General features: G+C 62.6%; 42 protein-coding genes and 1 pseudogene. 37 read left to right on the plus strand and 6 right to left on the minus strand.

What is annotated here, in order from left to right; translation table 11 throughout:
- Positions 1-177 precede the first annotated feature (177 nt).
- The 19 genes from ACK4OE_RS13015 to ACK4OE_RS13105 all read left to right on the plus strand — a co-directional run bounded on the left by ACK4OE_RS13015 (position 178) and on the right by ACK4OE_RS13105 (position 22,762).
- On the plus strand, positions 178-1,188 hold the full coding sequence (locus ACK4OE_RS13015) for a sugar phosphate isomerase/epimerase family protein (RefSeq protein WP_409885233.1): 1,011 nt from the start codon (positions 178-180) through the stop codon (positions 1,186-1,188).
- Positions 1,189-1,245: 57 nt separating this feature from the next.
- On the plus strand, positions 1,246-2,409 hold the full coding sequence (locus tag ACK4OE_RS13020) for a Gfo/Idh/MocA family protein (RefSeq protein WP_409885234.1): 1,164 nt from the start codon (positions 1,246-1,248) through the stop codon (positions 2,407-2,409).
- A gap of 812 nt (positions 2,410-3,221) precedes the next feature.
- Positions 3,222-4,031: a type II secretion system protein gene (locus tag ACK4OE_RS13025; RefSeq protein ID WP_409885235.1), complete on the plus strand. Its 810-nt coding sequence runs from the start codon at positions 3,222-3,224 to the stop codon at positions 4,029-4,031.
- A 23-nt stretch (positions 4,032-4,054) separates the two neighbouring features.
- On the plus strand, positions 4,055-4,891 hold the full coding sequence (locus ACK4OE_RS13030) for a type II secretion system protein (RefSeq protein WP_409885236.1): 837 nt from the start codon (positions 4,055-4,057) through the stop codon (positions 4,889-4,891).
- Positions 4,892-4,954: 63 nt separating this feature from the next.
- Positions 4,955-5,887 (plus strand): type II secretion system protein, encoded by a 933-nt coding sequence (locus ACK4OE_RS13035; protein WP_409885237.1) that lies wholly within the window; start codon positions 4,955-4,957, stop codon positions 5,885-5,887.
- On the plus strand, positions 5,888-6,391 hold the full coding sequence (locus tag ACK4OE_RS13040; RefSeq protein WP_409885238.1) for a hypothetical protein: 504 nt from the start codon (positions 5,888-5,890) through the stop codon (positions 6,389-6,391).
- Positions 6,388-7,689: a hypothetical protein gene (locus ACK4OE_RS13045; RefSeq protein WP_409885239.1), complete on the plus strand. Its 1,302-nt coding sequence runs from the start codon at positions 6,388-6,390 to the stop codon at positions 7,687-7,689. Before ACK4OE_RS13040 ends, ACK4OE_RS13045 begins: the two co-directional genes overlap by 4 nt.
- Positions 7,686-8,273, plus strand: coding sequence for a hypothetical protein (locus tag ACK4OE_RS13050; protein ID WP_409885240.1), 588 nt, complete (start codon positions 7,686-7,688; stop codon positions 8,271-8,273). Before ACK4OE_RS13045 ends, ACK4OE_RS13050 begins: the two co-directional genes overlap by 4 nt.
- 106 nt (positions 8,274-8,379) lie before the next feature.
- Entirely contained in the window at positions 8,380-10,167 is a 1,788-nt protein-coding gene (gene mshL / locus ACK4OE_RS13055; protein ID WP_409885241.1) for a pilus (MSHA type) biogenesis protein MshL, read from the plus strand.
- Positions 10,164-11,132: a tetratricopeptide repeat protein gene (locus ACK4OE_RS13060; RefSeq protein WP_409885242.1), complete on the plus strand. Its 969-nt coding sequence runs from the start codon at positions 10,164-10,166 to the stop codon at positions 11,130-11,132. The genes mshL and ACK4OE_RS13060 overlap by 4 nt, the downstream gene beginning before the upstream one ends.
- 3 nt (positions 11,133-11,135) lie before the next feature.
- The gene (locus tag ACK4OE_RS13065) at positions 11,136-12,620 is read left to right on the plus strand and encodes an ExeA family protein (protein WP_409885243.1); all 1,485 of its coding nucleotides are present in this window, start codon (positions 11,136-11,138) and stop codon (positions 12,618-12,620) included.
- Positions 12,604-14,352 carry a GspE/PulE family protein gene (locus ACK4OE_RS13070; RefSeq protein WP_409885244.1) on the plus strand — a complete coding sequence of 583 codons (1,749 nt, stop codon included), beginning with the start codon at positions 12,604-12,606 and terminating at the stop codon, positions 14,350-14,352. Before ACK4OE_RS13065 ends, ACK4OE_RS13070 begins: the two co-directional genes overlap by 17 nt.
- 21 nt (positions 14,353-14,373) lie before the next feature.
- Positions 14,374-15,648, plus strand: coding sequence for a type II secretion system F family protein (locus tag ACK4OE_RS13075; protein ID WP_409885245.1), 1,275 nt, complete (start codon positions 14,374-14,376; stop codon positions 15,646-15,648).
- Positions 15,649-15,707: 59 nt separating this feature from the next.
- Positions 15,708-16,292 carry a hypothetical protein gene (locus tag ACK4OE_RS13080; RefSeq protein ID WP_409885246.1) on the plus strand — a complete coding sequence of 195 codons (585 nt, stop codon included), beginning with the start codon at positions 15,708-15,710 and terminating at the stop codon, positions 16,290-16,292.
- Positions 16,289-17,068 carry a type II secretion system protein gene (locus ACK4OE_RS13085; RefSeq protein ID WP_409885247.1) on the plus strand — a complete coding sequence of 260 codons (780 nt, stop codon included), beginning with the start codon at positions 16,289-16,291 and terminating at the stop codon, positions 17,066-17,068. The genes ACK4OE_RS13080 and ACK4OE_RS13085 overlap by 4 nt, the downstream gene beginning before the upstream one ends.
- A 17-nt stretch (positions 17,069-17,085) precedes the next feature.
- A complete protein-coding gene (locus ACK4OE_RS13090; protein ID WP_409885248.1) occupies positions 17,086-19,434 on the plus strand; it encodes a hypothetical protein in 2,349 nt (782 codons plus the stop codon).
- Positions 19,434-20,669, plus strand: coding sequence for a prepilin-type N-terminal cleavage/methylation domain-containing protein (locus ACK4OE_RS13095; protein ID WP_409885249.1), 1,236 nt, complete (start codon positions 19,434-19,436; stop codon positions 20,667-20,669). Before ACK4OE_RS13090 ends, ACK4OE_RS13095 begins: the two co-directional genes overlap by 1 nt.
- Entirely contained in the window at positions 20,666-21,982 is a 1,317-nt protein-coding gene (locus tag ACK4OE_RS13100) for a prepilin-type cleavage/methylation domain-containing protein (RefSeq protein WP_409885250.1), read from the plus strand. The genes ACK4OE_RS13095 and ACK4OE_RS13100 overlap by 4 nt, the downstream gene beginning before the upstream one ends.
- A gap of 27 nt (positions 21,983-22,009) precedes the next feature.
- On the plus strand, positions 22,010-22,762 hold the full coding sequence (locus tag ACK4OE_RS13105) for a prepilin-type N-terminal cleavage/methylation domain-containing protein (protein WP_409885251.1): 753 nt from the start codon (positions 22,010-22,012) through the stop codon (positions 22,760-22,762).
- A 138-nt stretch (positions 22,763-22,900) separates the two neighbouring features.
- On the opposite strand, the gene ACK4OE_RS13110 is transcribed toward ACK4OE_RS13105, so the two are convergent.
- Together ACK4OE_RS13110 and ACK4OE_RS13115 are read right to left on the minus strand one after the other, a co-directional pair.
- Positions 22,901-23,254 (minus strand): hypothetical protein, encoded by a 354-nt coding sequence (locus tag ACK4OE_RS13110; protein WP_409885252.1) that lies wholly within the window; start codon positions 23,252-23,254, stop codon positions 22,901-22,903.
- A 277-nt stretch (positions 23,255-23,531) separates the two neighbouring features.
- Positions 23,532-24,995, minus strand: coding sequence for a PLP-dependent aminotransferase family protein (locus ACK4OE_RS13115; protein WP_409885253.1), 1,464 nt, complete (start codon positions 24,993-24,995; stop codon positions 23,532-23,534).
- Positions 24,996-25,159: 164 nt separating this feature from the next.
- On the opposite strand from ACK4OE_RS13115, the gene ACK4OE_RS13120 reads away from it, so the two are divergent.
- From ACK4OE_RS13120 to ACK4OE_RS13175, 12 genes are all read left to right on the plus strand, one after another.
- Positions 25,160-25,963, plus strand: coding sequence for a c-type cytochrome (locus tag ACK4OE_RS13120; RefSeq protein WP_409885254.1), 804 nt, complete (start codon positions 25,160-25,162; stop codon positions 25,961-25,963).
- A 14-nt stretch (positions 25,964-25,977) separates the two neighbouring features.
- Entirely contained in the window at positions 25,978-27,258 is a 1,281-nt protein-coding gene (locus ACK4OE_RS13125) for a c-type cytochrome (RefSeq protein WP_409885255.1), read from the plus strand.
- 84 nt (positions 27,259-27,342) lie between these two features.
- Entirely contained in the window at positions 27,343-27,747 is a 405-nt protein-coding gene (locus ACK4OE_RS13130; RefSeq protein ID WP_409885256.1) for a thioredoxin family protein, read from the plus strand.
- Between the two features lie 111 nt (positions 27,748-27,858).
- On the plus strand, positions 27,859-31,287 hold the full coding sequence (locus ACK4OE_RS13135) for an SNF2-related protein (RefSeq protein WP_409885257.1): 3,429 nt from the start codon (positions 27,859-27,861) through the stop codon (positions 31,285-31,287).
- Positions 31,288-31,671: 384 nt separating this feature from the next.
- On the plus strand, positions 31,672-32,268 hold the full coding sequence (gene rimP, locus ACK4OE_RS13140; RefSeq protein WP_409885258.1) for a ribosome maturation factor RimP: 597 nt from the start codon (positions 31,672-31,674) through the stop codon (positions 32,266-32,268).
- An 80-nt stretch (positions 32,269-32,348) separates the two neighbouring features.
- On the plus strand, positions 32,349-33,833 hold the full coding sequence (gene nusA, locus ACK4OE_RS13145) for a transcription termination factor NusA (RefSeq protein ID WP_409885259.1): 1,485 nt from the start codon (positions 32,349-32,351) through the stop codon (positions 33,831-33,833).
- 24 nt (positions 33,834-33,857) lie between these two features.
- A complete protein-coding gene (gene infB / locus ACK4OE_RS13150) occupies positions 33,858-36,716 on the plus strand; it encodes a translation initiation factor IF-2 (RefSeq protein ID WP_409885260.1) in 2,859 nt (952 codons plus the stop codon).
- Positions 36,717-36,733: 17 nt separating this feature from the next.
- The gene (rbfA, locus tag ACK4OE_RS13155) at positions 36,734-37,105 is read left to right on the plus strand and encodes a 30S ribosome-binding factor RbfA (RefSeq protein ID WP_010458038.1); all 372 of its coding nucleotides are present in this window, start codon (positions 36,734-36,736) and stop codon (positions 37,103-37,105) included.
- A gap of 3 nt (positions 37,106-37,108) precedes the next feature.
- A complete protein-coding gene (gene truB / locus ACK4OE_RS13160; protein WP_409885261.1) occupies positions 37,109-38,101 on the plus strand; it encodes a tRNA pseudouridine(55) synthase TruB in 993 nt (330 codons plus the stop codon).
- Positions 38,098-39,921, plus strand: a complete 1,824-nt coding sequence (typA, locus tag ACK4OE_RS13165) for a translational GTPase TypA (protein WP_409885262.1) — start codon at positions 38,098-38,100, stop codon at positions 39,919-39,921. Before truB ends, typA begins: the two co-directional genes overlap by 4 nt.
- A gap of 181 nt (positions 39,922-40,102) precedes the next feature.
- Positions 40,103-40,978, plus strand: coding sequence for a DMT family transporter (locus ACK4OE_RS13170; RefSeq protein WP_409885263.1), 876 nt, complete (start codon positions 40,103-40,105; stop codon positions 40,976-40,978).
- The gene (locus tag ACK4OE_RS13175) at positions 40,975-42,069 is read left to right on the plus strand and encodes an enoyl-CoA hydratase/isomerase family protein (RefSeq protein WP_409885264.1); all 1,095 of its coding nucleotides are present in this window, start codon (positions 40,975-40,977) and stop codon (positions 42,067-42,069) included. Before ACK4OE_RS13170 ends, ACK4OE_RS13175 begins: the two co-directional genes overlap by 4 nt.
- Before the next feature lie 53 nt (positions 42,070-42,122).
- Here the strand turns inward: ACK4OE_RS13175 and ACK4OE_RS13180 are convergent.
- The 3 genes and pseudogenes from ACK4OE_RS13180 to smpB all read right to left on the minus strand — a co-directional run.
- Positions 42,123-42,293: pseudogene (locus ACK4OE_RS13180) on the minus strand (sigma factor); the annotation flags it as partial.
- A gap of 18 nt (positions 42,294-42,311) precedes the next feature.
- Positions 42,312-42,632, minus strand: a complete 321-nt coding sequence (locus ACK4OE_RS13185; RefSeq protein ID WP_409885265.1) for a hypothetical protein — start codon at positions 42,630-42,632, stop codon at positions 42,312-42,314.
- A 320-nt stretch (positions 42,633-42,952) separates the two neighbouring features.
- Positions 42,953-43,426, minus strand: a complete 474-nt coding sequence (gene smpB / locus ACK4OE_RS13190) for an SsrA-binding protein SmpB (protein WP_409885266.1) — start codon at positions 43,424-43,426, stop codon at positions 42,953-42,955.
- Between the two features lie 282 nt (positions 43,427-43,708).
- Here smpB and ACK4OE_RS13195 point away from each other — a divergent pair, with 282 nt between their 5' ends.
- Together ACK4OE_RS13195 and ACK4OE_RS13200 are read left to right on the plus strand one after the other, a co-directional pair.
- Positions 43,709-44,149, plus strand: coding sequence for a type II toxin-antitoxin system RatA family toxin (locus ACK4OE_RS13195; protein ID WP_409885267.1), 441 nt, complete (start codon positions 43,709-43,711; stop codon positions 44,147-44,149).
- Complete coding sequence (locus ACK4OE_RS13200) at positions 44,142-44,507, plus strand: RnfH family protein (protein ID WP_409885273.1); 366 nt, start codon at positions 44,142-44,144, stop codon at positions 44,505-44,507. Before ACK4OE_RS13195 ends, ACK4OE_RS13200 begins: the two co-directional genes overlap by 8 nt.
- 25 nt (positions 44,508-44,532) lie before the next feature.
- Here the strand turns inward: ACK4OE_RS13200 and ACK4OE_RS13205 are convergent, their stop codons facing one another.
- On the minus strand, positions 44,533-45,078 hold the full coding sequence (locus ACK4OE_RS13205) for a DUF4124 domain-containing protein (protein WP_409885268.1): 546 nt from the start codon (positions 45,076-45,078) through the stop codon (positions 44,533-44,535).
- A 108-nt stretch (positions 45,079-45,186) separates the two neighbouring features.
- On the opposite strand from ACK4OE_RS13205, the gene guaB reads away from it, so the two are divergent.
- From guaB to ACK4OE_RS13225, 4 genes are all read left to right on the plus strand, one after another.
- Entirely contained in the window at positions 45,187-46,662 is a 1,476-nt protein-coding gene (gene guaB / locus ACK4OE_RS13210; protein ID WP_409885269.1) for an IMP dehydrogenase, read from the plus strand.
- 94 nt (positions 46,663-46,756) lie between these two features.
- The gene (locus ACK4OE_RS13215; RefSeq protein WP_409885270.1) at positions 46,757-47,029 is read left to right on the plus strand and encodes a type II toxin-antitoxin system Phd/YefM family antitoxin; all 273 of its coding nucleotides are present in this window, start codon (positions 46,757-46,759) and stop codon (positions 47,027-47,029) included.
- Positions 47,026-47,460: a type II toxin-antitoxin system VapC family toxin gene (locus ACK4OE_RS13220; RefSeq protein ID WP_409885271.1), complete on the plus strand. Its 435-nt coding sequence runs from the start codon at positions 47,026-47,028 to the stop codon at positions 47,458-47,460. Before ACK4OE_RS13215 ends, ACK4OE_RS13220 begins: the two co-directional genes overlap by 4 nt.
- Positions 47,461-47,501: 41 nt before the next feature.
- Positions 47,502-47,769, plus strand: a 268-nt coding sequence (locus ACK4OE_RS13225; RefSeq protein ID WP_409885272.1) for a glutamine amidotransferase-related protein, incomplete at its 3' end; no start/stop codon positions are given.

The following is a 47,769-nucleotide window of genomic DNA, read 5'->3' on the forward strand; positions in this document are numbered from 1 at the left end:
TTTCACTCCCCCCTCTCCCCGGCCCTCTCCCACCAGGGGAGAGGGAGTGAGGGGCGATCTGAGATGTGTGAAAAATCGAGCCAAATTGGCCTCTATCGCTTATCCAGTAAGCGCTAGCAGCTATTGAAAATATAGCTGCTAGCGGCATCGCACCGTATTCAACCCCTTGGAGCCTCCATGCCAAGACCCGTCACCCTCTTCACCGGCCAGTGGGCCGACCTGCCACTGGCAGAACTCGCGCCGCTGGCGAAAAGCATGGGCTACGACGGCCTGGAGCTGGCGTGCTGGGGCGACCATTTCAATGTGCAGGAGGCGCTGGCGTCGCCCCAGTACGTCAAAGACAAACATGCACTGCTGGCCCAGCACGGCCTGCAATGTTTTGCCATCGGCAACCACCTGGTGGGCCAGGCCGTGTGCGACCTGATCGACGAGCGCCACCAGTCCATCCTGCCGCCGCATGTGTGGGGCAACGGCGAGCCCGAGGGCGTGCGCCAGCGGGCCGCGAGCGAGCTGGCCGACACGGCGCGCGCTGCCGCGAAGTTTGGCGTGAAGACGGTGACGGGCTTCACCGGCTCGTCGGTGTGGCATTCGATCTATGCCTTTCCGCCCACCACGCAGGCGTACTGGGACAAGGGCTTTGCCGATTTTGCGAAGCGCTTCGGCCCCATCCTGGATGTGTTCGAAGCGCACGACATCAACTTTGCACTCGAAGTGCACCCCACTGAAATCGCGTTCGACATTGCTTCGGCTGAGCGCGCGATTGCGGCGGTGGGCGGCAATACGCGCTTCGGCTTCAACTACGACCCGAGCCACCTGGCCTACCAGGGCGTGGACTACGTCAAGTTCATCCGCCAGTTTGGCAATCGCATCTACAACGCCCACATGAAGGACGTTTGGTGGGGCAAGGGCGACGGCACGGTGGGCGTGTTTGGCGGGCACACCAGCTTTGGAGATGCGCGGCGCAATTGGGACTTTCGCAGCGTGGGGCGCGGGATGATCGATTTCGAATCCATCATCGTTGTGCTCAACGACATTGGGTACCAGGGCCCGCTGTCGGTGGAGTGGGAAGACAGCCGCATGGACCGCGTGCACGGCGCCACGGAGAGCGCGGCGTTTTGCAAGCGGCTGGATTTCAAGCCCGCCGCTGGCGCGTTCGACGCCGTCTTTGCGCGGGACAAGCAGGCCTAGCCGCACTCCTGCATAAAACCGACAACAACAACACACAAGCCAGCAAAGGCGTTTCGTATGTCCAGTCCCAAAAAGCTCCGCTACGCCATGGTGGGCGGCGGCCATGGTGCCTTCATCGGCGCAGTGCACCGCAAGGCGATGGCGCTGGATGGCCAGTTTGAACTGGTGGCGGGCGCACTCTCGTCATCGCCCGAACGTGCCCGCGCATCCGGCGCCGAGCTGGGCCTGGCGGCTGACCGCAACCACGGCAGCTGGCAAGACCTGCTGGCCGACGAACTGCGCCGCAGCCCTGACGAGCGCATCGACCTGGTGAGCATCGTCACCCCCAACCATGTGCACCACCCGGTGGCGCTGGCGTTTGTGCAGGCAGGTTTCAACGTGGTGTGCGACAAGCCGCTGGTGCACACCCGCGCGCAGGCCGACGAACTGGTGGCGGCCGTGAAGAAGGCGGGCACCGTGTTCGGCGTGACCTACAACTACACCGGTTACCCGATGGTGCGCGAGGCGCGCCACCTGGTGCAAAGCGGCGCGCTGGGCGCGATCCGCAAGATCACCGTCGAATACAACCAGGGCTGGCTGGCGACGGCAGTGGAAGAGGGTGGCGCCAACAAACAAGCCGACTGGCGCCTGGACCCCGCGCGCAGTGGCAGTGCGGGCACCATGGGCGACATCGGATCGCACGCCGAAAACCTGGCCGCCACGGTCACTGGCCAGCGCCCCGCATTTGTGTGCGCCGACCTCACGGCGTTTGGTGCAGGGCGGCGGCTGGATGACGATGCCCAGCTGCTGTTGCGCTACGACAGCGGCGCACGCGGCTTCATCGTGGCATCGCAAGTGGCTGCCGGGCTGGAGAACGACTTGCGCCTGCAAATCTCGGGCACGCTGGGCACCATCACCTGGCGGCAGGAAGAGCCCAACCATTTGGTGCACTCACCAGTGGACGGCCCGCGCCGCATCCTCACGCGCGGCGCCCCCTGGCTCAGCGAATCGGCGCGCCGCGCAGGGCGCATTCCCGCAGGCCACCCCGAGGCCTTTATCGAAGCCTTTGCCAACGTGTACCTGGGCGTGGCCGCTGACATCCGCGCACGCCAGTCGGGCACGGCTGCAGACCCACTGGCCGCCGACTACCCCCGCGTGGAAGACGGCGCGCAGGGCGTGCGTTTCATCGAGAAGGTGGTGGAGTCCGCTGCGAGCGAGCGCAAGTGGACGGCGATGGGTTGAGACCCATTCACGCGCGCTGGGTTGGTCTAGTGCGGTGTTGCACGCTGTCCGGCATTTGAAACCGCGTCTTTTCGGCCAGGGCGGCGTTGCAAATCTTTGCGATACCTACGGATATCGCAGTGGTTTGCGCCTGGCCCTGACCAAAAATCCATCGGTTTTAAATGTGCCGTCAAGCATGCAACACCACACCCGCTGAGCACTTGGGCGGCGCCTGAGAGTTGGGTCTTCTTTCGCTCCGCGCCCCGAAAGCGTCATGACGCATGACCGTCTGCACTGGTCTTGCGCATTCGGCATCTGCGACGGGTAGCAGCCGATTGCATGCACAGCGGCATCGGGCGCTTTAGCCGGTAGCGCAGTGATGTCGACCGCGACCTACCCAGTCCACTGACAAACACGCTTAAAAAAACAAGGGTATTCCCTTGTTTTTTTCGATAGTTAAAAATTATCGAATTGCATGTTTAATTGTTTGTATTTGTTTCTTTCGTGTCACTAATACATAAGCACTATGGATTGTTAACGACTGTTGCGCGATGCTTGCGCACCTTCAAATGATCATGTGAAGACTATGGATGGATGAGATAAGTCCATTGATTTCATTAAGGAAAATTGGGTTTTTTGCGATTTCGTTTCTTCTGAATTGCCGCGTTTTACGCGGCTTGAAGACCACTGAAATTGCAGTTTTTTGGGTTGCTTAGGCATGTGCAGTTTTCACTTGTTAACAATGGTTACGTTTGGTAGCCTCCGCGCTCACTTCTATTTCAACGCTTGAGGAAATCATGCGATCACTCTTCCCCGTCCTGCCGTCTCGGCGCATGCAACGGCCCGCTAGCCCCCGAGCCGCGCAGGGTGGTTTCACCCTGGTCGAGCTGGCAGTTGTTCTGGCCGTCATCGGTCTCATCATCGGCGCTGTGGCCATCGGCAAGGATGTACAGCGCAACGCTGAATACACCAAGATCAAAAACAAGTTTGTGGACCAGTGGGAGCAGGCTTACAACCAGTACTACCAGCGCACTGGCGTGGTGGTGGGTGACAGCCAGATAGCACCGCGGATCATGGTCAACGGTGCGGCATACACAGCGGCTGTCGGTGCGCCCACCTCGGGGGGCAACATGGCGACTCTGGTGGCTGTTGGTGCCGAGCCCGTGCCTGTGTGTGCGCGCCTTCCTGAGACAGGTGTGATGCGCAGCAACACGCCAGTGGTCACCATGCGCGACATGATGACGCGCGCGGGCATTCGCATGCCCCCAGGCCGCGCTGAAGGCCAAGAGGACCTATTTGTCTATACGGACACAAACGGTTCTCCGCAAGAAATCCAAGTTTGCTTCCAGTGGAATCGCCCCACAACGCCCGAAGGTGCTGGCAACGTGATGGTGATCGCGGGGCTGACGCCAGATCTGGCCCGCATGCTGGACCAGATGATTGATGGCAAGCCAGATGCCCAGGAGGGGCGGTTCCGCCTTCGTGGCATCGCCAATGGGACACCCAACGGCCCCGGTGTCGAATGGTCTGCCAACAACACGTTTGGTCGAGGGGCCGCAACGCCCGCAGCTCAAACGCAAGGCACCACGCGCGATGAGGAGCAGGTCATCACGCTGACCGCAATTTACAAGATGAACCAGTAAGGCCGTGTCAGGTAAACACCATCATGAAACACCTTTCCAAGACCCTCAGCCGTAGCTTGCGTTCCAGTCAGCAGCAAGGCTTCACCCTCGTCGAACTGGCAGTGGTGCTCGCAGTCATCGGTCTCATCATTGGAGCTGTCGCCATTGGCAAAGATGTGCAGCGCAACGCCGAGTACACCAAGGTCAAGAACAAGTTCATTGATCAGTGGGAGCAGGCTTACAACCAGTACTACCAACGGACCGGTGTGGTGCTCGGCGACAGCCAGGTCGCCCCTCAGAACATGGTCAACGGAGAGCTGTGGACCAATAACGGCGCTCGTCGTTCGGGGCGCAACATGACCAACCGTGCCGTGACGCCTAACGCTATCTGCCGCGCTGCAGCAGGCCAGGGAATGACTCGCGGATTTACAAGCGGTACCGATCCTGATCTGCGCGAGTTGATGACTCGTGCCGGCATCCGCATGCCTCCCGGCCGTGCTGAAGGACTGGAAGATCGTTACGTATATTTGGACAGCAACGGGAACCCGCAGGAAATCCAGGTTTGCTTCCAATGGAATGTGCCCCTCGCGAGTGGATCGGCAGTCAACGCAATAGGTGAGGGCGCTGGCAATGTGATGGTCATTACCGGGTTGACGCCTGACCTGGCCCGATCGCTCGACCAGATGATTGACGGCAAACCCGATGAACGCGAAGGCCGGTTCCGCCGTCAAGGGGTTCTCAACAACGCAGGCGGTGCCGTCAACGCCCCAGGTCAGGAATGGAACCGCAGCAACCGCGATCTGATCGGCACCAACAACAACCAGGGCTTTGACGAAGACCAGGTGGCCATCGTCACTGCCATCTACAAGATGAACCAGTAACTGGTCGTCAACCCCTCTTAAACCCGTATCTCATCCGTTTCGACTCATCGCCGGAGATTTTTAATGTCTAAATCCAATTCATTTCGCAGGCTTGGCCGCAAGGTCCAGCAAGGTTTCACCCTGGTAGAGCTGGCCATCGTGCTCGCTGTCATCGGTCTCATCATCGGTGCGGTTGCGATTGCCAAGGATGTGCAGCGCAATGCTGAATATCAAAAGGCCGTCAACAAGTTTGTTTACCAGTGGAAAATGTCATACGACCAGTACTACCAACGTACCGGTGGCGTGCTGGGCGACTGCCAGCAGGCGCCAACGTACATGGTTGATGGCTCTGAAACTACCATTAATAACGGCAACGCGTGCAGCCGCGCTGGCTCCATGGCAGTACCAGGGATTCCAGCCAGCTTTGCGGGCCGCGGCTCCAAGATTTGTGCGGGGCAAGGTTACGCGGCGGGTGCGGTGGGTGATGGCGACGCCGCACTTGCGACTCTGAATCTGCGCGATTTGATGACGCGTGCTGGCGTTCGTATGCCTCCGGGGCGTGGAGAAGGACACGAAGACCGCTTCTTGTACATCGACTCCAACGGCAACCCAGCCGAGCTGCAGGTGTGTTTCCAGTTCAATGCGAGCGGCACTGCCAGCGGTGCTGGCAATGTGATGGTTGTTCGCGGTTTGACCCCGGATCTCGCGCGCTTTATGGACCAAGTGATCGATGGCAAGCCTGATTCGCGCGAAGGACGATTCCGCATTCAAGGCCGCCCTGCGCATGCCAACGGCGGTGCGAATCAGGCGAACGCACCAGGCACCCAATGGGAAGCCAACAACACCCTGGGCACCAGCCTGGGAGGGGGCGCCGGAGCGACTGCCATGACTAATAACGATGCGCGGCCAGGGGTAGTAAACAATCCGAACAACAGCGCTGGAGGCACAACTGACGGCCGTACTTTGGACGAAGACCAGGTCATCCTGCTGACCGCCCACTGGATCATGGAGCAGTAATTGAACGCGACCCGCACGCTCAAGCTTGTCTCTCTGGCGCTGGCTACCGCCTTGTTGGGTGGTGGCGCCTGGCTGGCGCAAAGTGGGCTCAAGCGCCTGGCGTTTGAGCGCCAGCAGTACGCTCAGCTGCAACTGGGCCTGGACAACGCCCGTCGCCTGATTCCTGAAGTGCAGCAGCGCGAGCAACTGGTGCGGTCGATCAACGACGTGGCGCGGCAGGTGGAGCGCATGGGGTTTGACCCTTCGCAATGGGGCGAGCGCAAGTTGCGCCGCTCGCAGGGGCCTGCCACCCGCGTTGAGGCTGCGCAGTTTCTGGGTGAGTTGGGGCGTGGCGGCGCAGGTGCCATTTTTGTGGCCGACCTGTTCGACATTTCCACGGTGTCGCCTGAGGCAAGCCTTTTTCTGCCCCCGCAGCCGGGTGACCAAGGCCTGACGCTGGGCGTCAGCGGCACGCTGCACTTTCAGACGGTGTCTGTTTCGCAACCCCTTCGGGCAAAGCCATGAGCACCGAGCATATTTATCGCGTTACCAATGCGGGCTGGCTGCATTGCCATGGCCACCGGGTAGAGGATGTTCCAGCCTGGCCGCGTTTGACCCACACCGCCCTGGTGGTGCTGGACCTGGACGATGTTTTTACCGATGTATGGCGCTTTGAGGGCAAGTCGGACTACGCGCAGGCGCTGGTTGAAAAGCGCGTTCGCACGCAAGGGCTGGTCGAAGGCGCTGCACACATCGTGGTCCACCGCCTGGTCAAGATGCCGGGCGGGTTTCAGGTGTATTTCACCGCCATCTCTCTGGAGTTGTGGCAGCGCTGCACGCAGTGGGCACAAGAGCAGGCGGACCATTGCCTGGTGATGACCGCTGGGGGGCTGCTGAGCCATGGTGTCTCCAGCGGCCACGCGCGCGTGATGCTCTCGCAGCGTCGGCTGATGTCCTTTGCACAGACAGAAGAGGGCATGGTGTTTGGCTCTACCCAGGCACTGGGTTCGGGCGTTTCGGCCATTGCCAGTGCGGCTCAGGTGCTGACGGCCAACCAGGGTGCATTGCTGACGCGGCTGGGTGCCGATGGCGTGGAGTGGGGCACGATGTGGACCACGAACACCGCTGACATCGACACCTGCGTGGCGGCTGTGCGCAACGTGCTGGGTGGTGCTCCGGGTGTGATGCCAACCACAGAGCTGGCCATGGGCGGCGAACGTGTGCACACCGTGTTGCCTGATCTTGCAAGAGACGCTGCGGGCCGGCACGCGCTGAACCCGCTGGTGGAACGTGTGGCATGGCGCGCCGAGCGCTGGGTGGCTCCGATCACTGTGGTGACGGCGCTGGTCGGCGTGGTGCTGGTTGCGCTGGGTTTTCTGGTGGGCCAGTTGGCCGATCAGCAGCGTGCAGACGGGCAGAGCCAGCGCGGCGAACTGGAGGCACTGCAGCAACGCATTCAAGCGGTTTCAACCGTCGAAGCACCGCAAAAGCTTTTGCCTGTGGCCGAGTTCTCTCGTGCGCTGGACGAAGGCGCGCGGCATGACCCGGTGGCTTTTCTTGCGCTCCTGAAGTCGACCGCTGGAAAGGATATCCGTATACAACGCGTGCGCCTGGAGACGGCTACTGGGGTGGATAAAGGCCGTGCGTTCCGGGTCGACGGCGTGATGGCGGCTGGCGCATCGGCATCGGTGACCCGTTGGGTGTCCCAGATGATCGCGGCCGGTTGGACGCTCAAGGCCGTGGACCCTACCTTTACGGGCCCTGGCGCTTTCTCGTATGAGCTGGTGTCGTCGGTCACAGCCACAGGAAACGTGAAACCATGAAATTCGCAGCTTTGCTTTTGAATGGCCTTGCCATCCTTTTATTGGGATGGGGGCTGTATGGCGTGGTTCAGTTGAGCCAGGCGCGTACGCCTTCGGTGAGGCCCATCGTTACTGAACTGGCGCCGTTGCCCCCAGCCTTGCGCAACGACCAGGCCCGTGTGGTGAATGCTTTCGACGCCATGTCGCGCATACAGGCACAGGCGTCCAGCGCCGGTACCGACCCACTGGGGTTGATTGCGTTGCCTTTGCCGGGCAGCGAAGTGGTGGGCAGCGTGCAATTGCCGCGTCGCTCGTTGTCGTTGCACCTGGATGACCTGTCGGCAGAAACGCAGTCTGTGGTGATTGACGGTCATCTGGCGCGCCAGGGCGCGCGGTTGGACGACGGCGGCCGCATTGTGCGCGTGCGCCCCAACGAGGCGGTGGTCACCGAGCGGCTGGGTCGCCAGACGCTGACCTTGCCTCAGGGCGATCTGCGAGTGGGTACGTTGCGGTGGGCCGATGGCTCGCTCGCGAGCGTCAATTCGCAGGAGTTCAAAGCCGGCCTGCCAGGCGGCCAGCCAGGCCCCATCCGGACCCTGCCATGAACCAAAAAACAACCTGTGCGAGTGTTTTGGGGAGCCTCGTGCACCTTTGTGAACCTCTCGTCCTGAACATTTCAAGAATCACGCTAGCAGCGCCAAGGACAGCGACATGAACCATTCTTCGTTTCTCAAGCCCGTGGCGCTGGTATGTGCCGCACTGGTGCTCAGTGGGTGCGCCAGCCAGACCCCACGCAGTGCGTCGAGCCTGCCCCCGCCGGACACCGCCGCGGCCGACCAGATGCGCGAACATGCCGCGCAAGAATCGCAGCGGCTTCTGATTCATCAACAACTGCTGCTGGCCGAAATGAATAAGGCGGCGGCTGCACCGGTCATCGCGCCGGTGGCGCCCGTGTTTGATCCGCTGGAAGGCAAGCTGATCAACGTGGCGATGTCCAAGGCCAGCATCAGCCAGATCCTGAGCGCGTTCGCCGATGCCGGCAAGCTCAACCTGATCGTGGACCCTAATGTGCTCAAAGGCGGCCAGCTGGCGGACATGCACCTGCGCCAGGTCACGTTGCGCGAAGGTTTCAATGAAGTGCTGCGTACGTACGACGTGTCGGGTGAGTTCCGTGGCAACACGCTGCGCGTGAACCTGACAGAAGAGAAGTTTTTTGCGCTCAACTTCCTGAACACCAAGACCAGCATTCAGATGGGTTCTGGCGGCAATGTGTTTGGCAGCGGCAGCTCTGGCGGAAGCGGAGGTGGCAGCAGCGGTGGCAGCGGCGGGTCGGGCGCCCAGCAAGGCAGCCTGACGATGTCTGGCTCGGGCGGCAGCAGTACCGACCCCTATATGGAACTGGAAAGCGCCATCAAGGCGGTGCTGGGTGACAACGCACAGGACCGCGCCGCACAACAGCAGCAACAGCAGCAGCAAAACGTGGGCATGTCGGCCAATGCAACGTCGTCGTGGGTGGGCACTCCTGGAGCAGTCCGTCCCCCAGCCTTGCCCCAGGCGCCATTGGCCACGATGGGCGAGGACAGCGGTTTCACGCTCAACAAGATGACCGGCACGCTGTACGTCAAAGCCCGTCCTTCAAAGATGCGCGCAATAGAGAAGATGCTGGCCCAAGTGCACAAGGTGCTGGGCAAGCAGGTGTATGTCGAGGCCCAGCTGATCGACGTGCAACTGTCAGACAACTTCGAGTTTGGCGTGGACTGGACGTCGCTGCGCAGCCGCCTGGCGACAGGTTTTGGCTCGTCGCCCATGCAACTGGGCGGCAGTTCTGGAATCCTGCCCAATGCAGGCACTGGCTACCCCGCGCGTGCCATCTCGATCCCTGCCGCACTCATTGGCAGTGTTGCAGGCCCCGCGCTCGGCATGTCGTACCAGGGCAGCAACTATGGGATCGTGATCAACGCGCTGCGCTCCTTCGGCAACCTGAAGGTGCTGTCCAACCCGAACGTTCAGGTGCGCAATGGCACCCCCGCACTGTTGTCGGTGGGCACCAGCTCGCGCTATGTGTCGCAGTCGGCATCCACGCAGACCGTGCCCGGCGGCGGGGCTTCGACCACGTCGTCGAGCGTGCAGACCGACACGGTGTTCTCGGGCGTGATGGTCGGCGTGTTGCCGATGGTCCGCGACGATGGCCGTATCGAATTGCTGCTCAACCCCATGCAAAGTGATGTGGACCCTGCCAGCCTGCAACTGGTGGCTGTGGGCGGCGAAAACCTGGTGTCACTGCCCAAGGTGAGCTACAAGGGTTTGACCACCACACTCAACGTGGGTGACGGTGACGTGGTGGTCGTCGGCGGCCTGATCGACCAGCGCTCTTCCAACAATGACCGGGGCGCGCCGGGCATCTCTGATGTGCCATTGTTGGGCAAGCTGGTGGGCAACGAGAACAAGGTGCACGGCAGCCGCGAGCTGGTCATCGTCTTGCGGGTGCGTGTGCTATGAGCCTCATCCACGACGCGCTGAAGTCCATGGATGCGCCACAACAAGACCCCAAGCTGGTGCTGGCGCGCGCGCCTGTCACGGCGGCGCGTCGTCGCCCTGCATGGCTGGATGCCCTGCTGGCGTTTGTGATTGTGGTGGGTGTTGGTGTGGTGGGCTGGCTTACCTGGCAAAGCCAGGTCAAGCCCCGTGCGGACCTGATCCCCATGGCAACTGCCCCAGTCAACGCAGTGGTGCCGCCGGATGCATCGTCCGTGACACCCATGCCAGCTACAGATGTCTCGGCTCCTGCAGCCGTGCCTGCAGCGCTAGAGCCCGCAGCTACCGTGGCAGCCACCCAGGCACTTGCCGCGCCCATGGCGTCGCCAACACCGATTGCTGCGCCCATCAATGTGGCCCTGCAGGCGCCTGCCGTGGTTGCCCCCTCAGCCCCCGTTGCTACAGCAATGCCCAGAGTCTCCACCCCGGCTGTGGCGATGGAGCCCGCCGCAATGCCCGCACCTGCAGCGCAGGCGACGCCACGGCCCGTTCCGCAGCGTCAAGCGCGGTCCAGCAGACCTGCTGCGGCCGCTGAAGCGCCGGCTGCGGCACCCGTGGTGGACGATACCCCGGTGGAATGGCTTTTTGCCCGGTACGTGACGGCGATGAAGGAAGGCCGTGGCGCTGATGCCGAACATGCGCTGGGAACCCTGAAGGAGCGTTTGCCCGCCGGGTCCATCGGTTTGCTGCGCGCCCAGGCCTGGTATGACCTGCGTGCAGGGCGTGACGCAGCTGCGGCCGATGGCTATCGGGCCATCATCGAACGCATGCCTGGCGACGAAGAAGCCGCTATCAACCTGGCTAGCATCCAGGCCCGTCAGCAAAAGCCCGAAGAAGCCCGGGCAACGCTGGATGCGGCCGTGCGTCTGCAGCCCGACTCCGCCGCCTTGCGCGCGGCCCTGGCCCAGTTCACTCCCGCGGCGCGGTAACGAATGACAGTCAGCTCCATCTATGCAACGCTGGGTTTGTCGCGCAACCCATTTCCTCCCACGCCGGATGCGGGATCGTATTTCTTTACGCCCCGCCTGGAGGAGGACTTTGCAGAAATCGTCCATTGCATCGAGGCCCGCAAAGGCTTTGTGCTGCTGACGGGCGAAGTGGGGCTGGGCAAGAGCACGCTGGTGCGGCGCTTGCTGGACACATTGCACGGCAAGAACTGCCACTCGGCACTAATCCTGAACACCTTTCTGCAGGACAGCGCCTTGCTGTCGGCCATACAGGCCGACTTTGGGCTGCCACCCACGGAATCGGTAGACCAGGGACTTGCGAACCTGACCGAGTTTTTGATTGCCAAGCACCAGGCGGGCGATATCAACCTGCTGGTGATAGACGACGCGCAGAACCTGAGCGTTGATTCGCTGGAGCTTGTGCGCTTGCTGTGCAACCTTGAAACCGGGCAGGAGAAGCTGCTGCAGATCCTGCTGGTGGGCCAGCCAGAGCTGGAAGAGACGCTGGCAACGCCTGAGCTGCGGCAACTCAAGAGCCGCATCGTCAAACATGCACGCCTCAATGGCTTGCACAAGGACGAACTGGCGCGCTATTTTGATTTCCGCGTGAACGCGGCAGGGGCCGAAGGGCGCGTGTCCATCGAGCCTGCTGCAGTCGATGCGTTGCACCGCGCCACGCAGGGCAACCTGCGACGTATTCACCTGGTGCTGGACCGCTGTCTGTACGGGCTGGCCAGCACACGGGGATCGGTCGTCACGTCGGCACTGGTGCAGCGCGCAGTGGCAGATTTGCCCGCCCTGGGCGATGAAGCCAAAGCCGTCGCAGGGCCGAACACGCCACGCAACCGCAAGGCCTGGATTCTTGCGGGTCTGCTGGCCGGCACCACCGCCACGGTAGCCATTGCCAGCTTTGGGCTGGTGTCGCAGCAGACCGGCGCTCCCAGCGCAAAAGCTGAAGCAGTGGCTATGACTGCCGTGGCCTCTGCACCAGCTCTCCCTGGCGCGTCAGCGGTTGCTGCAGTCGAGGTCGCGATGTTGCCTGCCTCTGCGCAGGCGGCCACGCCGCCCGCAGAGGTTTCTCCCCGTCGTGCCTGCGAGATCCAGCTGGAGGCGCTGGCCACCCCCAACGAAGTCGTGCATGCACAGCGCCTGCCTGACAGCGTGACCGGCAGTTTGAATCCCTCGGCCCGGTTCTGCCGTTTCGTGGTGGGGCAGGAGTCGTGGGTGGCCTGGCTGGGCCGCGATGACGCCCGGCACATCGTGGCGGCGCAGGAGGCAACGCGCAAGGTGCAAGGCCGGCTCAAGCGCATGGGCCTGATGGATCTGCGCGAGCTGGATGACGGACTATTTGGTTCCAAGACTGGGGAGGCGCTTGCCCGCTTTCAGCAGCAACACGGTTTGGCCCCCACGGGCAAGCCTGACGAACTGACCTTCTTACTTTTGGAGCACCAGGATGCATCCCCCCGCTGAATCACTGCTGGAGACCTCAGGCCAGTCAACACCAACTTCTGGTGTATCTGCTGCTGATCGCCTGGCGGTCCTCAGAGAAAAAAGCCCCTCGCTGGGCGCAGCGCTCGTCAACGCCGGGCTGGTGTCGGCCGTGGCCATCGACTACGTCTTGCAAAAGCAAAAGATCGAGAAGGTGCCCATGGGCAACCTTCTGGTGGAACTGGGTTTCGCCAGTGCTAATGAGGTAGCGCGCCAGCTCGCAGGCCAGCGTGGCCTGCAGTTTGTGAACGCCAGTGAGATGCCCGAGCCAGATACGGCGGTGGCAGGCCTGTTCAACCGCGCGCTGTGCCTCAACTACGGGTTCTTGCCCGTTCGTGAAAACGAAGACGGCCTGATTGAGGTGGTGCTGGGTGACGCGCAGCCCGACGCAGTGACCGAACTGGTGCAGCGCAAGCTGGGCAAGGGCTGCCACTTCTCCCAGGGCGAGTTCGACAGCGTGGCGCAGGCCATTCAGCAGCACTATTACTTTGCCGAGCATCCGCCTGCACGGCTGATCGAAAGCGAGGTGCGCAAGCTCGAAGCCGATGTGGACCGTGCCTACAGCCCCGCGCGCCTGCTGGAGCACATGCTGCACCTGGCCGTGCGCGAGCGCGCCACCGACATCCATCTGGCGCCCACAGCGCGAAGCCGCTCGGTGCTGCTGCGGGTGGACGGCGTGCTGCGCCCCGTGTTTGCCCTGTCGCCCGCGCTGGACCGCCTGGTGGTCTACGTCAAGCTGCAGGCCGACATGGACGCCAGCGAGCAGCGGTTGCCGCAAGACGGCAGCTTTACCGCGGTGGTGATGGAGCACAACTTCACGATTCGCGTGTCCACGCTGATCTCTGAATTTGGTGAGCGCATGGTGCTGCGCTTGCTGCCAGAGCGCAGCAACCTCGACAAGCTGGCCGACCTGGGCTTCATGGAAGAAGACGTGGCCGTGATGGCCAAGGCGTTCTCTCGGCCCCACGGGCTGATCCTCATCACTGGGCCCACCGGTTCGGGCAAGAGCACCACCTTGCATGCAGCGCTGCGCATGCAGCCGCTCATCGAGCGCAACGTGCTCACTGTGGAAGACCCGGTGGAGTACCGCGTGCCCGTGGCCTGCCAGACCGAGGTGAACCGCAGGGCCGGGTATGAGTTTGCCAATGCTATGCGGCACTTCTTGCGGCACGACCCGGACATCATTCTGGTGGGTGAAATCCGCGATTCGGAAACAGCGCGCGCTGCGCTGGATGCGTCGTCCACCGGCCACCTGGTGCTGTCCACACTGCACGTGGGCACCATCTTCGGCGTCATGCCCCGGCTGAAGCTGCTGGGTGTGGACACCGAGACGATTGCAGAAAACTTGGTGGCCGTCATCAACCAGCGCCTGGTGCGCCGGATTTGCCCGCACTGTGCCACGCCACGCCAGGCAACGGACGATGAACGGCGTTGGCTGGGTAAGGGACACGCCGACGACGGCGTGCAGGTGTTCCACGGTGTGGGCTGCCACCATTGCCGCGATACCGGCTATCTGGGGCGTTTGCCTGTGTATGAAATGCTGGTGGTCAACCGTGACCTGGCCGACGCCATTGCGTCGGACGCGTCGCGTGCCGAGATGCGGCAACGTGCGCTGGCCGCTGGCATGCGCCCCATCCTGACCCTGGCGCGCCACCGCGTACTGGCGGGCGAGACCACCATGGAAGAAATTCTGCGCACGGTGGGTGAGGACTGAGCCTCTTTGGCGAAAGCGACAATGGCCACTCTCAATACTTACTATTACCGCGTGCTGTTGCCGCACGGAAGGGTCCGATCCGGCATGCTGCGCTTGGCCGTCAAGCGTGAGCTGTCGGTGCGCATGCGTATCGAGTCGGACACCGACGGCACGGTGCTCAGCCTGTGGCGCTTTCCAGCCTGGCTCGCTTTCTTTTCCGAGATGCTCATGCATCTGTTTCGCCGCCAGGTGCGAGGCGAAGATCTGGCCGGCTTTTTGCGCGACATGGGTCTGATGATGCGCGCGGGCGTGCCCGCCCTGGAAGCGCTGCAGACCCTGGTGGACGAAAGCGACACCAGCGAGAACCGCGCCATGGCCTATGTGGCGCGCAACATGCTGGACGACCTGAATGCCGGCGTGGGAATGACCGAGGCTTTCAATCGGCATCCAGACGTGTTCCCCGAGACTGTGCGCAACCTCGTTACCATCGGCGACCAGACGGGTACGTTGGACCGCATGCTAGGCGAAGCCGCCGAGCACGTGGAGCGCATGATCAACATCAAGCGAGACATCAAAACTGCGCTGATTTACCCAGCTTTCGTATTCAGCACCATCATCGGCGTAGCGATCTTCTGGATCTACTACGTGGTGCCCAGCATGGCGCGGCTGTTCAAGCAGATGCAGGCCAAGCTGCCGCCCATCACCGAAGGTCTCGTGTCGTTTGCCGACACGCTTTCCACCCATCTGCCGTGGGTGCTGCTCGTCGTCGCCGTTGTTGCCATCACCGGTACGGTGCTGTTTCGACGTTCGGAGCGCTTTCAGCTTGCCACCTACAACGTGCTGCACCGCCTGCCGATTGCGCGCACGCTGCTCGTGTCTTCGGGTATGGCGCACATCACAGAGCATTTGTCGATCCTGGTTCGCGCTGGGGTCGACCTTGTTTCCAGCCTGCGCATTCTGGGGCGTGCTACCAAGAACCGCTACTACCGTACGCGCCTGATCCAGGTGGCTGAGTCGGTGTCGCGCGGTGAATCGGTGGCGTCCTCCATGCGCCGCACGGGCGGCTTTCCTGCCATGGCCGTGCGCATGATCTCTGTGGGCGAAGAGTCCGGCAGTCTGGACCAGCAACTCGCCCACCTGGCCACCGACTACCGCAAGCGCTTGGAAGTGGTCGTCAAGTCACTGGCGGAAATCTTGAAGCCGCTGATCATTCTGGTCGCCGGTGGGTTGTTCCTCTTCCTGATCGTGGCTCTGTTGCTGCCCGTGTACGACCTGGTGCGGCAGTCGGTCACCCAGACGATGGGAGGCGGGCAGTGATGCAGATGGTTTTTCACTCTTTGTTGAGGTCTGCCCGTTTCTATCGGGTGGGGTGTTGAATGCGCAAGCCTGTGTTGATTGGTGGTGGCCTGGGTCTCCTGGTGCTCGCTCTTGTTGTGGTCAGCTTCTGGTTGGCGACTGACAGCGCGCCGCACGACGTTGCCAAATACGCACCGAGCAAGACCATCCGCAGTGATTCGGCTGCTCGGTCGGCTGCTTCCGAAGGAGCTACGAAACCCGGCATCGATGGGGCAGCGTCGCAGCCGCTCTCTGCGCAGGCGTCTCAGGAGCGTCGGCGCCGACTGGCCCAGCTTCGGGCAGAGTTCAATGCCTTGCGTGCGCAAGGTGCCGATGCACCGCCAGAGCGTGTGCGTGCGGTGTTGGAAGAGTTGGAAGCCTTGTCTCCGCCAGGCATGGATCCCCGCTATTTCCGGACGTTGGGCAACATGCTGGAGGCCAGTGCGCGTATTCAGGCGCTCAACAAGGAACTGCAGCCGCTTATGAAAAGCACGCAGCCCAAAGATACTGCCCGCCAGAAGGCGATCATGGACGAGATGCGCGCTTTGGGCGAGCACGGGACGGCGGAAGCGATGAAGCTCCAGTCCTATGCGCCAACGGTTTCTTCAGGGGTAAAAACCCCATGATCGGGATCAGGTCCATTCAGCGATCGCGCTTGTCTCTGGGGGCACAGCGCGGACTCTCCTTGCTGGAAGTTGCCATTGTGCTGGTCATTGCCGGGCTCATGTCGTGGGCCGCGTTCACGGCCTATGAGGCCGTGTCTGCGCAGCAAGAGATCGAACGCGGTCGCGCAGAGGCGCAGCAGCTGCAATCCGTAGTGCGCGCTTTTGCCTTGCGGCATGGCCGTTTGCCCTGCCCAGATGTGGCGGGTACCGGCTACGAGTCGCTGACGGGGATGCAGTGTTCACCTGGCACGCAGCTCGGCTGGTTTCCGTACGTCAGCGCGGGCCTTGGCGTGCCCACCGACCGGTTGCGTGCGCGTTACGCGGTGTTCCGGCAAGCGGATGCAGATACCCGAAATGATGCGGACCTTGCCTCCACGCTGGAGCGGTCTGGCGATGCGCCAGCTGCAGATACCCATGAGGACGTTACCGACCTGATCGTTGCTCTGAACAACGCTTCCCGGCTGGCTGTGGGTGCCTCCAGACCATTCATCACAGGTGACGGCGGGGCAGGCGGCGCCATCGATTGCGCCAGCAATCTTCTCCTGGGGGTGGCTTACTGGGTGGTGGTGCCGCTTCAAGACAAGGACAACGATGGCAGTCGCCTGGATCCTCCCCACGCCATGAACAGCTTGTGTGCCGCAAGTCCTTCTGCTCCGCTTCGAAGGCTGTCCGATGACGTCGTCGTTGCTGAGTCGCCCATCCAGTTGGCCGGGTGGCTGCGCTCGAGCCTGCCGTAGTCGTACCAACAAGAAACATGTCGTCCATTTACTTCAAGGCCGCGTCCTCTTCGCCCCGGTGTGCCCCCGATAGTGCACGCGGCTTCGGCATGCTGCAGGTGCTGCTGCTGATTGCTGCCATGGCAGGTCTGGCGACCATAGGCTACTTACAGTGGCGCGAGCGGTCGGCTATCGACTCTTCTCGTCAGGAGCGACAAGCGCTTGCGCAGGCCGACCAAGCCATCGTTGCCTATGCCACGGTGGCAAACCGCCTGCCTTGCCCCGATATGGACAGGGATGGTGAGGAGGACTGCGGCGTCGTGACAAACCAAAAGGGCTGGCTGCCCTCTGTGACTTTGCGGCTGGCGGGGGCTGACCCCGGAGTGGATGTGGGTCAGTTGCGCTATCTGGTGCAAAGAGGTGCGGGCGAAAACAACCTCTCAACGCTGACCGACTCTTGGAGGCCGCTGGAGTACGACGGCACAACATTCGCCGCGATGCGATCAACGGGATACCCTTCAAACATCCTGACGCTGACCGATTTTTGTGAGCGCCTGGACATTGCTCGCAAAGCGACAGGGGGCACGTTGGCCCAAGTGAATGCGTCTCCCCTGCGTACCGTTGCGTATGCGCTTGCCCACCCCGGAAGTAGCGATGCGGATGGTGATGGCGACCTGTTTGACGGTGCCAATTCCAACGTGGCGGCAAATACCAACCTGATGGAAAACCCTGGCCGCAGGCCGCTGCTGGCTACTTACAACGACCTCGTTCTGGAGCGGTCGTTCCCCAGCTTGCTCGCCGCTTTCCATTGTCAGCCGTTGATCGATTCCATCAACACCGTGGCATTGGCCCATGACGTTGTTGTAGGTGTCGCTGATATGAGGGCCGACAACATCGAGTCAGCAAAGCGCGCAGTGGGTTTCTCTACGCTGGCAGCGATCATGACCAGCCTGGAGATCGTGTTGGCTGTGGCAGAAGGCGGTTCTGAGGCGACCAACTCTGCTTTTCAATGGGCGACCTGCGCTGCTTCATTGGGCTTGGCCGTGAACGCTTGCGCGGCGGCACCTCAGCACACGGTCGCTATTGGCCTGGCCGGCGGGGTCGTGTACGCGAATATTGCTGTCGTAGCACTCAACGCTACAGCAGCGGGGATTGCCGGGACAGCACTGACGCTGGCGGATGATGCGGCCACGCCAGCGCAGATCTGTCCAGCGCGCGACAATTCGCTCATCGAGCAGATGCTGGAAAGTGCAAAGGCGGAGCGGACCAAAGCTACAGCTGCACGGGTTGCTGCGCAGGCTGAAGTTACGAACAAAGAAATCGAGTTGGCCGCAGCCAAGATAGCCCGTGACAATGCAGTTGCAACGTTGCGAAGCGTATTGCGTGGTGGTGGATCGACGTCGCAGATAGACGGTGCTGTCGACCCGCTGCTGACGGCGGCTGATAACTGGGGCAAGTATTCGTTCGAACTGGAAATGGCCGAAGCGCGATTGCAGAGCGCAAAGGAAGCGCGAGATTTGTGGGCGGCCGAGGTTGCCAACTACCAGGCCATGCTGGATAACGCCCCAGCCACCCTGGCACGGCTGAATGCGGAAATATTGGCCCTTGACGCGCAAATTGCAGCCGCCGGCACGCCTGTGACACAAGCGCAAACTGATGCGCTCAATGAGCTCAATGGCCGTCGCTCCGGCAAGTTGGCAGAAATCGATGTGCTTGAAAGCATCCCTGCGTCGTTGACCCTTCCGGGCGAAATTGCGGCGCTGGATGCACAGATCGCTGCCGATCCACCCAACAACGCGGAGCTTGTGGCCGAGCGTAGGAAGAAGGTTCGTGAGCTACAGAGCAACCTGTTCCTGAATGCGCGCGCCAAGGCGCAGGCGGAGTACACAACCGCACAGACCGCTTTCAGCACTGCGACCACCGTACGCAATACCGCTGCATCCAACTTTAGCCAGGCCCAGACCGCATACCAGTCTGGCTATGCCGGCTTGGTCAATTCAGCCGGGCGTTACGCCATCTATGACGGCAGTGGCGCCGTGACAGGTTACAGGTGCACAACGGCATGCCAATCTGGCGACGTGGACGTGACAGGCGCACTGTACGGTGCACTGTGGGATCTTTTTGGATTTCCCGGCAACGTCAGTCCCAACACCGATGCAAAGTATTTAAAGCCCGTCAAATTGCAGAGAGAGCTGGACGCGCTGATCGATAAGTTCAAAGCTGCCGAAACCCGGGAAAAGAATGCAAAGGAGCAGGTAGACCAGATGCAGAAAATGGTGGATAACCCGGCCGCATGCAATGTGACCGGGTCTGCGGTGATCCCAATGACGCCGGCCCAGGCGCAGGTCATTCTTGAAAATGTGGATCGAAAGGGAGGCATCCGATGATGGCTATTCGCCTCCCGCAACGGAAACAACAGTCGGGCTTTTCACTGGTCGAGCTCGGTGTGGTCATGGTCATTGTCGGCGTCATTGGCATCATTGCCTGGCGCTGGGTGGCGTCCACACGCGAACCACTGCAACGGCCAGCCATCGTGAGCCAGCTGGCAGAGGCGCAAGTGGCCCTGGAAGGTTTTGTGTTGGCCCAGAGCCGCTTGCCCTGTGCGGCGTCGAATATCAATGGTATTGAGGATTGCAGTAGCGCCACGGGCCTGTTTCTACCGTGGCGAACTTTGGGGCTCAGCAGCCGTTTCGGACAACTGCACTACGGCGTGAACCGAGGCGGCGCGGGGCTCAACCTTGCGCCGGCGCCCGGAGCGCTGGAACGCCTGGTTTCCCCAGATTTGAACCTTGCCTACAGCGGCATACCATCCGCCGATAGTGACTTGCCCAACGATGCTGATGTGACCACGGCACTAGCTGGCGTGACCGCTGCGATGGCTGCGGCCAAGGCGCAGCGCGATGCCGAGCCGAATGGTCTTGACTGGTGCCGCGTGTTGCGCCGCTTTGCCGCCAACCCATCGGCGGCGGGCGTATTGCAGGCGGGCAATGCAACGGCCAGCGTGCCGGTGGCGTACGTGATTGCGCATCCAGGGCTGAATCAGGTATTCGAGGGCAGCAATGTTGTCGGGGGTGTTGGAGGCAGACAGTTTGATTTTCCTGGGCGGGCGCAATCGGCAGATTTTGATGACATTTCCATCGCCGTTGGTCCCGCTGATCTTTCGGGGCGTATTGGGTGCGCGACTCGGCTGAGTGCAATGCAAGCTGGGGGGCAGGCTGCATACGCTGCATACGACAACGCACTGCTGGTACAGGAGTACTGGTCTTTGCGCGTGTTTGACATTGAACAGGCAAGGTCGGCCGTATCCGGTGCGGAATCTGGCGTCACCCTGGCTGCGGTCAACTTGGCGCTGGCCGCCGGTAGCGCCGCACTGGCGATCGCATCTGCCTCCAACACTGAAGGTCTCACGGTTTTCGGCATCGTATTGGCCGGCATCAACGCAGAGGTCGCGCGCATCGAGGTGATTTTGGCTGCCATTGATCTGGTCGACGCCAAGAACGCGCTGCAAGACTCCATTGACAAGGAGGCCGCAGTTCGGGCGTACGTCATCCAGTTGTACGAAACACTGGCACTGGCCATGAACGACGCAGTGCTTTTGGACAAGAAGGGGTTGAATCCATGAAGCGCCGCATGATGGGTTTCACGTTGGTTGAAATGTCGGTGCTGTTGCTTGCCCTGGGTTTGATATTGCCCGGCGCAATCATTTTTTGGCAGTTGTCCGAACGGCAACGCGTGACCACCGTTCAAATGGATGCCCAGAAGCAGTCGCGCGATGCACTTGTGGGTTTTCTGCACTCCAACTATCGACTGCCTTGCCCTGCGGCAGACGCTTTGGGTTTTGAGGACTGCGCCGGCGAGCGGCAGACCGGGTTCTTACCCTGGCGTACGCTGAATCTGCCGAGGGAAGAGGCGGGGGCGCTGCGCTACGGCGTCTATCGCGCATCATCTGCCGCTGGGTTGGCTTCCGCACCTCAAGACCAGGATCTTGCCGTGCGGCGCGACCGTGTGAACCCTCTTCGCACACGCATGCCGATTGATCCGCCGAAAAACTCAGATACAGCGCCCAACCCACATGCGCCTCCCATCCCGGCTACAACCGACGGGGTGCTCGGGGCCACGTATTCCGGAGACGATACCGCGCCGCTCAATGGCGCCTGCAACGCTGCCAATGATCCTGCCTGCCCGCAGGGGGGGGATAACGCGGTCAGTTTGATCGACATATGCCTGGCCTTGAACACGGGGCTTGATGGCCTGGTGGCGCCCACTGGTCGGCTGGCCACCCAGGCAGGTGCCAGTCGACGCACTGCAGCATTCGTCATAGCGGCCCCGGGCATGCTGGATGCCGACGGCAATGGGCAGGGGTTTGATGGCGCCAACGCCACTGCGAGCGATGGCGACCCCACCTATGACTCGCCCGGCCGGGCGGTGACCGACACCTACGATGACATCGTTCTGGCGGCCAGCCACTCCGAGTTGTTTGCGGCGCTCAGTTGCGGCGCGGCGCTGTCTGCCGTGTCCCATGCCCACTTCAATGTAGCCACGGGCTCTGTGGTGATGGAGCGTGCCTTGTACGACTACCGAGACCAGCTCTATATTGCGGTGGTCCTCGCGGGCGCTGACGTTGCCGCTGCTGCTGCCGGGGTGGCATCTGCCTTCGCAGGATCGCTCGATGCGATCAAGGAGATGGTGTCCGCAACGGCAGACACTACGGCGACCGCTGGTGTGCGCGCATTCCAGATCAAGCTGGCTGCCGTGGGCATTGGCCTGGCAATTGCCAGCGATATTGTTGCGGCCTACTCCGTGATAGACGCAGCCTTGTCGCTGGCCGAGGCGAAGCAAGTCCACGAAGACTTTGCCGACCGCACCACCGCCATGACAAATCTCTCTCGCACCATCAACGCCAACGCGCTGCGGGCAGATGCCATCGGCCATTGATATTCATTGCTCACCAAGCCAAGCACCATGACCCCCACTTTTTTCCGAACCGGCGGTTTTCGTGTCCGTCGCCAGCGTGGTTTTTCGCTGATAGAGCTGAGCGTTGTCCTCGTCGTCATCGGGCTTGTGATCGGCGCTGTGGCCGTCGGTCGCGACCTGCAGCGCTCTGCGGCCAACCAGCGCCTGTCCACTGACTTCATTCAGGGCTGGCAGCTAGCGTACGAGGCATATTTCAACGGGGTGGGGCGGCCGCCCGGTGACAACGCCTCGAACCCGACTGGTCAAGTCAATGGTGCCGTGACACCAGCACGTTCACGGTTGTGTGGCACGGACATGATCAATGCTTTTCTTGCCGCTGGCATTCGTGTGCCGACGGGCCGTACCGAAGGTCAGCAGGACCGCTATGTGTATCTGGACAGCAATGGCAATCCGCAAGAGGCGCGGGTGTGTTTTCAGAGTGTGGACTGGTCCGAGCCCGCGGCAGCAGTTGGCCGGTATGTGGTTAGGCCACGCAACGTGATGGTGATTGAGCAGCTCACGTTTTCGCTGGCCGGCGCTCTGGACCAGCAGATCGATGGCCGTACCGATGCGCGCTTCGGCAGCTTGCGCGAAGGGCTGGCCCGGCCAGCGGGTGGCATTCCGGCCGCAGACGTGACGGATGACAACCCCGGCATGCAGTGGTCTATTGACGACAGCGTTGCCTTTGGTCAGACGGTCTCCACACGACTTGACGAATCGCAGGTCGCTGTCACCACGGCATTTTTCAAAATGATGCGCTGACTTGCGACGCGGCTTGATACGTGGCGTTTATGGCTGTTTTCGGCATTTTGCGCTCATGGATAAAGCGCTCGCAGCTATTAATTTGTGAGTAATTGAGTGCTCAAATACCGAGGGGCTGCCGCATCAACGGCAGCGTCGTTACTGGGCCCCCGCCAACTGAAACCGCTGGTCAAAGTTCATCTTCCCCAGCACCCGCAGCGCCGCCGCCAGCGTGTTGCCGTCCACCTTGCTGATGTCCAGGCTGTAGCGCCGCTCGGTGGAGACCACGTCCACACTTCTGGCGCCCCATTGCACGGCTACAAGCAATGACGGCCGCTGGCCTGCTTCGGCGCCTACCGACACACCGCGCTGCCCGGGCTGCAGCATGAACTCCAGCCGGGGCGCGCGCATGAGCGTGAGGCGGTTGGCGCCCAGGTGGCCCAGTGCGAACGAGACGACCCAGTCGTCTTCGTCTTCTACGGTCAGAAACGGGACAGGCTGCGGTGTGGCCATGGGTGGACGGTGGTGGGGATGTGCCAGTGGGCTGGCGGATGACCAGCGGTCGCAGAGCGCGGCCCGGGGTACAGGCGGCGATCAGTATGCCGTTGCAAGTCCCATGCCGGAGCGGGGAGAACCCGACGTTGGGCGCTTCCAACGCGGCGCTGGGTGTGTCAGTTTCGCGCAAGCTGATGTTGTGTGAACGCGGGTGCTTCGGATGGCGCGCAGGATGCAAGAATATGAATGAAAATTGCCTCTAGCGCTTTATCAGTAAGCGCTAATAGCTCCTGTTTTAATAGCGATAGTGTGGCGAGGTTGATCCCGCCAAAGCGCAGGCCAGCTCCCCCACGGTTTGGAGTGCGGCTTCAAACCGCGCTTGCGCGGGGTGCCCGTAGTTGATGCGCACGCAGTGGGCAAAACGCTGGTCTGCCGAAAAGATCTGCCCCGGCGCGAGGCTGATGCCCCGTGCCAGTGCCTGCCGGTGCAGCGCCAGTGCATCCACCTGTGGCGGAAGCTCCAACCACAAAAAGTAACCCCCCTCGGGCCGTGAAACGCGGGTGCCGGGCGGGAAGTGTCTGGCTACGCTCGCCAGCGCAATCGCCTGCTGCTTTTCCAGGCTTCGGCGCAGTGCGCGCAGGTGTCGGTCGTAGCCACCCTGGGCCAGATATTCAGATAACGCCTGTTGCGACGGCATAGCGGCCGAGAGCGTGGTCATGAGCTTCAGGCGCTGCACCGCAGTGGTGTAGCGGCCCGCGGCCACCCACCCCACGCGGTAGCCGGGCGCCAGGCTTTTGCTGAACGAGCTGCAGTGCATCACCAGCCTTGCGCTATCAAACGCCTTGGCCGGTGGCGGGCGCTGCGGGGCAAAGTGCAGCTCGCCATACACGTCGTCTTCGATCAGCGGTACCTGATGGCGCGCCAGCAGGGCCACGAGTTCGCGTTTCTTGTCCTCGGGCATCAGGCTGCCCAGCGGGTTTTGAAAGCTGGGCATCAGCCAGCATGCCTTGATGGGTTGGTCCGGTACCTGCCGCTCCAGTGCTTCAGCCAGCGCCGCCAGGTCGATGCCGTCGCGCGGGTGGGTGGCGATTTGCAGCGCCTGCAGGTTCAGCCGCTCCAGCGCCTGCAGCGCGGCGTAGAAGGTGGGCGATTCGACCACCACGACGTCGCCGGGCTGGGTGACGGCCTCCAGGCAGAGGTTTAGCGCCTCCATCGCGCCGTTGGTGATGATGATTTCTTCGACATCCACCGCCATGCCGTGCAGGCCGTAGCGCAGCGCGATCTGCTGGCGCAGGCGCTCGTCGCCTGGGGGCAGGCTTTGCACGATGCTCCACGGGTCGAGCTTGCGCATGCCACTGCCCAAGCAGCGCGCCAGCCGATCGAGCGGAAACAGCTCCAGGCCTGGGAAGGCCGAGCCCAGCGGCACCAGGTCGCGGTCGCGTGCCAGGCCCAGCACCTCGAACACCAGGTCGCTGATGGCGACATCGGTGGAGGTGGCTGCCGGGCGTGAGGGCAGGGGCTCCGCAGGCCGGGTTTCGGCCAGGGCGGGCAGTCGGGCGCTCACGTAGTAGCCCGAGCGCGGGCGCGCGTGGATCAGGCCCTGGGCCTCCAGCAGGTAATACGCCTCGAACACGGTGGATGGGCTGATGCCGCGTGTGCGGCTGGCCTCGCGCACGGAGGGCACGCGGTCGCCCGGGCGCAACGCGCCGCTGTGGATAAGCTGGGCAATCGCATCGGCGTGGCGTTCGTAGCGTTTCATGGGCAGGGTGGTTTGATTTTGGGCAAACTGATCTGTATTTTTAACTTGAAACTGAATCTGTACTGTTTTTGAGGCTGAGCGTAAAGTGACGAACTGTGTTGGTGCATGCCTTGAGCGGATGGCTCTTGTGTGCCCACCGACCGTTTCCCCACGGACAAAATCCCATGATCGATTGCCTGCGCAGCCTGCTGCGCCCTGTTTTTTGCCCGCCTGTTGCCGCTGCCCTCGTGGCGCTGGCCTTGAGTGCTGGCGTTGCGGCCCAGACGGTGCCCGCCAGCACGACCCGCGCAACCCCTGCAACCCCCGCAGCCACGGTGGGCGCGTCCTCCATGTCCTCGCGCGTACTGGCCTGCACCGCCTGCCACGGTAAAGAGGGCCGGGCCACGCCCGACGGCTACTTTCCGCGCATTGCGGGTAAACCGGCGGGCTATCTGGCCAACCAGCTGCTCAACTTTCGCGATGGGCGGCGCAGCTACCCGCAGATGACATACCTCATCGAGCATTTGACGGATGACTATCTGCGCGAGATGGCCGAACACTTTGCTGCGCTGGACCTGCCGTACCCACCGCCTCCTGCGCCGCAAGCACCCGCCGCCGCGCTGGAGCAGGGCCGCAAGCTGGTGCAGGTGGGCGACGCGGCACGTAGTATCCCCGCCTGCGTGGCCTGCCATGGCGCGGCCATGACGGGCGTGTCGCCATCCCTCCCTGGCCTGCTGGGCCTGCCGCGCGACTACCTCAATAGCCAGCTGGGTGCCTGGAAGACCGGTCAGCGCCGGGCCCATCAGCCCGATTGCATGGCGGACATTGCCCGCCAGCTCACGCCCGATGATGTGAGTGCTGTGTCTGCCTGGCTGGCCGCCCAGCCCGTGGCAGCGGGTGGCAAGCCCGCCCGCACACTGCCTGCTGCCATGCCCGCACGCTGCGGTGGCGTGGCCGAGGTGCCTGTGGCCGCTGCGGCGGCCCGCTGAGAAAGGATGCACCGATGAAACGCATCCTCTGGACCCTCTCTTCCGCGCTGGCAGCGCTGGGCATGGCCGCTGCCGTGCTGATCACCCTGAACCTGCGCGGCGAAGAGCCACTGCCCGCCAGCGAGACGCTGCAGAGCACGCCCGCTCTGGTCCAGCGTGGCGAGTATCTTGCCCGCGTCGGCAACTGCATGGCCTGCCACACCACCCAAGGCGGGGCGCCGTTTGCGGGTGGGCGCGGCATCGAGACGCCGTTTGGCGTGGTGCACAGCTCCAACCTCACCCCTGACAAGGCGCACGGCATTGGCAGCTGGACGTCGGCTGAGTTCTGGCGCGCCATGCACCATGGCCGCAGCAAGGACGGGCGTCTGCTGTACCCCGCGTTCCCGTACCCCAACTACACCCAGGTGACGCGCGAGGATTCGGATGCGATCTTTGCGTATCTGCAAAGTGTTCCCGCTGCGGCTGACGCCAACCGGGCGCACGCGCTGCGTTTTCCGTACAACACGCAGGCTGCGCTGGGCGTGTGGCGGGCGCTGTTTTTTGCGCCTGGCGCCGCTCAGCCGCAGCCCGCGCAAACCGCTGAATACAACCGGGGCGCGTACCTGGTCAACGGCCTGGGCCACTGCACCGCCTGCCACACCCCACGCAACGCGCTGGGCGCCACCACAGATGCCAAGGCCTTCACGGGTGGGCTGATCCCGGTGCAGAACTGGTACGCGCCCGCGCTCAATGCGGCGGCTGAGGCGGGCGTCAAGGAATGGGCTACCGAAGACGTGGTGGCGTTGCTGAAGACGGGTGTCGCTCCGCATGGGTCTGTGCTGGGTCCCATGGCCGAGGTGGTGTTCCGCAGTACGCAGTACCTTACCGATGAAGACGCGCGCGCCATGGCGGTGTATCTGCAGGGCCTACCGCAGCAGAGCCCGGCCGCTCCCGTGGTCCCCCCGCAACCGCCCGCTGCCGCCATGGCGCGCGGCAGCAAGGTGTACGAACAACACTGCGCCGAATGCCACGGCGACCAGGGTCAAGGAGATCCCGGCGCCTTCCCGGCGCTGGCGGGCAACCGCGCCGTCACGCTGGCCGACCCGACCAACCTGGTGCGCGTGGTGCTGCAGGGCGGCTACCTGCCTGCCACGGCTGGCAACCCGCGCCCGCACGGCATGCCACCGTTTCAGCAGTTTCTGTCGGATGAAGAAGTGGCGGCCGTGACCACCTTTGTGCGCAACAGCTGGGGCAACCAGGCGCCAGGTGTGGGTACCATCGAGGTTTATCGCGCCCGCGAACGGCGCGGCATGTAGCGGGTGGCCGCGGGCGGTGGCGGTGTACGCCCGCCCGCAGCATCTGCCGCGTGCGTGCTGACTGACCACCCAGGAGCCCCGTCGATGCAAAGCCCGGCAGCGTTGCCAGAATCCACACCTTCGTCAAACCCTGCCGCGCGTGTACCCGGCGGCTGGTGGGCCGTGTGCCTGTGTGCGGCCTGGTGTGGCACCTGCGGCGTGTACCGCCCTCTGTTTGACGAACTGGCCCGCGCGCATCCAGACGTGCGCTTTGAATGGGTGGACATCGAGGACGACTCGGACATCGCGGGCGACCTGGATGTGGAAACCTTCCCGACGTTGCTGATCTCCGATGGCGAGCGCGCGCTGTTTTTGGGCCCTTTGCTGCCCCAGGCGCCTGTGCTGGCGCGGTTATTGACCAGTTTGCAGGCCGCAGCACCCGGTGGTGCAGGGGCAGGGGGCGAGGCGCAGCATGTCTTTGAGCGTGTGCGTGCTTCCCGCGGTGCTTAATCCAGCCAGCAAGTGGCCATCGCCCAGTCGGTCTTCGTTGGATTCACTCCTGTTTTTATAGCTGCTAGCGCTTGATGGTAAAGCGCTAGAGGAATTTTTGTTTAATTATTTGTGGCTACACCCCGTACTTACTGGTTCCAGACCAATTCGCTGCAGGCCCAGTGCGACAAGGGCGCTTGGTCGCGGGGGATGGACCTGTACCGCCGGGCCGAGGTGGTCCGCATCGAGATCACTCCCAAAACCGAAGACCGCTGGGCGATAGAGGGTCAGGTGCAGGGCAGCCTGCCCGAGCCGTATGACGTGTCGGTGGACCTCGTGCTTGCGCCCAACGGTCAGGTCAAGCACTGGTCGGGTGATTGCACTTGCCCCGTGGGTGCGGATTGCAAACACGCCGTAGCCCTGACGCTGGAGGCCGCACAGTTGAACCCTGCGGACGGCCCGACGTCCACGCAGGCTGAAGACCCTTTGAAAGTGATGCGGGAGCGCAAGGAGGCCCTGGCACGCACCGAGGCCGAGGCCCGCGTGATGCACTGGCTGCAGGACTGGGACCGCGCCCTTGGCATCGCGTCCCCGCTTGAACCCGACGCGCGGCCCGAGCGGCCCGAGTGCTATCTGTATCTGGTTTCCACCGTAGGGCGGTCGCGCACCACGGTGCCGCAGATGCAGCTGGAGGCCGTGGTGTCATACGCCAAGGTCACGGGCGGCTGGGCCAAGCCCAAGCAGATCCGCACACAGCCCGGCCCGGGCCAGGCCGTGTACGACCGAGCCAGCGATGCCGACCGCCAGGTGCTGCAGCTGCTGCGCGCCATGCCGCGCAGCGTGGGCTACTACTCGGCCTACAGCGTGTCGCCCATCGGGGTGCTGGAGGGCGCAGTGGGCTTGCTGGCGCTGGAGCAGGCGGCTGCCACGGGGCGCCTGTTTGTGGATGCGGGCGGGTCTACCGTGGGCACCCCCCTGCGCTGGGGCGACGCGCTGCCCATTACATGGAGCTGGAAGGAGTCCTTGCCTGCGCAAGGTGGCGAGAGCGTGTGGGGCTTGCAGGCCACTTTGCCCAGCCACAGCGCCCTCCTTTGCGACAACCATCCGCCCTTGTATCTGGACACCGCCTGCGGAGTCTGCGGCCAGGTGCACGCCGAGGGCCTGAGCCCCGCGCAGGTCGCCATGCTGCTCAAGGCTCCCGCACTCAGCGCTGCAGCTCTGCAAAAACACCATGCCGACGTGGCCAGCCGCATCGGCGGAGTGCTACCGCTACCGCCGGTGCTCGGTCCGCTCACGCGGGTGCAAGGCGTCAAGCCCGTGGCGCGCCTGCACCTTGCGCCGTCGCTGCCGAACGAAGTGGCTGACATGGGCCTCATCACCGCGCAGTTGCGTTTTGATTACCAGGGCCATGTCGGCTGGTGGGCCGGGCAGGAGCTGGCCGTGCTGGTGCCGGGCGCCGACGGCGGCCAGGTGCTGCTGCAGCGCGACGCATTGGCCGAACTCAACGCCATCGAGCGCCTGATGGACCTGGGCCTGCTGGCCACCGACGACGGTCTGTTCGGCATTCCGGGCGAGCGGTCGCAAAACGACTGGATGCACTGGGCGGACAACGGCTATGCGGTGCTGCGCGACGCGGGATTTGCTATGACGCTGGATGCAGCGCTGGACGGCTGGATCCAGCATGCCGATGTGCTGGACGTGGCGCTGCAGCCCGAAGGCGATGACGAGGCCACATCACCGTGGTTTTCGCTGTCGCTGGGCATGGAGATCAACGGCGTGCGCCACAACATCCTGCCCTGGCTGCCCGACCTGATTGCCGCTGCTGCCACCCAGCCGCTGGACCCTGCCACGGGTTTGCCCCAGCTGCCTTCGCATGTCTACCTGCCGTCGCTGAACGGCCCTGGCTTTGTGCGCCTGCCTACTGACACACTGCGGCCGTGGATGGCCGCGCTGCTGGATCTGGTGGGCGACCGCGCGCATGACTTCCAAGGCGACAACCTGAAGCTATCGCGCCTGGACGCCCTGCGCACCAGCGCCGCGCTGGGCAAGGGCGCGGTATGGCAGGGCGCAGACGCCTTGCGCGCCATGGTGGCCCAACTGCGGGGCGCCAGCGCCTTGCCCCACGTGCCGCTGCCTGCCAGCGTGCAGGCCACGCTGCGTCCGTACCAGCAGCAGGGCCTGAACTGGCTGCAGTTCTTGAGCGCCAATGGCCTGGCCGGGGTGCTGGCCGACGACATGGGCCTGGGCAAAACGCTGCAGACCCTGGCGCACATCCAGGTCGAAAAGGATGCGGGGCGGCTGACCCACCCAGCGCTGGTCATTGCGCCCGTGAGCCTGATGGGCAACTGGCAGCGCGAGGCCGCGCGGTTTTGCCCGGGACTGCGTTGCCTGGTGCTCCATGGCGCGGGCCGCCATGAAGTGGCTGATGCGGTCACCGAGCATGACCTCGTCATCGCCCCGTATTCGCTGCTGCAGCGCGACCGCGAGCGCTGGCTGGCGCACGAGTGGCACCTGGTGGTGCTGGACGAGGCGCAGAACATCAAGAACGCCAGCACCCATGCTGCGCAGGTGGTCAGCCAGTTGCAGGCGCGCCACCGGCTGTGCCTGTCGGGCACGCCCATGGAAAACCATTTGGGCGAGATCTGGAGCCTGTTCCACTTTTTGATGCCGGGCTTTCTGGGCAGCCAGCAGCGCTTTAAGGAAGTGTTTCGCACGCCCATCGAAAAGCAGGGCGACGGCGCGCGCATGGCGCAGCTGCGAGCGCGCATCACGCCCTTCATGCTGCGGCGGACCAAGGCGCTGGTGGCGGGGGATTTGCCGCCCAAGGTCGAGTCGGTGATGCCTGTGGAGCTGACCGGCGCGCAGGCCGATCTATACGAGACCATCCGCCTGGGAATGGAAAAGACCGTTCGGGAAGCGCTTCAGTCCAAGGGGCTGGCCAAGTCGCAGATCACGATCCTCGATGCGCTGCTCAAGCTGCGCCAGGTGTGCTGTCACCCGCAGCTGCTGCCGCTGGACGCCGCCAAAAAGGTCAAGACCTCGGCCAAGCTGGACCAATTGATGGCCCTGTTGCCCGGAATGCTGGCCGAAGGGCGGCGCATTTTGCTGTTCTCGCAGTTCACCAGCATGCTCACGCTAATCGAGGCCGAGCTGAAAAAGCGCAACCTGCCCTGGGTCAAGCTTACGGGGCAGAGCCAGAAGCGCGACGCCATCATCGAGCAGTTCACCAGCGGGCAGGTGCCCCTGTTCCTCATCAGCCTGAAGGCGGGCGGGGTGGGGCTGAACCTGCCACAGGCCGACACCGTGATCCACTACGACCCGTGGTGGAATCCGGCGGTAGAAAACCAGGCCACCGACCGCGCCCACCGCATCGGCCAGACGCAAAGCGTGTGGGTGATCAAGCTGGTGGCGCAGGGGACGATTGAAGAGCGCATTTTGGCGCTGCAGGAGCGCAAGGCTGAGTTGGCGGGCAGCCTGTACAGCGGGTCGGCAGCGCGCAAGGAGCCGTTGTTTACCGAGGGCGACCTGGCAGAATTGTTGCAGCCGCTATCACTGTCATAGCTGCTCGCGCTGATTGGGTGAGCGCTGGATGCCATTTTGGTGCTCATCGCCCTGCAAGCCGCATGAGCGCTGGCCCGGGTAAGATTTTGGCTCGGTGCAAGGGCGTGTTGACAACAGTTTTACCCGTGCGTGTCTTTGCAAATCAACACTTTGCACGCTACAATATGGTTCTCACGACCAAGCGGGCGGGTACCAACCGCCCGTTTTTTTTGGTCGAACGCTTTTGGAGCTCGAAGCTGTCGGAGAGGGTCTCCGGGGGTTATCGGGTTTTTTGTTTTGGACATACGCAAACAAGGTGCACAGAAAGTGCTGCCATGGAGCGGGCGATTTGCCTGATCCTGATTTGCGTAAGTCGTGTTGTTTTTCCGGGATTGAACTGAACACGTGGCATTGCAGCAAGTCGTTGAACAAATTGTGACGGGCCTGGGGTATGACCTGGTGGAGATCGAGCGCTCCGCCGGTGGTTTGCTGCGCGTCACCATCGATTTGCCCTGGGTGCAGCCGGCTGTCGATGCGCCCGCACCCGCAGTAGAGCAGTTTGTCACGGTCGAGGATTGCGAGAAGGTCACCCGCCAGTTGCAGTTTGCGCTGGAGGTGGATGGTGCTGAATACAAGCGACTCGAAGTCTCGTCTCCCGGCATCGACCGCCCCTTGCGCCACGAGCAGGACTTCGTGCGCTTCGAGGGCTCGGTCATTGACGTCACCCTGAGAGCGCCCATTGGCGTTGCAGCAGCGGCGGGGCAGGTGAATGCCACCCGCAAGAAATTTCGCGGCACGCTGGAGCGCGCCGAGGCTGGGGGCTGGCAGATCGTCTGGAGCGACGAGCCGCCGGTAAAGCCGGGTCAAAGAGTAAGCAAGAAGCGCGTGCCCGCCCCGTTGCAGGCGTTGGGCTTTACCTTGGATGAAGTGCGAGACGTCCGTTTGGCGTCCATCGTTGATTTCAAGGGCCGCGCAGGCAAGGCCGGGCCAACGCCCACCTGAGCTGCTGGATGAATTGGGTGGGTGGTCGGTCGCTGTGCGCAGCCCCTGCCTTCGGGTGATTGAAACAGGAGAGTCGTCGCATGAATCGCGAATTGTTGATGTTGGTTGAGGCCATTTCGCGCGAGAAGAACGTGGAGCGTGATGTGGTCTTGGGCGCCGTGGAGTCGGCCCTGGCCCAGGCTACCAAGAAGCTGTACCAAGGTGAGGTGGACATCCGCGTGTCCGTTGATCGCGACAGCGGCAACTATGAGACTTTCCGTCGCTGGTTGGTCGTGCCCGACGATGCCGGTCTGCAAAACCCGGAAGCCGAAGAGCTGCTGATGGATGCGAAAGACCGCATCGCAGACATCGAAGTCGGTGAATACATCGAAGAAGGTGTGGAATCCGTTCCCATCGGCCGCATTGGCGCCATGGCTGCGAAGCAGGTCATTCTGCAAAAAATTCGTGACGCCGAGCGCGAAATGCTGCTCAACGACTTCATGTCGCGCGGCGAACGCATCTTCACCGGTACCGTCAAGCGCATGGACAAGGGCGACATCATTGTCGAGTCCGGCCGTGTCGAAGGCCGTCTGCGCCGCGGCGAGATGATTCCGAAGGAAAACCTGCGCAGTGGCGACCGTGTGCGCGCCATGATCATGGAGGTGGACCTCACCTTGCGCGGCGCCCCCATCATCCTGTCGCGCTCGGCCCCCGAGTTCATGATCGAACTCTTCCGCAACGAAGTGCCCGAGATCGAACAAGGCCTGCTGGAAATCAAGAGCTGTGCCCGTGACCCTGGTTCGCGCGCCAAGATAGCGGTGCTGAGCCACGACAAGCGCGTGGACCCCATCGGCACCTGCGTCGGAGTGCGCGGCACCCGCGTGAATGCGGTGACCAATGAATTGGCCGGCGAGCGCGTGGACATTGTGCTGTGGTCTGAAGATCCAGCCCAGTTCGTGATCGGCGCGCTGGCTCCAGCCAATGTGTCTTCCATCGTGGTCGATGAAGAAAAACATGCCATGGATGTTGTCGTGGACGAGGAAAACCTCGCCATTGCCATCGGCCGTGGTGGTCAGAACGTGCGCCTTGCGTCCGACCTGACAGGCTGGAAAATCAACATCATGGACGCCGCTGAAAGCGCGCAGAAGCAGGCCAACGAGTCTGACACTGCCCGCAAGCTGTTCATGGAAAAGCTCGATGTGGACGAGGAAATCGCCGACATCCTGATCTCCGAAGGCTTCAACACCCTGGAAGAAGTGGCTTATGTGCCGCTGCAGGAAATGCTGGAGATCGAAAGCTTTGACGAAGACACCGTCAACGAACTGCGTGCCCGCGCCAAGGACGCACTATTGACGATGGAAATCGCCCGTGAGGAAAGCGTGGAAGAGGTCTCCCAGGACCTGCGCGACCTCGAAGGCCTCACCCCCGAGCTGATTGCCAAGTTGGCTGACGGTGGTGTGCACACACGTGACGACCTGGCCGATCTGGCCATTGATGAACTGACCGACCTGACCGGACAGTCTGAAGAAGATGCCAAAGCCTTGATCATGAAGGCGCGCGAACATTGGTTCGCGGGGCAAGAGTAAAGGTCAGGGAGGCACGAACCAAATATGTCCAGTAATACTGTCGCCGAGTTTGCAACCGAACTCAAAAAATCGCCTGAAACCCTGCTCGACCAGCTCAAAGCTGCGGGTGTGGGCAAGGCTGCCCCTTCGGACGCGCTGACCGAGTCAGACAAGCAAAAATTGCTTGCCTACCTGCAAGCCAGCCATGGCACGGCATCTGCCGACCGCAAGAAGATCACGCTGGTGAAGAAGTCCACCAGCGAAATCAAGCAGGCCGACGCCACCGGCAAGGCCCGCACGATTCAGGTCGAGGTGCGCAAGAAGCGCACCTTCATCCAGCGCGATGAGGGTGGCGAAGGCGTTCCCGAATCCAGCGCAAACTTGGTGGAAGAAGCCGCTGTGTCCAGCGAAGATCTCGAACTGGCCCGCCGCGAGGAAGAGGCACGCCGTCAGGCCGAGCTGATCCGCCGCCAGGAAACCGAACTCGCTGAAAAACGCGCTGAACGCGAAGCCCGCGAAAAGCGTGAGCGCGAGGCCGAAGAGCGTGCTGCCGCCTACGCTGCCCAGGAAGTCGAAAAGAAGGCCCAGGCCTCTGCCGTCAAGCAGGAAGCAACGCGCGAGCAGGCTGCAGAGTCTGCCGCCCGCACCGCTGCTCAGAATGAAGCCCGCGAGAAGGCTGCTGCCGAATCCAAGGCCCGTTCCGACGAAGAGTCGGCCCGTGCCGCTGACCTGGACGCCCGCCGCCGCAAAGCCGAGGCCGAAGCTGCCGCTATTCGCTCGATGATGGCCACGCCCAAGAAGGCGGTCATGGTTGCGAAGAAGCCCGAGGAGCCCAAGCCGGTAGCCAAGCCCGCACAGACTGGCGATGCCAAGAAGGGCACCCTGCACAAGCCTGCAGTGGGCTCTGCTGTACCGCGTACGGGTGCTGCTGCCGCGCCTGCCGCGCCCGGTGCCGGCAAGGAAGTCAAGTCTGCCAAGCTGTCCTCCAGCTGGGCGGGTGATCCGGCCAAGAAGAAAGAAATCAAGACCCGCGGCGACAGCAGCGGCGGTGTCGGTCGCAACAACTGGCGCGGAGGCCCGCGTGGCCGTCGTGGCGACAACCGTGATCAACGTGACGACCACCAGCAGGCTGCTCCGGTGGAGGCGCGCATCATCGAAGTGCACGTTCCCGAAACCATCACGGTGGCTGAGCTCGCGCACAAGATGTCGATCAAGGCCAACGAAGTGATCAAGGCCCTGATGAAGATGGGCCAGATGGTCACCATCAACCAGCCGCTGGACCAGGACACCGCCATGATCATGGTGGAAGAAATGGGCCACAAGGCGGTGGTGGCGGCTCTGGACGATCCAGAAGCTTTCACCGACGACGATACGACCCAGCAGAATGTGGAACTGTTGCCACGTGCTCCTGTGGTGACCGTCATGGGCCACGTCGATCACGGCAAGACGTCGCTGCTGGACTACATCCGCCGCGCCAAGGTGGCCGCAGGCGAAGCTGGCGGCATTACGCAGCACATTGGTGCCTACCACGTGGAAACTCCACGCGGTATGGTGTCGTTCCTCGATACCCCGGGTCACGAGGCCTTTACAGCCATGCGTGCCCGTGGTGCCCAGGCGACAGACATTGTGATTCTGGTGGTTGCTGCCGATGACGGTGTCATGCCCCAGACCAAGGAGGCCATCAAGCACGCCAAGGCGGCAGGCGTTCCTATCGTGGTGGCTATCACCAAGGCCGACAAGCCCGACGCCAACTTTGAACGCGTCAAGCAAGAGCTGGTCGTGGAACAAGTAGTGCCTGAAGAATACGGTGGTGATTCGCCTTTCGTGCCTGTGTCTTCCAAGACCGGCATGGGCATTGATACGCTGCTGGAGCAAGTGCTCTTGCAGGCTGAAGTGCTTGAACTCCGCGCTCCCGTCGATTCGCTGGCCAAGGGCCTTGTGATCGAAGCCCAGCTCGACAAGGGCCGTGGCCCTGTGGCGACAGTGCTGGTTCAGTCCGGTACGCTCAAGGTCGGCGACATCGTGCTGGCAGGTCAGACCTACGGCCGCGTGCGTGCCATGCTGGACGAAAACGGCAAGGTTGCCAAAACGGCCGGTCCGTCGATCCCTGTGGAAATCCAGGGTCTGACGGAAGTACCGCAGGCAGGCGACGAGTTCATGGTGCTCACCGACGAACGTCGTGCCCGCGAAATTTCTACCTACCGTGCAGGCAAGTTCCGCAACACGAAGCTGGCAAAGCAGCAGGCTGCAAAGCTGGAGAACATGTTTGCCGACATGACGGCGGGCGAAGTGAAGATGCTGCCCATCATCGTCAAGGCCGATGTGCAGGGTTCGCAAGAAGCGCTGGCCCAGTCGCTGCTCAAGCTCTCGACCGAAGAGGTCAAGGTGCAGCTGGTGTATGCCGCTGTGGGCGCCATCAGCGAGTCCGACATCAACCTCGCCATTGCTTCCAAGGCCATCGTGATTGGTTTCAATGTGCGCGCCGATGCCGGTGCCCGCAAGCTTGCCGAGAACAATGGTGTTGACCTGCACTACTACAGCATCATTTACGACGCTGTGGACGAATTGCGGGTGGCGATGTCCGGCATGCTGGCACCAGAGCAGCGCGAAGAGATCATCGGTACAGCCGAGATCCGCACGGTGTTCGTGGCGACCAAGATCGGCACGATTGCCGGTTCGTACATCACCTCGGGCATGGTCCATCGCAACGCACGCTTCCGCCTGCTGCGCGACAACGTGGTGGTCTACACGGGCGAAGTCGATTCGATCAAGCGCCTCAAGGACGATGTCAAGGATGTCAAGGAAGGTTTTGAGTGCGGTATCAAGCTCAAGAACTACAACGACATCAAGGAAGGCGATCAACTCGAGTTCTTTGACATCAAGGAAATCGCACGGACGCTGTAAGGCGACGGTACGACGATATGGCTGCGAAGAAATCTTCCACTCCTAACCGCGCCTTCAAGGTCGCTGATCAGATCCAGCGTGATCTGACCGAGCTGATCGCGCGCGAGTTGAAAGACCCGCGCGTGGGCATGGTGACACTGCAGGGCGTGGAGGTGACCCCCGACTACGCCCATGCCAAGGTGTTCTTCAGCCTGCTGACGGGCGACCCGGTGGAAACACAGGCCGCCCTGAACCAGGCCGCAGGCTTCTTGCGCAATGGGCTGTTCAAGCGTCTGCATATCCACACAGTGCCTACGCTGCACTTCGTGTTCGACCGCACCTCCGAGCGTGCGGCCGACATGAACGCCTTGATTGCCAAGGCGGTTTCTTCTCGCGCTAAAGAGGAATAGCCTATGCACGCGCCTCGCACCAGGGTGCAGCGGCGCCCTGTGCACGGGGTGTTGCTGCTCGACAAACCGCTCGGCCTTTCGAGCAATGACGCCTTGCAAAAGGCGAAATGGCTCTTGCGCGCCGAAAAGGCGGGCCACACAGGCACGCTCGATCCATTGGCCACGGGCGTGTTGCCCCTGTGTTTTGGCGCGGCCACCAAGTTCAGCCAGCTGCAACTGGATGCGCCGAAGATCTACGAAGCAGTTGCATTGCTGGGGGTGACCACCACCACCGGCGACGCTGAAGGCGACGTGGTACAGCGCTGCGATGTTGAGCTTGCGCAACTCACGCCCGAGCGGCTTGCGGCTGTACAGCAGCAGTTCACCGGCCCCATAAGCCAAGTGCCGCCGATGCACAGTGCGCTCAAGAAGGACGGCAAGGCGCTGTACGAGTATGCGCGTGCGGGTGTGACCGTGGAGCGCGAAGCGCGCGATGTGGTCATTCATGCATTAAAACTGACTCTAACGCAGACAGATCAAGCGCAAACAGCTATCAAAATAGTAGTAAATTGCAGCAAAGGCACCTACATCCGCACCCTGGGTGAGGATATCGGTGCTGCGTTGGGTTGCGGTGCGCACCTGACCTTCTTGCGCCGCATAGACACGGGTGGAATCGGTGTGGAGCGCTGCGTCACGCTGGCCCAGCTGGAAGCCATGCCGGAGTCGGAGCGCCTGGCCAGCCTTGAGGCGCCCGAGTCGCTGCTGGCACAACATATGCGTGTCACGCTGGACAGTGACAATACAGCCCGATTCCTGTCGGGCGTGCGTCGCCGTGGCAACTGGCCCGATGCCAGTGCCGTGGCGGTGTTTGGCGAGAATCCCCCGGCACTGCTGGGGGTAGGCCACATCGTGGGCGGGGAGCTGGTGCCGGACAGGCTCCTGAGTCCGCTGGAAATTCAACAAATCTCAGAAAGCACGCCGCACCTACAAGCCAGCGGCACATTGGAAAAACTATGACTAAACAAATCCGCAATATTGCGATCATTGCCCACGTTGACCATGGCAAAACCACCATGGTCGACCAGCTGCTGCGCCAGTCCGGCACCTTTGCCGACCACGAAAAGGTCGTTGACACCGTGATGGACAACAACGCCATCGAAAAAGAGCGTGGCATTACGATCCTGGCCAAGAACTGCGCAGTGAGCTGGGAAGGCACCCACATCAACATCGTGGACACCCCCGGTCACGCGGACTTCGGCGGCGAAGTGGAACGTGCCCTGTCGATGGTCGACAGCGTGGTGCTGCTGATCGACGCGCAAGAGGGCCCCATGCCCCAGACGCGTTTCGTGACCAAGAAGGCACTGGCCCTGGGTCTGCGCCCGATCCTGGTCGTGAACAAGGTGGACAAGCCCGGCGCCAACCCCGACAAGGTCGTGAACGCCGCGTTCGACCTGTTCGACAAGCTGGGTGCTACGGACGAACAACTCGACTTCCCTGTGGTGTACGCCTCCGGCATCAACGGCTGGTCGTCGCTGGAAGAAGGCGCTCCTGGCGAGCAGTGGGGCCCCGACATGTCGGCCCTGTTCAACACCATCCTGAAGCACGTTCCCCCGAACTCGGGTGACCCAGCCGCTCCGCTGCAACTGCAGATTTCGGCGTTGGACTTCTCCACGTTCGTGGGCCGTATCGGTGTGGGCCGTATCAGCCAAGGCACCATCAAGCCCGGCCAAGACGTATTGGTGATGGAAGGCCCCGATGGCAAGACCGTCAAGGGCCGCGTGAACCAGGTGCTGACCTTCCAGGGCCTCGATCGCATGCAGACGCCTCTCGCAGGCCCTGGCGACATCGTGCTGATCAACGGTATCGAAGGTATCGGTATCGGCGTGACGGTGACCGACCCGGCCAACCCGTCGCCGCTGCCCATGCTGAAGGTGGACGAGCCCACGCTGACCATGAACTTCTGCGTGAACACGTCGCCCTTGGCCGGTCGTGAAGGCAAGTTCGTGACCAGCCGCCAGATCTGGGACCGCCTGCAAAAGGAACTGCAGCACAACGTGGCGCTGCGCGTGTCCGAGACCGACGAAGAAGGCATCTTCGAGGTGATGGGCCGCGGTGAATTGCACCTAACCATCCTGCTGGAAAACATGCGCCGTGAAGGCTATGAGCTGGCTGTGTCCAAGCCCCGCGTCGTCTTCAAGACCGTGAACGGCGAAAAGCACGAGCCTATCGAGCTGGTAACGGTTGACATCGAAGAAGGCCACCAAGGCGGCGTGATGCAAGCCTTGGGCGAGCGCAAGGGCGAGCTGGTGAACATGGAGCCGGACGGCCGTGGCCGTGTGCGCCTGGAGTACCGCATTCCGGCCCGTGGCCTTATCGGTTTTACCAACGAATTCCTGAACCTGACGCGTGGCTCGGGCCTGATCAGCAACATCTTCGACAGCTACGAAGCGCACAAGGGCGACATCGGTGGCCGCAAGAACGGCGTGCTGATCTCCATGGACGACGGTGAAATCTTCACCTACGCCCTGGGCAAGCTCGATGACCGTGGCCGCATGTTCGTGAAGGCGAACGACCCTGTGTACGAAGGCATGATTGTGGGTATCCACAGCCGTGACAACGACCTGATCGTGAACGCCACGCGGACCAAGCAGCTGACCAACTTCCGCGTGAGCGGCAAGGAAGACGCGATCAAGATCACGCCTCCTATTGATGCAACGCTGGAATACGCGGTGGAATTCATCGAGGACGACGAATTGGTTGAAATCACGCCCAAGTCCATCCGCATCCGCAAGCGGTTCCTGACCGAAAACGAGCGCAAGCGCGCAGGCCGCTCCTGAGCTGCCTTGCCGGTGAGGGCTGCTTTTGTGGCAGCATGAACCGGTAGCATCAGTGTGCAGCGACGAGCTGCGCTCCTGGTGCGCGACCCAAAGGGCCACTGCCATGCTGTGGCCCTTTTTGCCGTCTTGAATCCCGGTGTCTGTTGTTGACTCCCTCCAATTGCCTGAACTGCAGGTTCCCATGTTGAAGCTCACGCATTCCCGCGCGGTTGTTTTGATGGTGGCGGTGACCCTCATGTGGTCCATCGCCGGTGTGGTCACGCGCCACTTGGAGCACGCACGCAGCTTTGAGGTGACCTTCTGGCGCAGCTTCTTCACGCTGCTGGCGCTGCTGGTCATCCTGCCAGCCTTGCAGGGGCGGGCGGTGTTTACGTCCATGCGCCACAGCGGCCGGGCACTGTGGATATCCGGCGTGTGCTGGAGCGTGATGTTTACCGCCTTCATGGTGGCCATCATGCTGATGCCGGTGGCCAATGTGCTCGTCACGATGGCGGTAGGGCCGCTGCTCACCGCGCTGTTTGCGCGGATTTTTATCGGTCACCATATTGCGCCGCGTACCTGGGTGGCCATCGGGGTGGCGGGCCTGGGCATTGCGTGGATGTATGGTTCGCAGATGGCGGGACTGCCCGTGGTGGGCACGCTGGTGGCGTTGTGTGTGCCGGTGGCTGCGGCCATCAACTGGACGGTGGTGCAACACTCGCAGCGGCACGGCCATGCCGTGGACCTGGTGCCCGCCGTGCTGGTGGGCGCCGTGATCTCGGTGGTGGCCACGTTGCCCGTGGCACTGCCGTTTGAAGCGTCCCTTCACGACCTCGCATTGCTGGCCTTGCTGGGCGTGGTGCAATTGGCAATTCCGTGTGTGCTGGCCGTGCGCTGCGGGCGGGTGCTCAAGGCGCCCGAGATGGCGCTGCTGGGCCTTTTGGAGGTGATTTTCGGTATCTTGCTGGCATGGGTGGGCGCGGGTGAGGAACCCAGCGCGGCCGTGCTAACAGGGGGCGTGCTGGTGATTGGCGCCCTGGTTTTTAATGAACTTTTAGGTTGGAAGGAACAAAAATGACGGAGACGGTAGTGTCGGATGTGTTGAGTGAAGTGCGTGGCCAGGTCGGCTTTATCACGTTGAACCGCCCGCGTGCGCTCAACGCGCTGTCGCTCTCCATGGTGCGCGACCTGATGGGTGTGCTGTTGGCTTGGCAGAACGATGCGCGGGTGCTTGCGGTAGCAATCCGCGGCAGCAATAAGGAAGGCCCGTTCGGCGCTTTCTGTGCTGGTGGTGACATCCGCTTTTTGCACCAAGCGGGCAGCACGGGCAACCCCGAAATCGAGGACTTTTTTACCGAGGAATACGCACTCAACCACCTGATCCACAACTTTGGCAAGCCCTACATCGCGTTCACGGACGGCATCGTGATGGGTGGCGGCATGGGCATCAGCCAGGGCGCCGCACTGCGTGTGGTGACCGAGCGCACAAAGATGGCCATGCCGGAGACGGCGATTGGCCTGTTCCCGGATGTGGGTGGAGGCTACTTTCTGAGCCGTTGCCCCGGCCGCGTGGGTGAATGGCTGGCGTTGACGGGTGACACGATTGGCGCAGGTGACGCCATCGAGAACCAGCTGGCCGACGGCTGCTTGCCCGCAGACCAACAAGCGGCGGTATGGGATGCCCTGGGCACCCAGAGCTTTGCCAGCGGCACAGCCATCAAAGACTATGTTGCTTCGAAATTTGTAGCTGCTAGCGCTTTACAGGCAAGCGCTAGAGGCCAAATTGACCAATATTTTTCACTGCGCAGCGTGGGCGAGATCGTGGCGGCGCTTGAAGCTGCCGACAGCGACTGGGCGCGTACCACGACAGCCACGCTGCGCAAGCGCTCGCCCCTCATGCTGCATGTGGTGCTGGAGCAGATCCGCCGCGCGCGCGACATGGGTCTGGCCGACGATTTGCGCATGGAGCGCGACATGGTGCGGCACTGCTTCTTCTTGCGCCCCGGCCAAAGTGAAACGGTGGAGGGTATTCGCGCGCTGGCGGTGGATAAGGACCACGCGCCACAGTGGAACCCTGCCCGCATCGAAGACGTGACCCCCGAGATGGTGGCGCCGTTCTTTGTCAGCCCCTGGCCTGCGCATGCGCATCCGCTGGCGTCGCTGGCCTGAATGACCCACTGAGGTGGTGCACCAGGGCTGCGAAGCCCGGTACACCGCTGCTATGTGAACAACCACGCGCGCAGGTCGCTACCCGTGCGCCACGGCAACCACTTGCTGCAGGCGTGCTCCAGGGTGTCTTGCACCAGATCATCGGCCGCCCAAGCGTCGCCCGTCAGTACCCGCGCATACCGGCGCAGGCTTGGCAGTTGTTCGACAACCTGGATACGGTTCATGCGGCGATGTGGAACGCGTCAAGCCATAGTGAGGGGGGCAGTGCGCCAGACCTGGTTCACACCCTCGCCGGTCTTCTCGCCGGGCTTGGTGTCCTTGACCCCGTAGTACAGCGGCTTGCCCTTGGAAGCCAGCTGGGTCTTGCCGTCATCGCGCGTCACGATGCTGTAGTCGCCGCCAGGGGCCTTGCTGGCCGTCAGTGGAGGCCAGTTGGTGGCACAAGGGCCATGGCACACCGACTTGCCGCTGCCCGACGCATCGTGGTCGAACGTGTAGAGCGTCATGCCGCCAGCGCCGACAAGCACACCGTCCATGGTTCTGACGGGGCCATCGGCGGCCATGGTGGAGCAGCCTGCAATGGCAACCAACGCGGCGAGCGACAAAAGGGTTTTTTTATGGTTTCTCCAGGTGGAAGAGGGTTTGCAGGAAACGGCACATGCCGCCTTGCATCTCCACAAACCCAGAGGCGCGGTGGTTTTTTCCATCGCCCACGAAAAAACCACAAACGCCCCTCCCTTCACGCTTTCGGAACGGTCACCGCGTACCCGCAATCCGCAGCCACAAAACTGGCGCGGCCAGAGGCAGTGCCCCGTGCAACGGCCGCCCCGCCGCACTGGGGCATCCCCCCTTTCAGGGGGAGGGCGCGCAGCGACTCAGGGGGTTACCTGTTCCTGCTCTTCATCGCCCGCTCCACCTCGCGCTTGCCTTCGCGGTCCTTGATGGTGTCGCGTTTGTCGTGCTCGGCCTTGCCCTTGGCCAGCGCAATTTCGCACTTCACGTACCCGTTCTTCCAGTGCAGGTTGAGGGGCACCAGCGTGTAACCCTTTTGCTCGACCTTGATGATCAGGTGCTTGATGTCATCCTTCTTGAGCAGCAGTTTCTTGGTGCGGATCGCGTCGGGGTTCACGTGGGTCGAGGCGGTCTTGAGCGGATTGATCTGGCAACCCAGCAGAAACAGCTCACCTTCGCGGATCAGCACGTAGCCGTCTGTCAGCTGCACCTTGCCTTCGCGCAACGCCTTCACTTCCCAGCCGTACAGCACCATGCCCGCCTCGTGGCGTTCTTCAAAAAAATAGTTGTAGGCCGCTTTCTTGTTGTCGGCAATGCGTGCAGTGGGATCGGGTTTTTTGGCCATGAGGGTTTAGATGCGGCGCAAACCGGGAGATAAAAGGCCTCCCTACAATACCTGTCGTCTGGGAGGCGGTCAGATGTGAAGCACAGGCCAGCGAAAATGATCCTCAACGAGGACAGTTTCTGCCGGATTTGCAGTCCCACAGCTAGCTGTGGAATGAGAGGACGGTAAAAAATGGAGCGTTGCGGCCTGTTTGCCGCTGCCTGTTCCAAGTCCGACAGCCTTCTTGGTACCCGCGATTCTAATTTCCTCCGGCTTGCGCGCAGTGGCGCTGAGCCCGTCTGCATGAAAACCGTTCACAAGTCCGTCCTCATCTGGTACAGCCCTGAAGAAATGTTTGCTCTGGTCACGGGGGTGGAGCACTACCCCGAGTTTCTGCCCTGGTGCGACCACGCGGCCGTGCTGGAGCACACCGAAGACAGCATGACTGCCGAGGTCGGCATCGCATTCAGTGGCATCCGCCAGACTTTTGTGACGCGCAACATCCATGAGGCGGGTCGGCGCGTGCAGATGCATCTGGTCAAAGGCCCGTTTTCGCGACTGGACGGCGACTGGCACTTTCACCCGGTGGGTGACGGCACGCAGCGTGCCTGCAAGGTGGAGCTGCAGCTGAACTACGGTTTTGACAGCGTGGCGTTGTCGGCGCTGGTGGGCCCGGTGTTCGACCGTATCGCGGGCAGCATGGTCGATGCGTTTGTCAAGCGTGCGGAACATGTCTATGGCTGATGCCGAGGGCGCCTGTGGTGCTACCACTGTGCAGGTCACTGTGGTGGTGTGCACGGCACCGCGCGATATTCGGGAATGGGTGTTGGAAATGCCTGCGGGCGCAAGCGTTGGCGATGCGCTGCGTGAGAGCGGGGCTGACCATGTTTGCAAGCAAGGCGGTTTGGATGCCACCCGTATCGGTATTTGGGGCCGCCCGACCACGGTGGACAGCAAGCTGGCGCACCTCGATCGCGTGGAGGTGTATCGCGCCTTGAAGGTAGATCCCAAAGTGGCGCGGCGCGAGCGCTTTGCGCGCCAGGGCGCCCGCACCACCGGGCTGTTTGCCCGGCAGCGCCCCGGGGGCAAGTCCGGCTACTGATCAGTACCCAGCAGTGGCGCTGGGTTTAGCGCTTGCAGTCGGAGGCAATGATGCCGTCGATGCGTTTGGATTCTGCGGCGCGGCCTGCTTCGTCCAGAAAAATGCGCTCGCCCTGCGCGTTCGATTGGGTGACGGGTTTACCGGAGTCAAACGTTGCCTTGGCCTGCCGCGCGCGGGTGCAGTTTTCAGCCTTGGCCTTGGCGATTTTTTCTTCTTCGGCTTTGACCTTGGCAGCTTCTGCCGCTTCGGCCTGGGCCTTTTTCGCTTCCAGTTCTTTGTCCTTGCCGCTACCGGGCGCGCTGGCGGCGGGTTTTGCGGCTACTGCCGGTGTAGCCGCCGCGGTGGCTGGGGCAGCGCTGGCAGTGCCATCCGCTGGCACTGCAGCGGGTGCGGCCCGTGTGGGGCGGGTGCCACCGGGCTGTTTCAGAATACTTTTCTCGGGGATTTCCTGTGGGGGTGGACGGTCGCTGAACACTTTGCGACCGTCTTTGTCGATCCACTGCCATTGCGCCGAAGCGCCCATGGCCCAGGTGCAGGCCACGGCCAGCAGGAGAAGCTTGTGCATTTTCATGCGGACAAGTTTATCCATGTGCCTACATGCCCGCCAGTGCGGCGGCGACGGGTGGGCGCGTTTTCACCACACGCGGCGCGGGTACAATCCGTTTTTTGGAGCTTTCTCATGCGCCTTCTTGGAAAAGCGCTCACCTTCGACGATGTGTTGTTGGTGCCAGCGTACTCCCAGGTCCTCCCCAAGGACACGTCCCTCGCGACGAAACTCTCCCGCAATATCCAACTGAATCTGCCGCTTGTGTCCGCCGCAATGGACACCGTGACAGAGGCGCGTCTGGCCATTGCCATTGCCCAGGAGGGCGGCATCGGCATCGTGCACAAGAACCTCACGCCGCAAGAGCAGGCCGCCCATGTGGCCAAGGTCAAGCGGTACGAGTCGGGTGTGTTGCGTGACCCCGTGGTCATCACCCCCGAGCACACCGTGCTGCAGGTGCTGCAACTGTCTGAGCAACTGGGCATCTCCGGCTTCCCGGTGTGCGACGGTGGCAAGGTGGTTGGCATCGTTACGGGTCGCGACCTGCGCTTCGAGACCCGCTACGACGTCAAGGTCCACCAGATCATGACCCCGCGCGAGAAGCTCATCACGGTCAACGAAAAGGAAGGCACCACGCCTGCCGAAGCCAAGGCGCTGCTCAATAAGCACAAGCTTGAACGCATCCTGGTCGTGAACGATGCTTTTGAGCTCAAGGGCCTGATCACGGTGAAGGACATCACCAAGCAGACGAGCTTTCCCAACGCTGCTCGCGACGCCGCTGGCCGCCTGCGCGTGGGCGCTGCGGTGGGCGTGGGCGACGGCACTGAAGAGCGCGTCGAAGCGCTGGTCAAAGCCGGTGTGGACGCTATCGTAGTGGACACGGCCCACGGCCACAGCCGTGGCGTGATCGAGCGCGTGCGCTGGGTGAAGCAAAACTACCCGCAGATCGACGTCATCGGCGGCAACATCGCCACCGGTGCGGCTGCGCTGGCGCTGGTCGAGGCCGGTGCCGACGCGGTCAAGGTCGGTATTGGCCCTGGCTCCATCTGTACCACGCGCATCGTCGCTGGTGTGGGCGTGCCCCAGATTATGGCCATCGACAGTGTTGCCACGGCCCTAAAGGGCACCGGTGTCCCACTGATCGCTGATGGTGGTGTGCGTTACAGCGGTGACATCGCCAAGGCGCTGGCTGCAGGCGCCAGCACCATCATGATGGGCGGCATGTTCGCAGGCACCGAAGAGGCGCCTGGCGAAGTCATCCTGTTCCAGGGCCGCAGCTACAAGAGCTATCGCGGCATGGGCAGCATCGGTGCCATGCAACAAGGCAGCGCGGACCGCTACTTTCAGGAGTCGAGCACCGGCAACCCCAACGCCGACAAACTCGTGCCCGAAGGCATTGAAGGCCGCGTGCCCTACAAGGGCTCCATGGTGTCCATCGTGTTCCAGATGGCGGGTGGCGTGCGCGCCGCCATGGGCTACTGCGGTTGCGCCACCATTGAAGACATGAACAACAAGGCTGAGTTTGTGGAGATCACCACGGCCGGTATCCGCGAAAGCCACGTGCACGACGTGCAGATCACCAAGGAAGCGCCGAACTACCGGGCTGATTGATCCTTTGGTTGTCTGATTGGGCCTGATTGAAAAAATCTGGCCAACCCGGTATAGTCTGGCCTGAATTCGTCATTCAGGTCAGACTTTTTTGTTTATGCAGTCCGTCGGTATCTACGAAGCCAAAAGCAGGTTCTCTGCCCTGATCGAACTGGTCGAGCAGGGCGAGGAAGTGCGCATCACCCGCCACGGCAAAGAGGTGGTGCGCCTGCTGCCCGTGCGCCGCCGCCCCGTCATCACTGACGAGCAGATCGCCCGCGAGTTGGGCCAGATGGACGCCCTGCACGCCAGTATCCGCCCCGCAGCCGAGGCCGCCACTACCGCCGCCCCCGACACCCTGCGCCGCAAGGGCAGGGCCGCAGCAGCATGACCGCCTTCGTCCTCGACGCCTCCGTCACGGCCGCCTGGCTACTGCCCGATGCGGCCAGTGAGCACACGCGCCGCCTGTACACCCTGATTCGCCGCGACGAGGTCGAGCCACAGGCGCCCAACCTGTGGCAATGGGAGTGCAGCAACATTCTGGCCAGCGGCGTGAACAGCGGGCGCATCCCTGCGGCGTCCGTCGAAGGGCTTTGGGGCGTGCTTGAAGCCATCCGCCACCGGGTAGAGCTGCACGAACTCGCTCCTGCCCAGCACAAGGCCGTGCTGGATGTGGCCCTGGAGACCGGTTTACCCACCTTTGACGCTGCCTACCTGTGGCTGGCGCGGTCGCTGCGACTGCCCCTGGCCACGTTTGACCCCCAACAGGCCGCTGCCGCCCAACGCAGCGGTGTGCCCCTTCTCGATCTCTCCAGCCTCTGACCTCCTTGTCTTTGACCATTGCCCATCGACCATCGCCCACCATGCAACACCAGAAAATCCTCATCCTCGATTTCGGCTCGCAAGTCACCCAGCTCATCGCTCGCCGCGTGCGCGAAGCCAACGTGTACTGCGAGGTGCACCCCTGCGATGTGACCGACGAATGGGTGCGTGACTACGCCAAGGACGGCTCGCTCAAGGGCATCATCCTGTCGGGCAGCCACGCCAGCGTGACCGAAGACACCACCGACCGCGCGCCGCAAGCGGTGTTCGATCTGGGTTTGCCCGTCTTGGGCATCTGCTACGGCATGC

It is taken from the genome of Acidovorax sp. (genome assembly GCF_046314175.1).
Taxonomy (GTDB): domain Bacteria; phylum Pseudomonadota; class Gammaproteobacteria; order Burkholderiales; family Burkholderiaceae_C; genus Acidovorax.

Excerpts from the sequence above, each read along its gene's own strand:
- ACK4OE_RS13120 (WP_409885254.1), top strand. The coding sequence starts at position 25,160 with ATGATCGATTGCCTGCGCAGCCTGCTGCGCCCTGTTTTTTGCCCGCCT.
- ACK4OE_RS13215 (WP_409885270.1), top strand. The coding sequence starts at position 46,757 with ATGCAGTCCGTCGGTATCTACGAAGCCAAAAGCAGGTTCTCTGCCCTG.
- ACK4OE_RS13080 (WP_409885246.1), top strand. The coding sequence starts at position 15,708 with ATGCGCAAGCCTGTGTTGATTGGTGGTGGCCTGGGTCTCCTGGTGCTC.
- ACK4OE_RS13100 (WP_409885250.1), top strand. The coding sequence starts at position 20,666 with ATGAAGCGCCGCATGATGGGTTTCACGTTGGTTGAAATGTCGGTGCTG.
- ACK4OE_RS13195 (WP_409885267.1), top strand. The coding sequence starts at position 43,709 with ATGAAAACCGTTCACAAGTCCGTCCTCATCTGGTACAGCCCTGAAGAA.
- ACK4OE_RS13085 (WP_409885247.1), top strand. The coding sequence starts at position 16,289 with ATGATCGGGATCAGGTCCATTCAGCGATCGCGCTTGTCTCTGGGGGCA.
- ACK4OE_RS13185 (WP_409885265.1), bottom strand. The coding sequence starts at position 42,632 with ATGGCCGCCGATGGCCCCGTCAGAACCATGGACGGTGTGCTTGTCGGC.
- ACK4OE_RS13035 (WP_409885237.1), top strand. The coding sequence starts at position 4,955 with ATGTCTAAATCCAATTCATTTCGCAGGCTTGGCCGCAAGGTCCAGCAA.
- typA (WP_409885262.1), top strand. The coding sequence starts at position 38,098 with ATGACTAAACAAATCCGCAATATTGCGATCATTGCCCACGTTGACCAT.
- smpB (WP_409885266.1), bottom strand. The coding sequence starts at position 43,426 with ATGGCCAAAAAACCCGATCCCACTGCACGCATTGCCGACAACAAGAAA.
- ACK4OE_RS13090 (WP_409885248.1), top strand. The coding sequence starts at position 17,086 with ATGTCGTCCATTTACTTCAAGGCCGCGTCCTCTTCGCCCCGGTGTGCC.
- ACK4OE_RS13025 (WP_409885235.1), top strand. The coding sequence starts at position 3,222 with ATGCAACGGCCCGCTAGCCCCCGAGCCGCGCAGGGTGGTTTCACCCTG.
- ACK4OE_RS13220 (WP_409885271.1), top strand. The coding sequence starts at position 47,026 with ATGACCGCCTTCGTCCTCGACGCCTCCGTCACGGCCGCCTGGCTACTG.
- ACK4OE_RS13020 (WP_409885234.1), top strand. The coding sequence starts at position 1,246 with ATGTCCAGTCCCAAAAAGCTCCGCTACGCCATGGTGGGCGGCGGCCAT.
- ACK4OE_RS13130 (WP_409885256.1), top strand. The coding sequence starts at position 27,343 with ATGCAAAGCCCGGCAGCGTTGCCAGAATCCACACCTTCGTCAAACCCT.
- ACK4OE_RS13015 (WP_409885233.1), top strand. The coding sequence starts at position 178 with ATGCCAAGACCCGTCACCCTCTTCACCGGCCAGTGGGCCGACCTGCCA.
- ACK4OE_RS13170 (WP_409885263.1), top strand. The coding sequence starts at position 40,103 with ATGTTGAAGCTCACGCATTCCCGCGCGGTTGTTTTGATGGTGGCGGTG.
- infB (WP_409885260.1), top strand. The coding sequence starts at position 33,858 with ATGTCCAGTAATACTGTCGCCGAGTTTGCAACCGAACTCAAAAAATCG.
- ACK4OE_RS13070 (WP_409885244.1), top strand. The coding sequence starts at position 12,604 with ATGCATCCCCCCGCTGAATCACTGCTGGAGACCTCAGGCCAGTCAACA.
- ACK4OE_RS13110 (WP_409885252.1), bottom strand. The coding sequence starts at position 23,254 with ATGGCCACACCGCAGCCTGTCCCGTTTCTGACCGTAGAAGACGAAGAC.
- ACK4OE_RS13105 (WP_409885251.1), top strand. The coding sequence starts at position 22,010 with ATGACCCCCACTTTTTTCCGAACCGGCGGTTTTCGTGTCCGTCGCCAG.
- ACK4OE_RS13030 (WP_409885236.1), top strand. The coding sequence starts at position 4,055 with ATGAAACACCTTTCCAAGACCCTCAGCCGTAGCTTGCGTTCCAGTCAG.
- truB (WP_409885261.1), top strand. The coding sequence starts at position 37,109 with ATGCACGCGCCTCGCACCAGGGTGCAGCGGCGCCCTGTGCACGGGGTG.
- ACK4OE_RS13205 (WP_409885268.1), bottom strand. The coding sequence starts at position 45,078 with ATGAAAATGCACAAGCTTCTCCTGCTGGCCGTGGCCTGCACCTGGGCC.
- ACK4OE_RS13050 (WP_409885240.1), top strand. The coding sequence starts at position 7,686 with ATGAAATTCGCAGCTTTGCTTTTGAATGGCCTTGCCATCCTTTTATTG.
- ACK4OE_RS13125 (WP_409885255.1), top strand. The coding sequence starts at position 25,978 with ATGAAACGCATCCTCTGGACCCTCTCTTCCGCGCTGGCAGCGCTGGGC.
- mshL (WP_409885241.1), top strand. The coding sequence starts at position 8,380 with ATGAACCATTCTTCGTTTCTCAAGCCCGTGGCGCTGGTATGTGCCGCA.
- nusA (WP_409885259.1), top strand. The coding sequence starts at position 32,349 with ATGAATCGCGAATTGTTGATGTTGGTTGAGGCCATTTCGCGCGAGAAG.
- ACK4OE_RS13060 (WP_409885242.1), top strand. The coding sequence starts at position 10,164 with ATGAGCCTCATCCACGACGCGCTGAAGTCCATGGATGCGCCACAACAA.
- ACK4OE_RS13175 (WP_409885264.1), top strand. The coding sequence starts at position 40,975 with ATGACGGAGACGGTAGTGTCGGATGTGTTGAGTGAAGTGCGTGGCCAG.
- guaB (WP_409885269.1), top strand. The coding sequence starts at position 45,187 with ATGCGCCTTCTTGGAAAAGCGCTCACCTTCGACGATGTGTTGTTGGTG.
- ACK4OE_RS13095 (WP_409885249.1), top strand. The coding sequence starts at position 19,434 with ATGGCTATTCGCCTCCCGCAACGGAAACAACAGTCGGGCTTTTCACTG.
- ACK4OE_RS13075 (WP_409885245.1), top strand. The coding sequence starts at position 14,374 with ATGGCCACTCTCAATACTTACTATTACCGCGTGCTGTTGCCGCACGGA.
- ACK4OE_RS13115 (WP_409885253.1), bottom strand. The coding sequence starts at position 24,995 with ATGAAACGCTACGAACGCCACGCCGATGCGATTGCCCAGCTTATCCAC.
- ACK4OE_RS13200 (WP_409885273.1), top strand. The coding sequence starts at position 44,142 with ATGGCTGATGCCGAGGGCGCCTGTGGTGCTACCACTGTGCAGGTCACT.
- rbfA (WP_010458038.1), top strand. The coding sequence starts at position 36,734 with ATGGCTGCGAAGAAATCTTCCACTCCTAACCGCGCCTTCAAGGTCGCT.
- ACK4OE_RS13045 (WP_409885239.1), top strand. The coding sequence starts at position 6,388 with ATGAGCACCGAGCATATTTATCGCGTTACCAATGCGGGCTGGCTGCAT.
- ACK4OE_RS13065 (WP_409885243.1), top strand. The coding sequence starts at position 11,136 with ATGACAGTCAGCTCCATCTATGCAACGCTGGGTTTGTCGCGCAACCCA.